Here is a 56,004-nt window from a genome sequence, read left to right on the forward strand (position 1 = left end):
CAGTGACTGAATGCTGAGAACCGCTTGAGCCCGCGACAGCGTGAAGCAGCATGAGAAGGGCAGTCTCGACGGCTGCGGCCAGTACTTCCTCTGGCTCACAGGAGAATTGCTCATGCTTGGCCCAAGCGCTGTCGTCGGTGTCCACGGCCAGCCACACCGAGCCCGCGGTCTCGCCGTCCTGAGCACCTGGACCTCCGACGCCGGTGACCGCTATCGCGATATCCGCACCGAGCAACGTCCGCACTCCGGCGGCCATGGCGTGCGCGGCGGTCTCGGAGACGACGGGAACCTCGGGGACTCCGAGCACCCGATGTTTGACCTGGGCGCTGTAGGCCACTACCGCGCCCCGCAACCAGCGGGCGGAGTCGGGTGCGGCGCCGAGTGCCGAGGACAACTGTCCGCAGGTCAACGATTCCGCGACCGCTACGGTGCGGCCCGCCCGTTCGGCCGCGCCGGCCAGACGGTGCGCAAGGTCGCCGATCTCGGCCATCGTCTTATGCTCGCGACTCAACTGACCGAACCCAGCACGTCGGGAATCCCGCCGGGCAGGCCGATCCTCTTCGAGATCCGCGCCACCGCAGGATATTCCGGCGCGCTGAGCAGTTTCTTGTACTGGGGGTCGCCGACATGCAAGGCCGCACCCAATGGGATCCCGCAGTGGAAGACTGCGTCTCGCAGCCCGCCAAGCCCTCGAACGTTCGGGAAACAGTGCTGTCGACAACACCCATGCTGGTCTCCTGGCAGGAATCTCGTTCGCGGTACGACTTCAGCACTACCCGACTCTCGCGAACTCAATCCACCACGCCGCCGGCCCTCTCACGGGCAAGTCAATCGGATATCCGGATCAGCTGCGCGGCCGCCGATTTGAAGAACGGCTGCTTGGAAACCGGGTCCCAGTCGGTGCGGGTGGGGGGACTCAAATGTCGATCCACGGGTCGTCACCGCAGTCGAGCACGGCACGACCGTTTCCGCGGCGCTGCGGCGTGCCAAGCGGTCCTCCTCTGCCGGACAACAGCGGATTGTCGTCGGACGCGCGGTCATCCGCCTGCTTCGGACCGCCGAGCGGCACCCGCACGGCGAGTAATCGCGCAGGTCAGGTGACCGGGCCGGGGTCGAAGTTCGCGGACGAATAGCCGTTAACCCAGTGGGTAAGCGATCGCCATGGAGATCTTCGTCATTCTCGCCCTGGTGATCGTGGTCGGTGTGGTGTTGCTGCTGCGGCGACGCTCGGCGCACGGCTCGGCGGACACCGATCTGAATACCGGCAACCCGCCGTCGAGCAACGACGACGTCATCTAGCGTCGTCAGACCGCGCCGCCGCTCCGCGGATCCACTGGACGTGGTGATCATCAGTCATCTGCACATCGATCACTGCTACGACCTGCCGTAACCTGCTGTGCGGCAGGGGCCGAAGTGTTTCGTCCGGCGTGCCCATGGAATCGGGGGCGCAACGGTTCTTGCTCGGCGCGCGACTTACTCGGTGATACCGGATGGAAGGACACCTATGAAACGCATGGTCGGGATTGTCGCCGCGATCGCTGCGGTCGCATTGGCCACGGCATGTCAGGACGGCGGGACTACTGCGGGTGGGGGGTCGTCGGCGTCACCATCGGTCACGGTCACCTCGCCGGGATCGGCTCAGCCGTCGGGCGATCAGGGGTCGGGCGATCAGGGGTCGCCCGGCACGCAGCCGTCATCGGCCACCACGAAGCCCGGGGGGAATGATGCACCCGCCACGGCCGGGAATGGTCAATGCGTGGATCTGAACTCCGGGGTGGTCACGGCCGCGCTCGCCACGCTTGGCGCGAATGTGGGCGGTGAGGGCTTCTATGCGGACAGTGGCACCGAGGCCGCGGTCGGCTCGTGCCCGAGTTTGCTGTGGGTGCTCGCGGGTACGCCGCACGGCACCGCGAGCTCGCCTTGGCATGTGATGCTGTTCAATCACGCCGGATACCTGGGTACCGCGACCAAGAATTCGACCTCTTATACGACGGTTGTCGGTTCGTCGGATCGCAGTGTCCGCGTGCAGTACCGCTGGCTGGCGGGTCAGGATGCGAGCTGCTGCCCCTCGGGTGGCCCGGTGGTCGTCACGTTGAGCCTTGGCTCCGACAATCGCACGGTGACCCCGGACCGCGACTTTCCCACGCAGGCAACGGATCCGACCTCGGGAAACACTCCGTCGGTGTGCCCGGTCTCCAAATCCGTTCTGCTCGCGGCATTGAAGGGCACGGATATCGAGTCGCGGTTGGCGGAACCCGTTGAACTCGAGGACCAGATCGACTGTGCCGGTAATTGGGCGATGGCGCACAGCGGAACTCACAACAACACCGTCAATCGCGCTCAGGTCCTGTTCCACTATGTGGCGGCCGAAGGCGGCTGGAAGCCCACGAATCTCGGCAGCGCCCTGCGCTGCACCGAGATCGGTGTGCCGTCCGACGTCGCGGCCAAGATCTGCCGCTGAACACGCCAAGGCTGGGACGAACCCCAGCCAAGGTCGGGACGTCGAGTGGATCCGGTCGGCTGCTAGCTTGAACCTTTGCCAGATGATCGCTGGATCAACGGCGGGTGCACGGTCCACACGGTCTGTTCACCCGCTCACGATCCGCGCAAGGACGGGAGTCACGATGCGAGGCGTTCCGAAGTATGCGGCGGTATCGATTCTGCCGATCGTTGTATTGGCCATATCCGCTGGTCCGGCATCTGCGGACCCGGTGTCATTCGAACCCGCGCACGTGGACGGCGGACCAGGGTGTGCGGGAACGGTCAAGACCGAGGTCTCGGCCAGTCAGGGCCAGCAAGCCCGTGAGTTCGCCGATTTCATCGATAGCTCGGCACGGGTGCAGGTGAACTTCGTTGCCGACGCCGCCGGTGGTCCGGCGGGCTCGCTGTCCGCTTCGCAAGGCGGCGGAGACAATTGTTCGATTTCGGCCACGGTCACCATGCGCAACCTGGATACCGGCGTGAGTATGACCGAGACGCGGGCCACCCAGCACGACGGTCACTACGGGTGGAACGCCGCCTTCTTCACGCTCCCCGGGTCGGGCCGCGTCGCTGTCCAGGTGAGCACGAACCCCAGCCCGACCGAGCTGACGATCGACGTCCCCGCGCCGTACTGACCGCTGGAACACACGTTTCCGTAGTCTGGACGGGTGGGAACTGTGGACTTGGGCCGCGAATCCGATGTGCGGTGGGATTTCGCGGAGACCGGCGACGCCGGGCCCCTGGGTGCCGCGATGATCGGGTACCGCGCTGTGAGCCCCGGCGGGCTGGATCTTCGGGTCGCCGGGGCGGCGGCGGTCACCGTGCTGATCGAATTCGGGGAGCACGGGCTGATCATCGACGATGCCGACGGGCAGCGAACCCTCGGCGGCTTCGTTGCGGGGCTTTCCCAGTCGGCCATGCGGATTCGCAGTGAGCAGACGGCGTGCATCGAGATTCGTTTGTCGCCGATACAGGCGTATTCGCTATTGGGTATTGCCCCAACGGATTTGGGCCGGGGTGCGATCGGCCTGGAGGAGCTGTGGGGAGAGCGGGCTCGGCGACTGCGTGAGCAGCTCGCGTCCACTCGCAGTTGGGACGAACGCTTTTCGCTGACGAAATCGTTTCTGGCGCAGTGTGAAAGGCCGAGGCGGACACCCGATTCGGAAGTGCTGGAGGGCTGGAATCGCATAGTCACCTCCGGCGGCCAGGTGAAGATCGGCGAGCTCGCCGAATCCCTCGGCTGGAGTCATAAGCGGTTGTGGGGGCGGTTCGAATCCCAGATCGGCCTGACACCCAAGCGGGCGGCAATGCTCGTGCGATTCCGGTCGGCGGTCGATGGACTGCTGGCGGGCCGCCCCGCCGCCGATGTCGCGATGGATTGCGGATACAGCGATCAGGCTCATCTGTGCCGGGACGTGTCGATCTTCACCGAACGCTCGCCGGGGGCGCTGAGGGCGCACTATCTGCCCGCCATCGCGCATCATCGGTACGAGGCGTGGGGAAGATTTTTCCAATACGGTGGGGGACCGCTCGTTCGATAGTTGTGCCATGACCGGCACATTCGATCCCGAGAAGCTACAGACCACCCTGGAGAACATCCATCACGCGGGCATGCCCGGTGTTTTCGCCGAGGTGCGCGACAACGGCCAAATCTGGCGTGGCGCAGCCGGATTCGCCGATCTCGCCACCGGCCGCCCCGTCACCGTCGATATGCGACACCGCGTCGGCAGCATCACCAAGTCGTTCACCGCCGCCGCCGTATTGCAGCTGGTCGACGAGGGTGAAATCGGACTCGATACCCCCATCGGGCACTACCTGCCGCAGCTGGTCCCCGGCGAACGCGGCGCGGCGATCACGGTCCGGATGTTGATCAACCACACGAGCGGCCTGGCCGAATACCTCCCGTACGCCTACTCGTCCCTCGCGGCTTTCCCGGTCGTGGCGAAAACAACACCGGCAAGCCTGGATGACAACCGGTTCACCAAGTTTCACGCACCCGATCTGATCGCGATGGGGGTCGCCGCTCCTGCCACAGGAGCCCCGGGCAGCACGCCAGGGGTGTACTCGAACACCAATTACCTGCTCATGTCCCAACTCCTGGAATCGATTACCGGTACCACGGCGGAAAAATGCATCACCCGCAACGTGATCGAGCGTGCCGGACTGCGGGACACCGAGCTTGCGACCGAAACGCAGATCCACGGACCGCATTCGCTCCACTACGAGTCGTGGATGGGCATGATCGACCCGCCGCGCGATTTCAGCGTCTACGACATGTCTTTCGTGGGTCCGGCCGCCTCGCTGATCTCGACCGTCGCCGACCTGAACCGCTTCTTCGGCCTGCTGCTGGCCGGTGAAATCATCAGCCCGGCCTCCCTGCAACAGATGCAGCGCACCGGTCCGGTCATCTCCTTCGAGGGAAAGACAATCGAATACGGTCTGGGCCTGCACAAGGTGACAGTTCCCGGACACGGCATCTATTGGGGCCATGAAGGTTCGGTCTGGGGCGGCGGCGCAATATCCCTGACCAGCGCCGACGGCAAGCGGCAAATGTCCATCGCGGTGAACCTCCAGCGCTGGAACCGCCTCGACTCCGCAGGCAAACCCCAGCCCCACCCCATCGATGCCGCACTCCAGTCGTTCACCGGACTTGCCTTGGGCGGCTGAGACTTTCGGCTCAGACGAGCCTGTCGAGGATGGCCGCCAGCTCGCGCGCCCGGAAGACGACTCCCACATGACCGGCAGCCAGGCTGTGGACGTCGAAGGGATTATTCGGGGTGAGCTGGTCGGCATCGTCGATCATTTTCGTGGCCAATGCCGCGGAGATGACATTGTCGCGGGTCAGGCGAATATAGCTGCGGGGTATGCGTCCCCACGTGTCCGCCTCGACCCGCGCCTCGGCAAAGCTGGTCTGCGCCCCGTCCTCCGGTTGCATGCCGAAATTCATCACGGCGAGCAGCTGTTCCAGAGTGGCCTCGGGCATATTGGTCAGCCGGAAATCCTCGAGCGCTTCGATATCGGCCGAACGCAGATCGAAGCGAATCAGGCCGCGGGACACCGGCTCCATCCCCAGAAACAGCGAGTGATCCGGATTCGGGACCGGCACATCCTTCAAAGCTTCGGGAGTCTGACTCAACGCCATGGCGCTGGGGGCATCCGCGGTGGACGGGCAGAACGCGGACAGGTAGACGATCCGATGAATATCCTCGGGTATGGCATTGCCGACCAGACCGACGGTAATGCCGCCGAGGCTGTGCCCGACCAGAATGACCGGTCCATGCCGCCGCACACTCCGCACCGACTGAATTACGTGGTCGACATTGTCCTGCACGGTGATCGAGGCCATCGGCGACGACCCGGTGGTGAATGCCCCGATATCTCGCACCTGGTAGGACAGCGGTATCGAGGCGTCCAGCCCATGCCCGGGCAGGTCCACCGGAAGACTGCGATGCCCGAGCAATGCCAATTCGCGAACCACCGGAGTCCAGTAGAAGCTGTTACTCGCCAAACCGTGCACGAACACGAATGTCGGAGCGGCACTGGAGTTTCCATGAAGTCGGCGATCGGATTCAGGCACGATTCCCCCAGCATGAGACAACGACAGACAGTGATCTCCATACCCACACAGAACCGCCCCCAACCCTCCACGGCGGAACGCTACTGTCTGACACCATGATCAAGAACCGGCCGCTATTGCTCGCGGTGATCTACATCGTCAGCTCCATAGTCATCGGCCCGGCGATCGCCATAGTTGGCTACCTGATCACCCCGGCAAACGGCGACTTCTGCGATATCGGCGCCCACGGCAGCCGAGCCCAGCGAGATCACGACTACGCACTGCTCGAAGGCATCCAAACCACCGGCTCCATAATCATGCTCGCCCTAGCCCTACTCCTCCTGGCCTACCTCTGGAAAAACCACGCCCGCACCAGCGCACCCTCACTCGTTCTGGCGACTACCGGAATCTTCGTCATGGCAGGCGGCTACCTGCTTGTGTTCATCGCAGGCACAGCCCCAGACGCAACCTGCTGACAACCAGGACAGCGCGCCATGCGGTTGGTCCATGAATTTGGCCGCTACTGGATTAATGTCGATTTTTCGTGGAACGTCTTCTGACGATCCTGGCTGGACGACAATTGACCTGCACGGCGGATTCAGCGGATTGCGCTGTGCCTGCCGTGTTGTGGTGGATGCTGCTGGTATCGGCGAAAGTGCCATAGGCCGAGGCCGATGCTGGCGACGCATCCCGCGGTTGCCGCGGACAGACCCCAGGGTGTGAACACCTGCCCCGAACGCCACCCATCCGAATACGCCAATGAGCTGTAGCGCCCAGAACTTCCAGCCGACACGCTTCCACCACACGGTCACTGCGCCTGGCCGACCGTCGCGGCCCTCGTCGGTACTGGTCATGCGCTTATCGTGCGCAGGTCGCGGCCGCACACACCGCAAGACATGCCGAGCAGAAACCCTTCGATATCCCAGTCGCTCGACTCGTCATCGCTCGGCTTGCGTGCGCGTCAGAATTCGAAAGAAACGAACTGGTCGACATTTCGCCGGAGTCGACGAGGTATTGGCTGATGCGCGGGAATGTAGTGCGGTGCGGCAGCAAAGGTTTCGCTATAAGTGAACGGGGATTGGGTGTCGCTGCACGCTACGTGGTCGCTTACCTGTGGGTAATCAACTGACCTTGGGGTAGGTACTTGTCCGGGGGGCGGGGGATGGATGAGGTGGAGGGGAAAGGGTTTCGAGTTTCTGGAGGTGGGTTTCGTGGCGGGTCAGGTGCGGACGTCGGTGACGGTATTGGGGTTGGGGAGTATGGGGAGGGCTGTGGCTGCCGCGTTCCTGGCGGGTGGGCGGGAGGTGACGGTGTGGAATCGGACGCCGGGGAGGGACGGTGAGTTGATTGCGGCGGGTGCGCACGCCGTGGCTGATATTGCCGAGGCTGTGGAGGCCAGTCCGGTGGTGATCGTTGTGCTGCTCGATCATGCGTCGGTGCATGCGGCGCTCGAGGGGGTCGTGCGGGATTTGTCGGGTCGTCGGGTGATCAATCTGACCAGCACGACTCCCGAGGAGGCTCGCGAATTGGCTTCCTGGGCAGGGCGATACGGTATCGAACTGCTTGATGGCGGGATCATGGTGCCGCCGCAGCTGATCGGCGGGCCTGCGGCCTCGGTGCTGTACAGCGGCTCGCGCGCGGTGTTCGACGAGAACCGTGGGATGTTCGAACTCCTGGGTAGCGCAGAGTATTTCGGTGCGGACGCCGGGGTCGCGTCGGCTTACGATTTCGCATTGCTGTCGGCGATGTATGGGATGTTCGGCGGGTTCTTCCACGGGGCCGCGTTGGCTCGATCCGCCGGTATTTCGGTGGGGGAGTACGGCGAGCGGGCCGCCTCGCTGGTTGCGACCATGTCGAAATCGCTTGCGGCGCAAGGAGCGGCGATCGAGTCGGGCGACTACCGCACGGACATGCAGAACATTGATCTGCATAAGGCAGCGGTCGATGCGATCCTTCGCGCGACCATCGATGCGGGGCTCGCGCCGGACCTGCTCGCCCCCTTGCAGGCCGTGATCGACAAGCAGGTCGATGCCGGACACGGCAAACTCTCCCTGTCGCGGACCGTCGAGGAACTCGGCTGAACCGGACCGGTCCGTCGCCGATCGTCCTTACCATCGGGGAATGAGCGTCACCTCCGATCTCGCGGAGCTCTACCGCGACCTGCACGCACATCCCGAGCTGTCCTTCGCCGAGCACCGCACGGCGGCGATTGTCGCTCGGCGCGCGAAGGCCCTCGGTTACGAGGTGACCGAGGGCATCGGCGGGACAGGTGTAGTCGCCCGCCTGACCAATGGCCCCGGCCCACTCGTCCTGCTGCGCGCGGATATGGACGCACTCCCGGTCCGCGAACAGACGGGACTGCCCTACGCCTCGACCGCCATCGATTCGGGCAGCGGCCAGCCGATCATGCACGCCTGCGGCCATGACATGCACGTCACCTGCCTGCTCGGCACACTCGATGCGCTGGCGGCCAACCGCGACGAGTGGTCCGGCACCGTGCTGGGTGTCTTCCAGCCTGCCGAGGAGACCGGCCGCGGCGCTCGAGCAATGGTCGACGACGGACTGTTCGAACGCTTCGGAAAACCGGAAATTGTACTGGGGCAACATGTCCTGCCGATCCCGGTGGGCACTGTGGCAACCCGCGCCGGGGCGATCCTCTCCGCCAACGACAGCTTGCTGATCACCCTCCACGGCCGCGGCGGACACGGCTCACGCCCCGAAGCGGCAATCGATCCGATTGTCATGGCCGCCGCCACCGTAATGCGCCTGCAAACCATAATCTCCCGCGAGATCGGCGCCACCGACCAGGCTGTCATCACCGTGGGCACACTGCACGCGGGCACCAAGGAGAACATCATCGCCGAGGAGGCCCAACTCGGCCTCAGCATCCGGACTTACTCACCCGAGTTGCGCGCAAAGATCCTCGACGCGGTGCGCCGCATCGTGCACGCGGAGGCTGCGGCAGCGGGCGCGGACCGCGAACCGACCATCGAACCAGTGACGCGACTGCCCGTCACCGTCAATGACGCTGTGGCCCTGGACAAGACACGCGCCGCCCTACGAGCTGCGCTCGGCACCGACCAGGTCCAGGAAATCCCGGCCTTCCCTGCCAGCGAGGACGTCGGCATCCTCGCCGAAGCCTCCGGTGCTCCCCTGTCCTTCTGGTTCTTCGGCGGTGCGGACCCCGCGAAATTCGCAGCCGCACAACAGAATGGCACCACCGACCGCGACATCCCCATGAACCATTCCCCATACTTCGCCCCACTCGCCGACCCCACCATCAGCCACGGTATAACCGCCTTCACCGCCGCCGCCCGCGCCTGGCTCAACCCGGCCCGACCCGGCAACCCATTGCCGGAAAGCTTTCCCGCCGAATGAGTTTCCCCGGATCTCACAGCCGGTGAGTGCGCAGTACGCCGGTCAGCAGCGGGAGCGTGAAGTTTCCGCTGGCGGTCTCGGGTCTGCTCGCGAGGAAGGCGCGCACCCGTCCGAGCGTGGCCAGCTGTTCCCGCTCCGGCATGACCAGCACCCCCGCACGCGTCCCAAGCGTCTCGACAAGGGAGTCGGCAGTGCGCCGCTGGCCATGCGGGAACTCAGCCTGCTCAGCCGAACCGAAGCGAGCGACCACGTCCCCACCGGGGAGGTGCAAGCCTGCCGTCGCACCCCGCCAGCTGCTCAGCGTGTCACGTGGCCCGATAGCCGCGCTTCCACCGACCCGCTCCAGCCCGGCAACCCAGTCGACCCGGTCATCCATCACATTCCACAAACCAGCCAGGATCCCTCCCGGCGCAAGAACTCTGGCGATCTCCCCTCCCGCGACAGCCATATCGAACCAATGCAAGGCATTTCCAGCCAGCACCGCATCGACGGACCCATCCGGCAGCGGTATCTCCTCAGCACTACCTGCCAGAGCACGGACACCCGGCAGCGCCCGGCGCAACTCGCTCACCATCGCCGAGTCGGGTTCGACCGCAATGACGTCGGCACCCAGCGTGACCAACGTTCCAGTCAGCTTGCCCGTCCCGGCCCCGAGATCCAGCACCCGCGAGCCAGGCGCGGACTCCAGCGCCCAATGCACCGCAGCCGTCGCATAATCCGGACGATGCTCGGCATAAACCCCGGCTGCCGTACCGAACGACGAGGCATGCCGTCGGCGCACATCTCGTTCCATCCGATAACCGTATCCGCGCCAGAGCATGAGCACCGGATGTTCTGCACCGCAGCAGATCCCGCCCGCTAATCGAGATGGCATGGCAAATGGTTCAGCTACCTGCACGGCTCGGCCTTCGGCCATCGCTTTTACTTACCGCACCGGTCAGGGACACGACTCGGATCGCTCGTGCCCAAAGCGCACGGCAGTACGGATATTGCGTGGTTGCGTCGCCGGACGTACCCGACGTTGGCTCCCCAGCTGAGAGCCGCCCTCTCTCGTCCCAGCCTGGCTGGATGGCTGTGGTCCCGTTCCGGGACCAACAACCCCCAACGAGCAGCCGTGGAAACCGGCCGGAGGTCCTCGTCGCTGCGCGCCTCAGGTGGAACACGTTCAGGGGGACATGAGGCAGGGGTAAACGGACAAAACCCCGGCTCATGTCCCCCTCGATGAAAGCCAGGCCGCCACGCCGCCGCCCAACCCCGCGACAGCATCCCCAACCGGGTTGGCCCACGACGGCGTGGAAACCGCCTGGGCGGATGACCGAGCCGCGGACAACTTTCCGGGAAGCTCGGCAGGTCCAGTCGGCGGTGATGGCCATCAGATTCAACCAGTGTTCATTGGTGCAGGCATTCGCCGAGAAGGGGCCAGCACCAGTGAACACTGGTTTGGCTGAGCGGGTAGCTGCTGCCGGAAGATCAACATGTAATGGTGCAGGCATCGGCCGAGTGGACCCCTGCACCATTGCATGCTCAGCTGCGCGATTCTCGCTGGCTCCGGGGTGGGCCGGTCGGTAAGGATGGGCTGGTGATGATGGCGGAGGAATTGGAGCGGATTACCGAGGAGCAGGATCGGTCGGCGACGGTCGAGTTGATTCGGGGATTGGTTGATGTCGCTGTTGGAGGGGTGGAGCGGGAGCGGATCGTTTATGCGCTCGCACAACTCGGGGACCCGCGCGCGGTGCGGCCGCTGGCCGAGATAGGGCTTGATCGTGAGCGTCCGGGTGAGGTGCGACTCGCAGCGTTGCAGGTGTTGGAGGGCTCGTCGATGTGCCCGGAGGGTGGCGATCTGCGCGGGTGGTGGGATACCGGGGATGATCTGGTCCGGGCGTGCGTGCTGCGGCAGGCCCTTCGCGCCGAGGCTGATCTCCTCGAACCGGTTGCGCGCGACCCGCAACACCCGCTGCACCGGCACGCACTGATCGGAATCGGGATCGGCTTCGAGGAACCACACTGGCAGCAGTACAAGATCGCAGGCCTCGGGCACTCCGACCCGGCGGTGCGGCGGACCGTCGCCTATCAGCTGGGCTGGGACGAACCGGTCGCCGCCGAACCGGCCTTGCACCGTGCCGCCACCGACGAAGACGCCGATGTCGCTTGTGCCGCAATCGATTCGCTGCGTTACTACCACAGCCGGGCCACACTACGACTGCTGCACGAGATCGCCGAGGGTGACGACGAGCGAGCTGCGGCAGCTCGAATTTCCGTGGCCGATGTGCGCGGAGATTTCGAGGATCAGCAGTCACGAATCGGGGGATGGCTTACACCGGTCGCCGACCTGCTCGGCGCGCCGGAAGTCGGTACCGTGCCGCAGTCGGGGCAGTCGGGGCAGTCGGGGCAGTCGGGACCGTCGGGGCCGCGTTTGCCAGGGCCATCCCTGCTGTCCGCTGCGGAGATACACGCCGTGTTGTCCGATCCCGACGGCCCGTGGGCGGCCAAACTGGCTGCACTGCACGGCTATAACCGCGGCCGTAGCGACAACTGGGGTGGTGTTCCTGCCGCCGACCGTCCCGGGTTGGCCGCGCTCCTGTCCGGCCATCCGGACCCGCAGGTCCGGGGGCTGTGCTGCCCGGCGTTGTCGAGCTGGCATGAGGTGGATGCGCTGCTTGCGCTGGCTCATGATCCCGAACTGGGCGTCCGCAAATCCGCGGTCTATAGCCTGCGATTCGTGCCACCGTCGCAGGAGATCGCCACGCTCACATGGGATTTGGTCGCCTCCGGCGAGGTCGCAGGCACCGCCGGGTACGAGGCGCTGGCCACCTGCGCCGCCCACACGCCACCCGGCGAACTCGACGACCAGCTGATCGAGTTGGCGCGCACCGATCTTCGGGAGAGCATCCGCGCCGAGGCGGTAACGCTGCTGGGCGATCACATCGAACCCTTGCTGCCGCTGCTCTCCGAACCGCCCGTGCTGACCTGGGGAGTGCACGTCCGGCTGCTTGGGGCATGCCGCGCCTCGGGATTGCTACCGCCCGCTGTTTCCGCCTTGCACAGCGTTGACGACCTGTATGTAGCGGCCGCCCTCGCTGAGCTGACCAGCTGAGCTTTGGAGCTACTGAGGAGGCAGGGGTACTTGTAGCGCGGAACGCCTTCCGACGAAGCTCGCCATTGCGGGTAGCTGCGGAGCGAATCGGCGAACGGGTATGCGTTCATCGAAGTTTTGTGGTCCCAGACGTGTACGCCGTCGATCCAGTCGGAACGTCCACGGAATAGGTGTCCACGATCTGTCGCGGCGGCGGTCCGCTGGTGTGGAGGTGCAACACTGGAAGTTCCCTGCTGCGAGGAGGGTGGCCATGTCTGGGTCCGGTGTGGGGGACGTGCGGGAACTGGTTCGAGTGCAGCGGGGAGTGCTCGGTGGTCTTGTCGAGTCGCTCGATGATGCGGAGTGGGGGCGGGCATCGCTGTGTGAGGACTGGAGTGTGGGGGATGTTGTGGCGCATTGTGTGCAGTCGCATGTGGCCACACCGCTTGTGCTGGCTCGGGAATGGGTCACGGCGGGATTCAGATTGGCGGTTCGTAATGAGCGCTGGGTGACTCGGTGGAGGGGGCGTAGTCGGGGGGAAGTGGTGGGGGAGTATCGGGCTACGGCGGATCGGCTGGGGTTTCCGTCGGCCGAGTTGCCGTATGCGCTGGCGGAGGTTGTTGTCCACGGGTATGACATCGCCTGGCCGCTTGGGCGGGGCATTGAGGCGTCGTCGGAAAGCCTTGTTGTGGTGGCTGATACGTGTTGTAGGACTGGTGTTTTCCTGCACAGTAAGCAACGGTGTGCGGGGCTCGCGCTGCGAGCGGGCGATGTTGAGTGGTCCTCGGGGCGCGGGCGGGAAGTCACTGGTCCGCTCGCATCGATCGTTATGGCCATCGCCGGACGGGGCGCGGCACTCGAGGATCTCTCCGGCGATGGCGTCGAGACGCTACGCGCTCGTCTTTGACGCATCCGAAAAACCGTCCCCTTCGCGCCCGATCACCAGAACATCGTGTTCTGCGAATCCGGTTGGGGAGACGGCTTCTATTCCCTACTGGCCACCCGGGCCGCAGACGGCCGAATAACCGCGCTACACCTGGATTTCGATATCGTCTACCGCGACTGAGCCGCACCGTGGTGTGGTACCACCAGGAGTCGGACGAAGGCGGCCAGGATGGCCAGAGCTATGCGGCTTTTCGATTGGTCGTGGTCGTGCCGTAGGCGCGCAGGAAGGTGTCCACGGCGGTCTTGGCCACCGCCTTCGCTTCGGCGGCGGGGACCTTGCGGGTGCCCAGGCGAGAGCGGGTCTCCATGGGTGCGGTCAGCAAGGCCAGGAACTGCTCGGAGGCCGCGGCAGGATCGCAGGTGCGCAGCCGACCCGCGAGAGACAGCTGGGCGAGCTTGCCGGCCAGGGCCTCGGCGAGGCGATTCGCGGTGCGCCCGTAGACGGTTTCCAGCAGGTTGGGGAAGTGGTTGACCTCGGCGTAGGTCAGGGCGCGTAGTGCGCGGGAGCGTTCCTCGCAACAGGATTGAGCCAATTGATGGGCAATGCGTTCGAGGAGCGGGCCGAGATCGCCCTTGGGCGAATGGATATCGTCGACTATGGCCAGATTGCGGGCCATCACCGTCTCGCCCGCAGCCGCCATTGCCTCGAGGAACAGCGCCTCCTTGTCCTGGAAATGGTTGTAGACAGTGGGTTTGGCGGCACCCGCCACCTCGGCGATCTCCTGTACGCACGTCTGCGCGTAGCCGCGCCGGGCGAATACCGTGAACGCCGCGTCGAGGATTGCCTGTCGCTTATCGATGCGACCGCGCGGGCCGGTGCTTCCAGTCACGAAGCGATGCTAACAATTCGAGTCGAGAATCTGAACCAGCTGTTTCAGTTTTCTGTTCACTATGGTTCGTTACCAGTGGGGTCGCTACATTGAACCAGTGAGTTCAAAATGTGCCTCTATGATCAGGGAGAATCACTCGCTGTCAACAACATTCGACGACAGACCCGCTGCGGCACAAGAGCCGTCGGCTGCCGAGCCCGCGACGGACGTACCGGCTCCGGTCGTGCAGGAGGTCCGATGAAGACCATCGTCATCACCGGCGGAACCGCGGGCATCGGCCGCTACCTCGCCGACACCTATGTCAGGCGCGGCGACCGAGTCGTGGTGATCGGCAGGAATACGGTGGCGGGCAAGAAATTCCAGGAATCCGGCGGCGAGCGGTCGCATTTCATCGAGGCCGATCTGGACCTGCTCTCGCGAAACCGTGAAGTCATCGACGAGTTGCGCGGTGCCTACCCCGTGATCGATGCGGTCGTACTGTGTGCTCGCTTCTATCGCTCATTCCGCACCGAGACCGCCGAGGGTATCGAGGCGACCTTCGCGCACTTCTACCTGAGCCGCTTCCTGTTCGGCCACGACCTGCGGGAGTCCTTGGAGCGGGCCGACAGTCCGGTGATCGTCAATGTCGCCGGCCCCGGATCCGATCTGTCCGCGGCGAACTGGAAGGACCTGCAGTTCACCCGGCATTACTCCGGCGGCGCGGCCTTGGGTCAGGGTGGCAAGCTCAACGATCTGCTCGGAGTCTCCTTCGCCGAACGGTATCCGCAGGGCCGAACCCGGTACGTTCTGGTCCACCCGGGTGTCACCGCGACCAGCCAAGCCGGGGAATACGATCCGGGCACGCTGGTCATGGTGGAGGGACTGCGCCGGTATGGCAAACCGATTCCCGTTGCCGCGGAGCCGATCATCGAGCTGATCGATTCTCCACCGTCGACACCGTTGAGCGCCTACGTGGAGGGTCGCCCGATCCCCGTGCGCGGCCGCCCCTTCGACCCGGAGGCCGCTCGCAGTCTCGATGAGTACACCCGAACACTGCTGGCGGGTCGATGAGGGGAACCCGCGCCGAGGGCACTGTCCTTCATTGCCGTCCGGTACCGGACGGTACCTCGGAAGATTGCCTAGAATTTGCTAAGCTCATCGCATTGCACTTGGATTTTGATGTCGTCTACCGGGACTGAGCAGACCGACCATGAGAAGGGGACGTCATGTCCGAGGGACCGGTCCCGAAACGGGGCATCGGCTCACGCATGATCATCGGTGTGGTCGTCGCAGCGGTCCTCGGCGCTCTCATAGGCTCGGGTGTCACCGCCGCCGTCATGCATTCCTCCGCGTCGGACGAACGAGATCCGGTCGAGTTGTTCACGCCCTTGGCTTCCGGTGACACCGGCGACGTCGGTCCGTGGGCGCTGACACTGTCCGACTACACCCTGCGAGGAACGGCAGAATCCCCGCAGGGCTACGCGGTCACCGTGTCCGTCCGCAATACCACCGATCGCCCGGCCGATACCAGCGCACTGCAATTCTTCGCGGCCATCCGAGCAGACGGAGGAAGCGCCTTCCCCCATGGGCCCAACACCGTGGACTGCACACCCGAAGCCGGGACGCCCTTCCCTCGCACACAAGTAGTCCAGCCCGATTCCACGACGGTCGGGCGATTGTGCTTCGACCGCATCGGATCCGTCGGCGGCGGGACGAACAACCTACAGATCAGCGCCTACGTCCTGGACGTGAACCTCTTGCGGTCCACCAATTCCCGCACCGGGGTCATTGATGGCCAAAGCTGGTCGGGACCGGATTCGGAACAATCGGTCGCAGTCACCCCCGATGGCCCGAACACCCGAGTCCACACCCGAATCGTCATGACACCGGACAGCCCCTACCGCAACTGGCTACCCGCCGCCTCGGCTCTGTCCACGGGAACCGCCGAATGCACGCCCGGCTCAGGTTTCGCCGTCGCGGTAACCCTCGCGGATAAGCCCTCGAAGAACCTGACCGCCGCCTCCGCCGAGCTCTGCGTGGTCGGCCCCGCCGAGTACTTCATGAGCGGGTTCCTGCCCCGTGCCTACTGGGAATTCCACTGACGGTCGACTGATGCCGCTCGCGCTGAATCGAATTCAGAGGGCCTCTTGATCGGTGCTGTCGGTGGGCACGATCGAGCGCAGGCTTGCGGTGTCGACCACCTGCTGCTGGCGGATTTTGGCGTAGACGGCGTCGAAGGTGTAGCCCGCTATGAAGCCGACCGAGAGGACGAAGAATAGGAGTCTTCGGACGTCGGGGGCGGACAGCAGGTCTGCGGACGTGGCCAATTGGGCTGAGACGAAGAGTAATACGGCGATTGCGCCTGCGGACATGCCGAGGATTGCCGCGCGGGACCAGTCGTTGCGACGGTCGACGGCGGTGCGGGTTATCGCTCCGGGCTGCCAGGCCGAGCGGTGGCCGGATGTGAATCGACAGGGCCCGCACCGATCCGGCCGACAGATACCCGGCCACCACCTCGCGTTCGACGTATTCCGGTGCGCTGGAATAGACCAGCAGGTCATACCCGGCCAGATTCAGCGCCGCGCCGATCTCGCCCGCGGCCTTCGCGCCGTCCTCAATAGTCCACTCCGGCTGATCCTCCGGACCGCACGCGCGAATACCTCCGACGATCGCGATGGCGCGCCGATCCCCGCCCGATTCCCCTGCCCGCACCGCACGTCCCCTCGAGATTCAGTGACAGTACGTCGCATCGTACGGACGGACGTATCCGAGTGTGGTGGAACCGGTCCGGCGCCACCAACCTCGGACCTGCTCAGATGCTGACGCCGAAGTCCCGGGCGATGCCGCTCAGGCCGGAGGCGTAACCCTGGCCGGTGGCGCGGAACTTCCACTCGGCCCCATTGCGGTACAGCTCGCCGAAGATCATGGCCGTCTCGGTCGAGGCGTCCTCGGACAGATCGTAGCGGGCCAGTTCGGTGCCATTGGCGCGGTCGACGACGCGAATGTAGGCATTGCGGACCTGGCCGAAACTCTGTGCGCGCGTATCCGCGTCGTAGATCGACACCGGGAACACGATGGAGTCGATGGTCGGTGGGGTGTTCGCGAGGTCGACATTGATGACCTCGTCATCGCCCTCGCCCTCACCGGTGCGGTTGTCACCGGCGTGCTCGATGGCGCCCTCCGGCGACTTCAGGTTGTTGAAGAACACGAAGTGACCATCGGACACCACGCGCTTGTCGGCCCCCAGACCGATCGCACTGGCATCGAGGTCGAAGTCGGTGCCCGTGGTGGTGCGCAGATCCCACCCCAGCCCGACGGCCACCGCGGTCAGCCCCGGGGCCGCCTTGGTCAGCGAAACATTCCCGCCCTTGGACAAACTGACGCCCATAACCATCTCCTATCCGAAATTCCCGCCGACCGGCCACCGGTCGCGGATCCCCGTCGCCCGCACTCCGGGCGAATCAGCCCCTCCGACATGGCCCACCCACACTCACGCTGGGACACTCCATGTCGGCGCTGTCGGGCACACTGCACAGTAACAAGGGAACCGAAGCCAATGTGAGGATCGCGCCCTGACCTCGGAAGTCATTGATACATCCCATGTTCGAACCCCGCAAATCGGTCCGTGGGCAAGGCCGCGATCAGTTCGAGAGACTGGGCCTCGCCCGCCCGATGCCCGATGTGCCGGAAGATCTCGAGTGCCTGGCGCAGAACTTCGGCGGCGTGCCCGGTGTCGCCCACGGCGCACAGGGCCTTGCCCAAAATATTGAGCGCGGACGCCTCTCCAGGCAGGTTGCCCATGTCCCGGTAGATCTCTCGCGCTTGCCGGAGGGTCTCGATCGCGGCAGGGAGGTCGCCGAGTTCGTGGTGCGCGAAGCCTATGTTGATGAGGCCGAAGGCTTCTCCGGACCGGATGCCCATTTCGCGGTAGCAGTCCAGCATGCGGTCGGCCATCGCGAACGCGGGCGTGAAGTCGCGCTCGAGGACATGAACCCAGGCCAGCACGCTGAGGGCCGATGCCTCGCCGGAGCGGTGGCCGATCTCCCGGTAGATCTCGACCGCCCGCGCCAAGAGATCGAATGCGGGCTGCGGATCCTCGGTGAGGTAGGTCAGCCACCCGAGTTTGACGAGTGTGGAGGCCTCGCCGGAGGCGGCGCCGAGATCGCGCTGCATGGCCAGTGCCTGTCGCAGCAGACCGGCCGATTCCCGGTACTCGTCGATGAGATACGCCACCCAGCCCAGTGCGCTGAGCACCGCTGCTTCTTCGGTGGGCCGGTCGAGGGCGTGGTAAATCTTTCTCGCCCTGTGCAATGCGTCAATGGCGGGCGGGTTGTGACCGGCCAGATATCGCGCCCGCGCCAGCGTGCGGAGCGCGGCGGCTTCGATGGCGGGGTCCTCGAAGTGGGTGTGCGAGGCGAGCACCCGCTCCAGACGCTCGGCGGCCCACGCGTAGTCATCGCTCACCAGCGACGTGGCTCCGAAATCCTTGATCGCGTAGGCGCGGGCGAGCCGGTCATTGCCGGACCCGCCGGGGACCGAACCACGTTCGTGCACAGCGATGGCGAATGACCCATTACCGGCCAGCCGCACCTCGGCCGCGAGCGCATTGATCAGCGCGATCACCCGGAGTAGCTGATCGTGCGCTGCGGCATGCTCCAGGGATGCGCGCAGATTCGGCCGTTCCAGTTGAATCCAGGACAGCGCGGAGGCATGGTTCGGAAAGTCCGGTGCCGCAATGGATGTCGCCTGCCTGGCAGGCTCCGATCGGCGCGAGTCGGCACCGCCCGCGAGATGCGCGGCATATTGGTAGTAGTCCAGGAGTCTGTCGAGAGCGGCGGACGTCTCAGTGGCGGGATCGGTGCAGGCGAGGGTGCTCGCGAATTCCCGGACCAGGTCGTGGAAGCGGTAGCGACCGGGGGCGATCTCATCGATCAGGTGATCGGTGTACAGCGCGTCGAGAGCGCGGCGAGCCGTTGCCACCGGGACGTCGGCCAGTGCCGCGGCGGCATAGACGTCGAGATCGGGTCCCGGGTGCAGTCCGAGACGGCGGAACAGTCGGCGCAGGTCGTCGGGGAGTGCGTTGTAGGACGTGGTGAAGGCGGCGCGCACGGCACGCTGCCCGGCGTCGAGTTCCCCGAGACGGTCTTGCGCCGAGGCGAATTCGGCGGCCAGACCCGCGATCGTCCAGGCACGGTGATGCGCGAGCCGACCGGCCAGCAGCACGATCGCCAGCGGAAGGTAGCCGCACAATCGAACGATCTCGGCCACCGCGGCGCGATCGGCGTCGGCCGGAACACGGTGTGCCAGAGCGCAGAACATGTCCGCCGCGGTATCGGGATCGAGCACATCGAGCGACAGCGGCAGCGCGCCGTCGAGCGCGATCAAGCGCCTCCGGCTCGTAATGAGCGTCAGGCAGCCGCCGCCCACGGGCAGGAGCGGTTCGATCTGGGTGTGGTCATGGGCATCGTCCAGCACCAGGAGCACCCGCTGGTCGGCGGTGCGATCGCGCCAGAGATTGCGGCGGCCTTCCAAGGTATCGGGCAGTTGGCCCGGGTGGATGCCGAGGTCGGTCAGCAATCGAGCCAGCACTTCACTGGGTTCGGCGGGGGATTGCCCGGGCGTGTGCGCGTTCAGGTCGACGAAGAAGTGGCCGTCCGGAAACCGTTCGGACAGTTGATGTGCGGCGCGGGTCACCAGCGCGGTCTTGCCGACACCGGCCATGCCGTCGATGGTGTGCACGGCCAGTATCCGGCTCGTACCGGCGGCATCGAGAATCCGCCGCACATCGGCATCGCGGCCGATGAACGTGTCGATATCGCGTCGCAGTGCGGTCCGCACCCGGGGGCGCGGCGGGGCATCACGATGGCGGAGCGGCGGGACCGCGCGCTTGTCCGGCACGGAGGCGCTCTCCTGCGCTGCTCGCCAAAGCCGCTTCCAGACAAGGCGATTGGTCAGATCCGGGCGAACATCCTCGGAGGTGGCCTGCGCCAACCCGATCAAGGTCAGCAGCACCGGCTCGAACGATTCGAACCTGGACGGCAGCGCACGCCCCGATCGCCAATCACTGATGCGCTGTAGCGAGGCGGGGCGATTACGCGCGGGCACCGAAGCCGACCGCATACGAATGGCGGTCGCCTCCGCCACGCGTTGCAGCGTCGGGTTCCCTGCCGTCGCCCACAGTTCCGACAAGCGTGCGGTGAACACGACCCGCGCCGAACTGCCTTCGCCCCCGCTCTGAGGCTCACCCGCTCCCGCCATGGCGACACTGTACCGAGCGTCGCCGCATCGAAACCTGTTGTCACATTGGTTGATCGCCCGGTCCTGGATCAGTTGGGGGAGGGGGGTGCGGTGGCGAGGGTTTGGGCGGCCGAGGAGACGGCGGTGCGGAGTCGGTCGAGCGTGTAGTCGTTGCCGAGGACCATGCGTCGCAGTTGCGGCATGGCCAGGCTCCACCCGACCAGGCCCAGTGTGAAGAACAGTAGGGCCTGCGGGTCGTCGTTGCCGGGGGTCATGGCGGCTTCCGTGGCGGTGACCTTGTCCAGGTAGTGCTGGGTTCGCGCGTGTTCGTCGGGCACGGGCTCATCGCCCAATTCGAGTGCCTCCCACAGCAATAGCCGCAAGGCTTCGGGGTGGGCGCGGTGGTAGTCGAACAGCGCGGCGGCGTAGGTGCCGAGATCGGCACCGGCGCTGGGCGGGACGGCTTCGGCGAGTTCGGCCATCAGCTTCTCCAGCACCGCCGCGAAAAGCGCCTTCTTATCGCCGAAGTAGTCGTAGATGGCGCGCTTGTTGGCCTTGGCCGCGGCGGCGATGCGGTCCACGCGGGCACCGGCGACGCCGTGGGTGGCGAATTCTGTCGCCGCCGCCGTGAGGATGCGTTCCTTGGTTGCCGCCGAGTCGTATGCCACGTCGACGATTGTAACGAACCAGTTCGTTTGACAGCGACCGTCACTCACTTCTAGCATCCGAACTAACTAGTTCGCTCGGTTTGGAGATGCTGATGACGACGACGGACAAACCACCAACGCCCCAACCTTCCGACCGCACCCAGGTACCGGTGCGTCCGCTGTTGTTCGCCGTGATGGCGATCTGCAGCGGAGTGACCGTGGCGAATGTGTATCTGGCGCAACCACTGCTGACCTTGTTCGCCCGCGAGCTCGGCGTCGCGCCATCCCACGCTGGGCTGGTGGTGACGTGCGCGCAGTTCGGTTACGCGGCCGGGATCCTGTTCCTGGTGCCGCTCGGTGATGTCCGCCGACGTCGGCCGTTGCTGACGGTGATGCTGGCCGCGACGGTGCTGGCGCTGCTGCTCGCGGCGGTCGCTCCGAACCTGTCGATGGTGGCGGCCGCTGCCGCACTGGTGGGCGGGTTCACCGTGATCCCGCAGGTGCTGGTGCCCCTGGCCGCCGAACTCGCGCCGCCGCAACGGCGCGCCTCGGTCGTGGCCGGAGTCCAGATCGGATTGATGACCGGGATCATCGGTTCCCGTGTGATCGGCGGTGCGGTCGGTGAGATATTCGGTTGGCGCGCAGTCTATTTGCTCGCCGCGGTGCTCACCGCGGCATCGGGCCTGCTGACCGTGGCACTGGTGCCGCGCGAACCCGCACGTGCGAGCAGCATCGGATACGGACAACTACTCGCGTCGCTACCGCGCCTACTGCGCGGCGAACCCGCGTTGCGGCACTCGTGTCTGCTGCACGCGAGCCTGTTCGGCGCTTACAACGCCACCTGGACCTCGCTGGTCCTGGTGCTCACCCACGATCCCTATCACTTCAGCACCGCGACCGCGGGCCTGTTCGGGGTGCTCGGGCTGGCGGGCGCGTTCGCCGCACCCTGGGCCGGACGTTTCATCGACCGGCGCGGCCCGCTGCCGATCATCACCACGGCCTTGGTTCTGGCTCTGCTGTCAGCGCTGGCCTACGCGCTCGGCCGGACCGGTCTCGCATTCATGATCGTGGCGATCATCGCGGTCAATATTGCGGTGCAGTGGAGCCAGATCGCCAACCAGGCCCGCATTTTCGCCTACCTGCCCGACGCGCGCAGCCGCGCCAACACCGTCTACATGGTCGCGGTCTTCCTCAGCGGCGCGATCTGCGCCGCGCTGGCGGGAGCGTGCTACGGCGCGTTCGGCTGGTCCGGGGTCTGCGCATTGCAAGCAGTCTTCGCGGTCGCCGGGTTGGCGGTGCTGCCGTTCGCTCAACGCTACGACCGAACTCACCGCGACATCGTGTCAGCTTGAGTGCCAACAACTTTCCCGAATTGTCCCTCCATCACACCCACTGATAATCAGGAGATCAACAATGAACATGCCCGCGATGCCCGCCGCTGTGATGCAGTTCTTCACCGCCTCGCAGTCCGGCGACGCCGAGGCTTGGGCCGACGCGTTCGCCGCCGACGGCGTCTTCCACGACCCGGTCGGTGAGCCGCCGATCGTCGGCCGCGCCGCGATCCGCGAGTTCATCGCCTCGGTGCTGCCCAACTTCCATCCATTCCTGGGCCTGACCCCGCGCGAGGTCCACACCGTCGGCAATGCGGTCGCCGTCTCCTGGAGCGGCGCGGCCGTCACCACCACGGGCACGCCGGTGAATTGGTCCGGAATCAATGTCTACGACCTCGACGAAGACGGTCTCATCCGCGAAGCACGCGCCTACTTCAACCGGGCGATCTTCCAAGCACAGCTCGACCGATAAACCGGCTCAACGGGATTCGATGAAGGCGATCGCCTCCGCGGGCACCATTTCCTGAGGCAGGACGAGGAAGCCCGTTGAGTTGAGGAAGGCGACGATGTGCTCGCGGCGTCGAATCTTCTTGATGCGGGAGTAGGGGTATTCGGTTCGGCCCGTTGCCGTGGTGACCTCCATTCCGTCCGAGAGGTAGCGGACCTGGAGTACTGCTCCCGGGTAGGCGTAGCGGCGCACGCGGGTCGAGCCGGTGCGGGAGTCCTGCCAGCTGAAAATCGCGAAGAACACGAGAACCGCGATATAGGTGAGGGCGGTGATGACGAGTACCTCGGGTAGCGATTGCCAGAGCGGTGATCGCCCGGCGCCGACGGTGCGATTCGCGGCGTACCTGGCGAAGCGGTAGATCATCACCGCGCCCGCTACGGCTGCGGCTATCAGCCATACTGTGGGCCGCCGCCACATCAGGGGCAGTTCGGCGCGGGTGATCTGCCTCGCGGTGTCGGGACCGGCCACGAGGCGAATCACCTGGGCGCCGAAGTCATCCCGGTACATCGACACCGAATTCGGACCCATGGAGTCCTCCCCTCGATTGCGGACACCATACGCGAGGGTCGCCGATTCAGGGGCGGTTGACGGGGGTGCGGACGAAGGGCTGGTTTCCGGCCGTCTTGCCGCCGTCGATGGGAAGGGTTGCGCCGGTGATGAATCCGGCTTCGGGGGAGCACAGCCAGACAATGGTGTCGGCTACTTCGGAAGCCTGGCCGACTCGGCCCTGGGGGATCGCGGCGGCCGCGGCTTGCTGGCCGATTTCGCCTGCGCGGCGGAGATTGTCGGTGAGAATCGGGCCGGGGGCAACCACGTTCACGCGGATGCCTTGCCCGGCATAGTCGAGCGCGGCCACCCGGCTCAAGCCGATCACGGCATGCTTGGCCGTAGAGTAACCGGTAAGGCCCGCAATACCTTCCAGCCCCGCAGTGGACGACACATTGACGATCGCGCCGCCACCATGCGCGAGCATCGCGGGAATCTGATACTTCATGCCGAGGAAGACCCCGAGCGTATTCACCTCGAACGCACTGACGAATTCCCCCACCTCGACATCGACCAGCGGCATCGGCGGATGCCCCCCGCCGGTCGCATTGTTCACGGCCGCGTCCAGGCGTCCGAACTCGGCGAGCACGGTATCCACGCACCCCCGGACCGACTCCGGGTCGGCGACATCGAGACGGATCGGCAGGGCGCGTCCGCCGATCGCCTTGATCTCCTCCGCCACCGCGGCCAGTCGCTCCTCATCCCGCGCCCCGATCGCCACATCCGCCCCGGCCGCCGCGAAGGCCCGCGCCGTCGCTGCCCCGATCCCCTTGCTGGCGCCCATCACCAGCGCTACCTTGCCCGCGAACAGATTGTTATTGGTCATCGGCCGACTCCCGTCATCCGCGGCGCGATGGTCTTCGCACCGGTGGATGTAATGCTGGCAGCCGCCAATTGTCGTGGCATCAGCTTGGAATCGCATCCCAGCGTACGTATTCCGACGTACGCGAAGAGGGTCAGCCGATCGATTTCATCCAGTCGATGACGGCCGCTTGATAGTCGGTGGTGTTCTTGGCCAGATTCACCGAATGCCCGCTCCCGGGCAGCACGAAGGTCCGCAGACGCGCCGCCGCAGCGAAATATTGTCCCTCCGCCGCGAGCAGGGTCGCGGAGTCGGTGCAGATCGCGAACCCGGAACCGCAGGCGAGCCGGTCCTTGCTGCCGTTCACCAACATCACGGGTGCGGTAATGGCACTGGACTGTCCGGGCAGCGTGGTCAGCAGACCATCGGGATACTCCGTGAGCGAGAAGGTCTCCTTGGTCGCCTCGTCGATCGCGAGCACCTGTGGATCGAAATTACCGGACCCGTAGAAGTCCTGTTCGCGGGTGCCGGGCCGGGTGACCAGATAGCCCGGATCGTATCCGGCACCGGGGAATACGGGATCGTCGATCGCCTGGTGGTAGGTGGAGATCACCCCGAGCACATCGGGAATGCTGAGCGTGTGCGAATACCCCGTGAGCAGCACACCGTCGACATCGTGATAGCTGGTGGCCTCCATGATGGAGGTACTCGAGGTCAGCGAATGGCCCGCGGTGACGACCTTGGCGAAGGGCTGGGCTCCCGAGATTCCGGCACGCAGGGCTTGAACCATGCCGTGCAGTGCCTCCGCGGTGGCGGTCGCGGTGAGCGTCAGGCTCAATGGCTTGGTGCTCGCGCCGTTGCCGAGTCGATCGGCCACCAGCGTCGCGTATCCGGCGGCATTCATGGCGCGCCGGAAGTTGTAAGTCTCCGGCGCATAAGTGAAGTCCCAGTAGGTGCCGTTGTAGTTGGAGCCGGACATCAAGACCATTACGGTGTCCGTCGACCGATTCGCGGGCAGGCACAGAGTGGCTGCGAGAGTGCCTTGCGAGACCGGATAGGAGATGGCCCGACAGGAATCCGACGCCGAGACTTGATCGGCCGAGGCGACGCCCGCTGTCAGGCATAACAATGTCGCCGCCGCGGCCGAGGCCAGCGCACGGACCGGGGTTCGCACCTTGCACACTCCCTTGAATGTCGGAAAGATCCGAAATGTCAGTTGTTGTGGAATGTTTGAGCGTGGAAATGTTCAGCGGACGGCCATCTTCTGGCGAATCACGATACCGCACACGGGGTTCCGTAACGCACGGATTGCTGAAGACCCAATTCGAACATTCTCGATCTAGGATGCACACCATGAGCACGCGAGCTGTGCACTTCGTCGGTAGTTTCCCGGCCGCGAACACGGACGATGCCATGCGGGCCATGCTCGGTGCGGGATCGCGGCTGCGGACCCTGCCGACCGGCGAGACCCGCCGCTACGAGTGGTATGTCCAGCCCATTATCGAGGACCTGGTCAGCCAGGGCGCACTGGAAGTGAAGAAGTCGGGATCCTGGCGTTCGAGCCGGGACAGAACCATTCACCGCGCGGCCAAAGGCGAACTGACCGGCGACATGATGCGCCTGGGCTACCGCGAGGAGGCCGAGGAGGCGATGCCCATATTCACCCGCCTGCGCACCGAGCGAGACCTCCCCGGCCTCGCCCTGCAGATCGGTATGCCGACCGACTTCACGTTGGCCTTCATCGCCATGGGGGCCACTCACGCTAGATCGCAGCGGAAAGCATTCCGCGAAGCCAGCATTCGCGATATCGATGCCATTCGCGAGGCCGCCGGTGACGACGTCGTGATACAGCTGGAAGCCACCGCCGAAACCGTGCTCATGGCCAAGGCCCAGCCGATGCACCGGCAAATGGATGCGGCGCTCGGACTGACCAGGGGCATTGCCGAATTCGCCGCCGCGGCTCCCGAGGGCACCCGGTTCGGCGTGCATCTGTGCCTGGGCAGCATGAACAACAAGGCCCGGGCCACCCTGCGCGATACCCGGCCGCTGGTTCATCTGGCCAATTCGCTTGCGCGGCAGTGGCCATCGGGGCGCGTGCTGGAGTACATCCACAACCCGCTCGCGGCGGGGGATATCCCGCCGTCGAAGGATCCCGAGTTCTACGGACCGCTCGGGGGACTCGCCTTGGGGCCGGGCACCGGATTCTATGCGGGCTTCGTCCACGAAAGCCCTACCGAGGCTGAGCAACTCGAGACACTGCGAATGATCGAGGGGGCATTGGGCCGACCCGTCGACGGTGTCGCCAGTGCCTGCGGGCTGGGCCGACGCCCCCGTGCCTTCGCCGAGGCACTCGTGACGCGAGCCGCCACCCTCGCCGCAGCGGAGTGAGCGGCGGAGTCGCAGAAAACCGCCGCTAGTTCTTGCGCCCGACCCCGCCCAGCACGACCAGGCGGGTGCTCGGCAGTTCTCCGTTCAGCCATTCCTGGACCGGCACCACACCGGGTTCGATCACCTCGAAGCCCTCGAGGAACGGCTCCACCTGCTCGGTTGTCCGGAATGCGACCTGTGCCGGGGTGCTGGCCAAATCTCCCGACGACTGCCGGATGAAGTCGGGGTGGGTGTTGGTGCACGCATGGGTGAAGGCCAGCAGGCTGCCCGGGGCCATCACATCGCGGAATCGCGCCACGAGCTCGGCCGGGTTCTCGTCATCCATGATGAAGTGCAGGACACCGACGATCAGAATCGCGACCCGCTGGTCGAAGTCGATGCCCCCTTCGGTGCGCAACCGCTCGATGAGGTCGGTGGCGCGAATATCGGCAAGCATGGAGGTCACGCCCGGTTCACCGGCGAGCAGGGCATTGGTGTGCGCGAACACGACCGGGTCGTGATCGACCGCCACCACCCGCGCGGACGGCTCGAACTCCTGCGCGACCTCATGCACATTGGGCGAAATGGGAATTCCCGCACCGATATCGATGAACTGCTCGATGCCTTCCTGCGCGGCGGCCCGCACGGCATTCAGCAAAAACCGGCGGCTGAACCAGGCGAGCGTCTTGGTATCGGGCGCGATCGCGAGCATTCGCTCGGCGACCACCCGATCCGCCTCGTAGTTGTCCTTGCCGTCGAGCATGAAGTTGTACACCCGAGCCGCGTTCGGCCTGGTCGGATCGACCCCGATCGGTGCTCGATTGGATTGCGCCACCACACCTCCTCGATACCTTTGCCGATGGTAGCCACATTGCTACCGCCGCCCCGGCGAATCGATCATTCGAGTCCGTGCGCCTGCGCCACCAGATCGAAGAACACCCACACCCCGCCCTTCTGATACGCATCCGGTGATTCGGATCCGCCCAGGAACGGATAGGGCGTGGCGATGTAGACCTCACCCGGGTTCAGCGGCCCGAGCCTACGCGCGATCTCGGAAACATGCTGCGGCTGAAGGACATACGTGACGACATTCGGATCGAACAGGACCTTGTCGATGAACTCGGTGATCTCGGTGAAGGGCCCATACGTCTTGACGCCCGGGCTATACGGATCGAGCACCCCGTACTCTCCGCTGCGGCTGCTCATCAGAAACGCATGCCCCAGATCCGAGTACCCGACGACCGTATCGAATTGCGGATAATGCTCCGCCCAGGCAGGCATCACCCGATCGAGGCGCTGCGAGTCGATCAATTGGAAGGGGATGCCGGTCATTGCGCCCATCCAACCAGACCCGTCGGTCACCCCTTCAATGGCCGGTCCCGGTCCCGTCCCGGTATCTGCGCGCGGTCACCGGCGAACCCAGCCCGTGCAACGCGATACTGCCGAGCACGGTGACCACCAGCACTGTCAGTACCAGTTCGGCGTCGGAGTCAGGTAATTCGTTGAATGCCAAGAGTCCGAACACGATCGACGTCGTGCCGCGCGGGCCGAGCCAGCCGATGAGGAGTGCTTCCTTGACGGGGACTCCGGAGCCCAGCAGGGCCAGGAGGACGGGGACCATACGGACGACTGTCAGGGCGGCCGCGACGACCAGAGCACGAGCGTGGTGCCGACGGCAATGATCGAAGCAATCACGACGGTCTGCTCAGCGCGGTGCGACCAGGCCCGCGGCGGCCGATTCCTGTTCCGCCGGTGCGGATTCCGGCTGGGCCTTGTAGATGGCGGTGGTCTGCGCGGGCTGCCTGCGAAGGTGCGGCGTGGGGCGGCCATTGTCGTCGAGGTTCACGAATACGATCTTGTCGATCGTCAGCACCCGTTCGCCGGTCAGCATATTGCGGACCTCGCACTGGACGGTAATCGAGGTGCGCCCGTAATCGGCTATGCAGCAACCAAGTTCGATCACGTCACCCTGTTTCACCGAGGACAGGAAGTTGATCTCCGAAATGTATTTGGTGACCACATTCGAATTGTCGAGCTGGCCGAGGGCGTAGATGGCCGCTTCCTCGTCGAGCCACCTCAGCAGGGTCCCGCCGAACAATGATCCGGCGGGGTTCAAATCCTCGGGCTTGATCCACTTGTTCGTGCGGAATTCCATGATGGTCCTCTCCACGCTGTCCGGCATACGGATGATCGTTCAGCAACACGAGAGCAAGCCTGGCTAAGTGAAGCACACCGTGCCACCGGACGCGCCCGTTCCCACGCGGGCGTCAGGAATGCCCGCCCATGACATTCACGTACATGCTCTGGAACGGTTCGGGGCTCACGCTCACATCGCCTCGGAATGGATGGTCGAGCGAGGCGATCAGGAAGATCATCGTGGCGAGGAAGAAGGCGAACACCCCGGCGAGCAACAGATGCAGCCCGACGCTGTCGAAACTGAGCAGGCACAGCAGCAGCAGATTGATGGCGCTGCCGACCATGATCACCGACCACAGCACGATCGGGATGCCGCTCTTGGTGGCATTGATCCGGCGGCGGCGATCCTGATCGAAACTGGCGAACTGGTCGATGGTGGCCGCGTGCACGATCTGCTCGGCCGCGGTCTGCGGCTGGAAGGTGAGCAGATGCCCCTGAAAGCGGGTGACCAGTATGGTTCCGCCCTGTGGTTCATCGCCGCGCTGCAAGGCGGGAAACGCGTCGCTGAGCACGTTCTCGGTATAGGCGGCCAGATCGTGTTGCAGGACCGTGCGATCGGGGTCCGGATACGCGGAGACCTCGCGGTAGAGCGTGCCGAGCGCGGCGGCCTCATCGGCCACCCGATCCCGGGCATTGGTGAACCCGTCATAGCCCGCCACCGCCACCAGCCCGAGCAGCAGGCCGTAGAACACGCCGCTGACCGTGAGCACCATGGTCACCATCTCGTTGCGTCCCGGCTCCGGGCCGCAGATCTTGCGCACGAGGGACCGGGACAGCAAGGTCCCGGCGCAGGTCAGCCCCACGGCGACGCCGGTGAGGAGGAGATAGCCGAGCCATGCGGGTATGCCGCCGATCCAGGTGAACATCGATCTCCCAGCGCATCGATTCGGAAAATGTCCGATACGGTTCGAGCGAATCGCGGAAATTAGCTAAAAGATAACCAACAATGTGATCGTCCCGGGAAAACCGTGTCGCCGTGGAGGTGTGTCACTGTGAAGATCGCGGAACTGGCCGACCGAACGCGTGCGGACGCCGAAGTGCTGTCCGCCGGAGCCGCGAGTCTGCGCGAACTCCGGCAGAGGCTGGCCACGGCCGACGCCATGCCCGCCTGGTTCGATGCCGAGATTCGCGCCCATATCGACCGATGCGGCACGGCCGCAAACGATCTCGCCGCCGCGGCCGACAACCTCGACGCGCACGCGCGAGCGCTGGGCGAGCGCGACTCGTGACCGCCATCATCCGCGATTCCACGCGCAGCGGCGTATTCGAAGGGGACATGGAGGACGTCCGGGTCGCGGCCGTGGAATTGGCCCGCGTGGCCGCCTCGATCAAGGAGGCCGCCGAACGATTGACCGCCACCCTCACTGACAGCGGCCTGTCCCGTTCGGCGGTCCGCGCGCCCAGGACCGGACTCCCCGCGCAGCGGGCGCTCCTGCGCGCGGGCACCAACCCGGCCGGGCTGGGCTCCTCGCTGCGCGGCGGGGCACTCGGCGGCGCGGCACACAAGATGAGCGCGCTGACCCGCCACGAGAGCCTGGACGCACTGGTCGCGGTCTCCTCGCTGCGGCTGCGCGTGGCCGCGGTCGCGCGCTCACATCCGGAGATCACCGAGGATCCCCTGGTCGCGGAGTTCGTCAAGGCGGTCGACACCGACGATTCCGTTGCGGCGCTGCGGTTGCTGCGCGGCCTCATCAAAGAGCACGGGCTGGGCGACACCCTGCACCGGCTCGCACCCGTCTTCATGGAACTGATGGCCATCCACGCACTGCTCGACTCGAACCCGCTCAATGACGACGCCGGATGGGCGATCGCATGCGGTCTTCCGGTCACCCGCGCGCCGCTACTGGGTGCACCCGTCGGCGGGCTGTGCCGATGGGATGTGGGTGATGGCTATTCGCATCCCGTCGATCTCGATGCCGACGAAGCGCCCGCGGTGAGCGGGGAGGGGACCATCACCGGATTCCTCAACAATATCGCCCTGTTGAAGAACAATGGCCGGGTCTACGTGCAGGAGATGGAGACCGACGGACAGCGCCGATATGTCGTGCTGGCTCCGGGAATGCAAGTCGGCATGCCGCGCAATGATTCTCCGCAGGATCTGGTCGGTGCCTGGCGCAATACGCTCATGAATGAATCGCCGTACACGCGTGCACTGGTCAAGGCGATGGAATCGTTCGGCGTGCCGGAGGGGGCCGAGGTGGCGCTCATCGGGCACAGCGAGGGCGGCGCGGCGGTCATGAATCTGGCTCAGGATAAAGAGATTCGGGCGCGCTACCGGATTACGCACGCCATCGCGGTCGGTGCTCCCGTCGACTTCAAGGACCCGCCCGCACCCCTGTTCGTCGCCACGATCACCAACCAGCACGACCTCATCCCCACCCTGGACGGGCAGGGAGCCGGTTCGCCGTTTCATCAACGGCTGCACCCGCATTGGCTGGTGGTCGACTACAACGACGACACCCACAAGTTCCCGGACTGCCACAATGCCGAGAAGTATCTGCACAATCTGACCCACGACCTGCACGAGGCGCGCGAACGGATCAACGCCGAACTGCGCCCCTATCAAGGCCGACTCGTGCGGGGCCAGGCCTACCGGGTGTACGACGATGTCCACTCACCCGAGGGATTCCCCTTCCTGACGGTCGCCACCGCACCCGCCCCCTCCTCGGCCGGGGCGATCGAACTGCCGGTGCGTTGTGCGGAAAGTGCCGCTGTCACCGCCCTTTTCCTGGCCGATGCCGACGCCGCACGCGACGAACTGGCCGGGACCGGCCTGCGACCGGCGCTCATCGGACGCCGCGCGGTCGCGGTGGTAATGGCCAGGAAATTCACCAGATCCTCGATCGGCGCGCACAGCGAGTTCTCCCTCGGCCTGGTCGTGCACGATCCGTGGAAGCGCCGCCCGATCTCGGTGTGGACCGAGCTGCTGGCCAAGGCGGACCGGCGGCGGTCGGGGATTCGCGTCCTCGATCTGGCCGTGGGCGCACCGTCGGGAGCCACCTACGCCGCCGAAATCTGGGGCTTCCCGGCATTTCACGCCGGAGTCGAGGTCACCTTGCGGCGTGGGCGACTGACGGCCGACCTGGCTGCCGACGGCGAACCCGTACTGAGCCTCGGCGGCCGCCTCGGACCCTGGCTGCCCGGACCCGAGCTCGATCTGGTGACCTACTCGACACGAGGCACGCGGCTCCTGCGCTCGGTGGTCGATACCCGTGGCGGACAACGCATTCACCCCGCACCGCGATTGCGCCTGCATGCCGATTCGAGTCATCCGATGGCGGAACGGCTACGCCGCCTGGGACTCCTCGAGGCGCGACCGTTCGCGGCCGTGTCCGCCACCCGCTACCAAGCCAAACTCGATGCCGGGGTGGTGGTGGAGGTTCCGACCTTGGGCTGATACGGGTTTCGGGAATCGATGACCGAATCCGCGTGTGTCAGAGGCGATCCTGGATCAGCGAACGGAAGTGGCGGAACCCCCGTTCGGCCAGCGGCCGCAGTGCCGGGGCGACGGCGCGTGCATCGGCGCGCAATCGGTCGAGTGCTCCGGGACCGAGCTCGCGCTCGGCTTCCTCGACGATGGACGGCTCGGTCAGCCAGTCGTCCAAGAGCTCCGGGCCGACCTCCGGATGGAACTGCAGGCCCCAAGCCGACGCACCTGCCCGGAATGCCTGGCAGGGCGTGGTTTCGGTGCGCGCGAGCACCGCAGTGCCGGGGGAGGGGACGATGCGGTCGCCATGCCAGTGCAGCACGCCGGGAGCCTTCGCGAAGGGACCGACGACCGGGTCGTCCTCGTCCACCCCGGTCAGTGGAGCCCAGCCGATCTCCTGTCCGGTGTCGGGCACCACCGTCATTTCCAGTGCGCGCGCGAGCAATTGGGCTCCCAGGCAGATACCCAGCGTCGGCACCCCGGCCTCGGCGGCGGCCGCGAGCAATTCGCGTTCCAGCTTCAGCGCGGGGTACTCGTCGATGGCGTCGGCGTTCATCGGGCCGCCCATCACCACCAGACCGGCCAGCTCGTCGGCGGACGGCAGATCGGCCGCGCACGCGCCCGGCGTCTGGATCACATTCTCGATCCGGATCGGAAGGCCATGCAGGACTTCGCCGATCAGGCCGGGCTTCTCGACGGGAATGTGCTGGATGATCAGCACGGTGCGGTCGGTCATGGGTGCCCCCTCGGCGCTGGATCCTTAGTTATGGAAATGATCTTCGCACGGTGGCGGATCGGGCCGAGGGGAGCGGTCATCACATCGCGGATCAGCCGTTCAAAGCTGCCGTCACGACCGCTTGGGCGACTTCGCCGTAGGGCGGGTAGAGGGCTTGGATCAAATCCCCTTCGCCGCGCGTGACCACGCCGCGCGGATTGGAGAATTCGCGGAAGCCTTCGATCCCGTGATGGCGGCCATTGCCGCTGGTGCCCACACCGCCGAAACCGAGAGCGGGCAAGGCGCCCTGCACCGCACAGGTATTCACGCACGCACCGCCGGAGGAGGTCCGGGTGAGCACGTCGTCGGCCACGGCTTCGTCCTTGGCGAAGACATACAAGCCCAGCGGCCGTTCGCCCTCGTTGACATGGGTGATCGCCTCATCGATCGAGTCATAGGGCTTCACGACCAGGATCGGCCCGAAGATCTCCTCCTGCATGACGCCGAGATCATCGGCGGGATCCAGGATCAGCGAAAGCGGCATGCGCCTGCTCGCGCGATCCACCTTCGCGGCGGGCTCGAGTTCGACGATCGTGCATCCCGCATCGCGGGCCTCCTCGAGGAGATCGATCAACCGGTCGAGGTGTCGTTCGGTAATGATTCCGGTGCAGTCGCCGGTTTCGGAGAAGCTCGGCGCGCGCTCGGCCATATGGGTCTGGGCCAGGCCGACGAAATCGTCGATCTTATTGCGCGGCACCAGGCAATAGTCGACCGAAATACACATCTGGCCGTTCTTGATGAGCTTGGTGCCGAGGATCTGTTCCACCGATGTCGCATCGACACTGTCCGGCGCGAGCACGGCCGGACACTTGCCGCCCAGCTCCAGGGTCACCGGGACCAGATTCTTGGCCGCCTCCATGGCGATCAACCGGCCGACCTCCGGATTTCCGGTGTACAGCAGGTGATCCCAGCGCTGCTGGGAGAACGCGCGCGCCAGATCCACGCCGCCGGTCACGACCGTGACGCGGTCCTCGTCGAAGGTGGCCGCGATCATTTCCTTCAGTAGCTCACCGCACGCGGGCGTGAATTCCGAGGGCTTGAGGATCACCCGATTCCCCGCGGCGAGCATCTCCACCAGCGGCCCGACCGACAGGTCGAACGGGAAATTCCACGGAACGATATTGCCGACAACGCCTTTGGGCTGATACCGGATCGCCGCCTGTGCCGAGCCATAGAGCCCGGGATCGGTGAACCGCGCTTCGGGCGTCATCCAGTTCGCCAACTGCTCGGCCGCATACGCCGCCCGTCCCGCCACCCCGAGCACTTCCACCAGATCGGTGAACAACTCCGGATGCACCGAAAAGTCCTCCGACACAGCCCGTCTGATCCGATCGCGATTCCCGACCATCATCGCGGCCAGCGCGCCCAGCTGTTCCTGCCGTTGCGCGAGGCTCGGATACGGATCCTTCGCGAACGCGGCCTGCTGTCGCGCGAAGGATTCGCGCAATCGGCGAATCGCCTCCGTGTCATCGATAGTCGGTGCCGAGGGACGATGAGTGGCGGTCATGATGCGGGCCTTCCTGTGTCTCCGCATCCCACCTTCCTCGCCCCTCGGCGGCCTCGTACCGGGATTCAGGACAATTCCTCGCCCACAATCTATTTCCGGGGTAGGTGATGGCGGTCGGGCATGCTCAGGACTCGTTCGGGCTGTCGAAATAGTGGCCCTGGGCGAAATCTTCGAGCAGGCCGGGATGGGTCGGTGCCCAGTCGAGCAGTTTTTGGGTCCGCATGCTCGAGGTCGGATTGTCGAGTTGGACCAGGGCGGCGAGGAAGCCGAAGTTGTCGGCGGCCTGGTCCGGAGTGAGGGCGGTGACCGGCACTCCGAGGTTATGGCCGATCGCTTGGGCAATCGTCCGGAAGGTGATTCCCTCATCGCCGACGGCGTGCAGCCGCGAACCGGCCGGTGCTGATTCCAATGCCAGCCGGTACAGGCGCGCCGCATCGAGGGTGTGCCCGGCAGGCCAGCGGTTCGCGCCGTCGCCCACATAAGCGGAGAAGCCTTGCTTGCGGGCAATATCGATCAGGGTCGGGATGAAGCCATGGCGGTCGAGCGAACTGTGGACCGTCGGTGGCAGGCGAACCACCGATGAGCGAATCCCATTGTCCGCGAGGGCGATCACCGCGTTCTCGGCATCGACCCGCGGACCGGATTCGAGCACATCGGCTTCGGTTCCGGTGCGCCCCAGCCCGGCGAACGCGAGTTGCAGTGTCCCCGAAGTCCCGACCAGAGGTTTTCCGGTGCCCGCGAGGGCCTGTCCGAACGTCTGAAGAGCCTGCCGATCGGAGTCGACCGCGGTCGTGGCATCGCCGGAAAACATCTCGTCGTGTTTGTACGCCAGATGGATGACGCCATCCGCGGCCTCGGCGGCTTCCCTCAGGGCGTCGAGGTCGTCCAGGGTGGCGCGAAACGGTTCGGCCCCGGCGGCGCTCACTGCGCCGGCGGAGGCTTCCGAGCGGGCCAGGCCGACGACCTTGTGACCGGCTTCGAGGAGTTCGGGTACGACGGCGGAACCGAGGTGTCCGGACGCGCCGGTGACGAATACGTGCATGTTCAGGCCCTTCGAGTCGTGATTGGAGTGTCATGTCAGTGACTGACATGAGCGTACGCCTGATGTCAGTCACTGTCATCGGCGTATGATCGCGCCATGAGCCGGTGGGAACCCAATGCGAGCGGCCGTCTGCAACAGGCGGCGCTGGAGTTGTACAGCTCGAATGGGTTCGAGAGCACCACCGTCGCGGAGATCGCCAAACGCGCCGGACTCACCGAGCGAACGTTCTTCCGGCACTTCACCGATAAGCGTGAGGTGCTGTTCGGGGGAGCGGGCGCACTTCAGGATCTGCTGGTGAGCACGGTGCACGACGCGCCCGCGGCACTGCCGCCGATCGAAGTGATCGCCCTCGCCCTGCACGCCGCCGCCGGAATATTCGAGGACCGCGCCGATTTCGCGCGCACGCGGCAGGCCATCATTGCCGCGAACGCCGAACTTCAAGCCCGCGAGCTCATCAAACTCGCCACGCTCGGTGCGGCGCTCGCCGAGGCCCTGCGCTCGCGCGGTAGTGCGGAACCGGCCGCGAGCCTGGCCGCCGAAACGGGCATCGCGGTCCTGCGGGTCGCCTTCGAGCGCTGGACGGCCGAGCCGGGCAGGCGCGGCCTCTCCCATTTCATCGACGAGTCCATGGATGAGCTGAAGCTCGTCGCCGCAGGTCGCTGACCGCGACCTCGCGAACGGGACGATCCACCCCGCGATCGCCCGGCGAAATCGGCAGGGGGCAGCGCTATTCGGCGACCGGGACGCCCCGCGCGGCGGCCACGAATGCGCGAATCAGGTCCGGCGACTTCACGCCGCGTTCGCTCTCCACGCCGCTGGAGACATCCACACCCCACGCGCGGGTCACTTCGATCGCCCGGCGGACATTATCGGGACGCAGGCCGCCCGCGAGCAGCCAGCGGCCGGTCGGGGCGGCGAAGTCGGCCGCACCCCAATTCCACGGTTTGCCCGAACCGGGTTCCGGGGCGTCGAGCAGCAGCAGGTCCTCGCCCAGTTCGCCGCTGCGTGCCGGGGGTGGGGTCTGGGCGGTCGCGCGAATGAGGGTCCGGCCGGGCGCGCGCAGAGCTTCGTAGTACTCGGGCCCCTCCTCGCCGTGCAGTTGGACCGCCGCGATTCCGCTGTCCTCGGTGAGCTGGCGAACCTCGTCGATGGACTGGCCGCGAAAAACGCCGACGGTCAGCACATTCGCCGGGACGCGGCGGATCAGACCGCGAGCGGCCTCGGCGGTGACGAGCCGCGGGCTGGGTGCGAAGACGAACCCGACCGCATCGGCTCCCGCCGCCACGGCGACATCCACGTCATGCTCGGTTTTCAGGCCGCAGATCTTCACAAACAGCTCGCTCATGGCGTCCAGTCAATCAAACGCGGAAATCCGCGCCCCAGCGAGCGGCCTCAGCTGGGTTCTTGCTGCGTGGTGCAGTGGATTCCGCCACCACCGGCGGCAATCCCATCGATATTCAGCTGCACGACCTCCCGGTCGGGGAACAGTCGCTCGAGGGTGGCCTTGGCGGCGGAATCCGCCTCGTCATCCCCGAACTCGGGTGCGATGACGCCGCCATTGCAGACGTAGAAGTTGATGTAGCCCGCCGCGAAATCCTTCTCCTCCTCATACTCGGGGCGGACCAGTGTCGGGCCCTCGATCACCTCGACTTGAAGCGGAGTGCCGTGTACATCGGTTGCGCTCCTGAGGATTTCGAGATGTTTCAGGGTGACATCGTGGTCATAGGAGTCCGGGTCGGTGTCCAATCCGGCCACCACCACCCCTGGCTTGGCGAACCTGGCGTAGAAGTCGGTATGACCATCGGTGATGTCCTCACCGGCGATCCCCGGCAGCCAGATGATCTTCTTCAGTCCGAGCAGGTACTTCAGCTCGGCTTCGACATCGGCCTTGCTCCAGCCGGGATTGCGGTTCCTATTAAGGACGCAACTCTCGGTGATGATGCCCGTGCCCTGCCCATCCACCTCGATGCCGCCGCCCTCGAGCACCAGCCCGGTATGCAGGACCTCGGCCCCCGCTCGCCCGGCGACGAACTCCGCGACCTTCGCGTCCCGCCCGTGTTCCTGCTTTCCGCCCCAGCCATTGAAGTTGAAATCCACTGCGGCCCGCGCACTTTCGCCCTTGACGAACACCGGCCCGGTATCGCGCATCCACAGATCATCCAGGGGAGCCGCGATCAATTCCACGTTCCCGCCCCCGATCAGCCCCCGGGCCACATCCATCTCCTCGGCGCGCACCAGCATCGACACCGGCTCGAACCGCCCGATGGCCTGCGCGATGGACGCCAAGTTCTGCCGGACCACCGGCAGCATTTTCGCGCCCCAAATCCCCTCGGCGGCCCCGAACGCCATCCACGTCCGCCGGTGCGGATCCCCTTCTTCGGGCATCACCCAGCGCCGCCCATCATGCTGCGCGCGCTTCGCCGGGCTGCCCGTCGCGCTACTCGCCCCGGGAGACTCCGAATCATCACACGCGGCCAGAGCCAACCCTCCGGCCGCCGCCACGCCCGCCTGAATGAACCGCCGCCGCTGCACAGCTGAACGATAGCTCTCAGGCCTCCCGTTTGTGGCTAGGCGAACGGCCCCTGTGGCTGATCGGCCGCAGTAAGCACGCCACCATGGCAGCCTCGCCGGTCGCACGGAGAATCTGTGGTGTGCTGTGTGCCGACGAGAGGGGTGCGGATTGCGGGATATCTACTGGATCGGCGGCGGGAGCGGGGCAGGCAAGTCGACCATCGCCGCGCGGATCGCGAAAGAGCATGGCCTACGGACGTATTCGACCGACGACGTCATGTCCGAGCACGCGCGGCGCTGCACACCCGAGGACGCGCCATATCTGCACGAATTCCTGGCAATGAGCATGGACGAGCGCTGGGTGCGCAGGTCCCCAGAGACAATGCTCGAGACATTCCACTGGTTCCGCGGCGAGGGATTCGGCCTGATCGTCGAGGATCTGCTGCGGATGGGCACCGACGGCGGCGTGATCGTCGAGGGCTTCCGCCTCCTGCCCCACCTGGTCGCACCCTTGGTGTCCGACTCCCGCGGCGCCGTCTGGCTCTTACCCACGCCCGAGTTCCGGCAGGCCGCATTCGATCTGCGAGGTTGGGACATTCCGAGCCGGACCGGTGATCCGGAAGCGGCTCGGCGCAACCTGCTCGAACGGGATCGAATGTTCACCGACCGCCTCGAGACGGACACGCGACGACTCGGACTCCCCGTCATTGAGGTAGATACCCCAATGGACGAGGACGAGCTACTCGAGCGCGTGTGCCACTCGCTCAAACTCTGAACGCGAGCGCGCGACAATCGTCGTATGAGCGTTTCGCGGCGCTCGAATCGAGGTGCAGTCATGTCACAGCCGAACGTCGATCGCGACGGTCTCGCCGCAGACCTGGAGCGAGCGAGGGCCGACTTCCATCACCTGCTCGATACCACCGGCATCGGCGAGTGGGGAACCCCGACGAACGGGACCCGGTGGACCAACGAAGAGTTGTTGTTCCACATGGTGTTCGGCTACATGATCGTTCAGAAGCTCCTGATCCTCGTACGGGTATTCGGCCGCCTACCGGCGGGCGCGAGCCGCGCGAACGCACGAATACTGAACGCGGTGACCGGTCCGTTCGACGTGATCAACTTCTACGGCTCCCGCCTGGCGGCACGCATATACAACCGGCACCGGATGGGCGCAAAGATGGACCGAGTAATCGCCTCGTTGCAGCGTTCCCTGCGGCGGGAAGCCACAGCCGCGTTCACGCGCGAGATGAACTACCCGAGCCGCTGGGATCCGTACTTCCAGGGATCCATGTCCCTCGCGGACCTGTACCGGTACCCGGGCCAGCACTACGACCACCACCGAAAACAGCTGACCGTCACCGGTGTCCACGAACAATAAACCGGCTCGCCGTCACCTTTGCCGGTGACGAATGGGCAGCATGCCGAGGTGCTCGAGTTTCAGGTGAGGTCGGGGAGGTCGGTGGTGATGCGGCCGGGGAAGTGGGGTGGGCGCTTTTCGAGGAAGGAGGCTATGCCTTCGCGGAGGTCGGGGCTGGTTAGGGCGCCGGCTATGAGTTTTTTGTCGAGGGCGAAGGCGGCTTCGGGGGTGGGGGCGCCGGACATGGTGATGAGGGAGCGGCGGATGGCGGCTGCGGAGACCGGGGCTACGTAGGTGGCTAGCTCGTGGGCTAGTTCGTATGCGGCGGGGAGTAATTCGGCGGGGGAGTGAAGGCTGGTGACCAGGCCTGCGGCGAGGGCTTCGTCGGCGTCGAAGAGGCGGCCGCTGATCATCCATTCCTTGGCTTTGGCCAGGCCGACAATGCGGGGGAGGAACCAGAGGGAGCCGCCCTCGGGGAAGAGGCCGCGGCGGGCGAAGACGAAGCCGAATCGGGAATCGGTTGCGGCCAAGCGGAAGTCGGCGGCGAGGGTCATGGTGATGCCGACGCCGACGGCCGCACCATGAATGGCGGCGATGACCGGTTTGTTCAGATTGGTCATGGGCCGGACCACTCGGGTCGCCGGTTCGACCCAGTCGGGATCGGTGGCGTCGTCCATGCCTTCGTCATCGGCCATATCCATGCCGACGCAGAAATGCTGTCCGGCACCGGCGAGGACGACGACTCGTATGTCGTCGTCCCCGTCGGCGGCGAGCAGGGCCGCGCCGAGTTCGTTCGCCATGCGCGTGGTGAATCCGTTCCGCGCGTGCGGGCGGTTCAGCAGGATCGTGGCGATCGGACCGTCAACGGTGTATTCGATTGTGGTGTAACCGGTTTCGGAAGTCATCGCCTGGCCGTGCACCCTCTGTTGAGCCGAGGGGCGGTGACCCCTCGGCGAGAAGATTGTGCACAGACAGTCTCACTGTCATTGACGGTGTGTCAATAACGGCGTTCGGTGATGCTTTATGCGGTGTGGCTCAGCCGCGACGGCGACGGTCGCCGCCACCGGTGCGGGAGAAGCCGGAGATGCCGCCGGTGCTGCCCGCGGGAGCCGCGCCACGGCCATTGCCGCGTGCGCCACCGCTGCGCGGAGCGGCCTGGCCGCTACCGGCGGGACGCTGACGACGGGTGGACTCACCGGCGGTCGAGCCCCCGGCCGCACGAGCCGAGCCCGCGCCGGTGCGAGCCGCACCACCCGTGCGCTCGGACCGGGCGCCGCGCGACTGTCCCTGCGCCGCATTGCCATTGCGGCGGTCGCCGCCATTGCCGCCGCCATTGCCGCCACGACGCGGAGCGCCGCCGCCACGACGGGCTTCGTCGCGGACGGGCTCGACGGCCCGCATGGTGATCAGCGCGGCCACGGTGCCGACCAGCTTGGCGACCGCGGGCGAATCGGCGGTCACGCGCTGCGGCGTGACGTCGATCTTGGCCTTGCGCATGAGGGCCGCGAGGTCCCGGCGCTGATCGGGCAGCACGAGGGTGACCACGTCACCCGCATTGCCCGCACGCGCGGTGCGGCCCGAACGGTGCAGGTACGCCTTGTGTTCGGCGGGCGGATCCACGTGCACGACGAGCTCGACGTCATCGACGTGCACACCGCGAGCGGCCACGTCGGTGGCGACCAGGACCTTGGCATCGCCCGCCGCGAAGGTGGCGAGGTTGCGGTCGCGGGCGGCCTGGGCCAGGTTGCCGTGCAGGTCGACGGCCGGAATGCCGGACACGGTCAGCTGCTTGGCGAGCTTGCGGGCCTGATGCTTGGTGCGGGTGAACAGGATTCGCCGTCCGGTGCCGGAGGCGAGCTTCTGAATGATATCGCGCTTGGCGTCCGCACCGGCCGTCTCGAAGACGTGGTGGGTCATGGCCGCGACGGGCGAGTTCGCCTCATCGACGGAGTGCAGGACCGCCTTCGGCAGGAAGCGGTTGACCAGCTTGTTCACGCCATTGTCGAGGGTGGCGGAGAACAGCAGGCGCTGCCCGTGTGCCGGGGTGGCCGCGAGAATCCGGGTCACGCCGGGCAGGAAGCCGAGGTCGGCCATGTGGTCGGCCTCGTCGATGACGGTGATCTCGACGGCGTCGAGGCTGATCAGCCCCTGCTTCATCAGATCCTCGAGGCGACCCGGGCAGGCGACGACAATATCGACACCGGCCCGCAGCGCCCGGACCTGCCGGTTCTGCGGCACGCCGCCGAAGATGGTGGTGATGGTCATGCGGTAGGCCGCGGCCAGGGGCTCCATGGCCGTCGCGATCTGGGTGGCCAGCTCGCGGGTCGGTGCCAGCACCAGCCCGACCGGGCGATTCGCGGCCCGCTTACCGGCGAGACCGCCGCCGAGGCGGTCGATCATGGGAATGGAGAAGGCCAGGGTCTTACCGCTGCCGGTCTTGCCGCGGCCGAGCACGTCACGGCCCGCGAGGGAATCAGGCAGGGTGTCGGCCTGAATGGGGAAGGGATCATTGATCCCGGCACGCTCGAGGGCCTTCACGAGAGGTTCGTGCACGCCGAGCATGGCAAAGGAAGGAGTGGAAGTCATGAGTGTTGCAGTGCCTTTCGGGCATCGGGTGGTGCCCGAGCCGTCTGCGGACAACGAGTCCGCGCCGGGGGCACGATTGGCGAGATTGCCGATGGGCAAAATCGATCGCCGTAAGAAGAGCGTTGCCACGCAGCGGGAGGCTGGGTCGCGCAGTGATTGCGATCTACGACGCTTGGCATGATCGAGTCACACCATGATCAACAATAGCCCAGAGTGAGCTGTTGTGTCCGCCGAGCAGTCTAGCCCACACCGGCAACCCCTCCCGCCGCTGCCCTCGCGACGCGCCAACCTGACCGGTTCTCCCACGCCCGGCGGCCCGCTCGTTGGACCATGGAGATCAGCGGTGAGATCAACACCGCGCATGTTTCCCATTGTGTTCCGCGATTCATCCCCGCCACACAGGAGGAACGACATCTCATGAACACCCATTCCCGCCGCTCCGCTTGCACCGCAATGCTTTTCGCAGCCACGAGCGCGACCTTGGTCCTGGCCGCGGCCCCCGCTTTCGCCGCGAACGCCGTCAATATCAATGGCGTCGGACCGAGCTCCGTCGAGATCGATTACACCTGCGACGCCTCCGCCGGAGTCACCAGCATTCAGGCAATGCTGGGCAAAACCACGGCCGAGGCCCCCGCCGCGACCGGCACCCAAACCGCGGTCACATGTGACGGAAGTCAACATGACACCACCGTCGCTCTGACCCCCGCCCCGGGCGAATCCCCCCTCCAGTCCGGTGATGCCGCCCAAATCCGAGTCGCCCTGATCGATCGGAACGAGGTCGTCGTCTTCGGCTCGGCCAAGGCCTTCACCGTGCAGTGAGAACCCGCGTGGGTTTTCGCCGGGCTGGCTGACGCGACGACCTCGTCAGGCAGCGGAGTCCTTCATGACCTCCCCGAGAGACCGCGCGCCCGTGGCTATATCGGTGGCCTCGGCGAGCGTCAGCTCGAGGTCGAGATCCGGGGAGGTGGCGGTTCCGTCGTGGTGGGTGATGCCCGCGGCGGTGATGACGTAGTGGAATACGGTGTCGCCGATGCGGATCGAGGCGGTGCCCTCGGGGAGGAGTTCGGCGACGGCGCGGCCGAGGGGGAGGGCGAACCAATGCGCGCGGACGGCGTCGGTGGCGCGGCGCCCGTCGAGAAGTGTTGTGCCCCACACCGATAGGGAGTCGAGTACCGGGCGCAGGCTGGTGCCGAACGGCGTGAGTTCGTAGACCGCGGTGGCGGTGCGCGGGCCGACCTTGCGGCGGGTGAGGATGCCGTCGCGTTCGAGATCCTTCAGGCGGGTGGCCAGGACATCGGTGCTGATGCCGGGGAGGTCGGCGAACAGGTCGCTGTATCGGCGTGGACCCGAACTCAATTCGCGGACCACCAGGAGGTTCCACCGGTCCCCGATGACATCGAGGGCGCGGCTGACGGCACAGTAGTGGTCGTAGCTTCGGCGTGGCACATGCCCACTGTAGCCAATCGCTTGGAAATTCCAAGTGCAAACTTGGTATTTCCAAGTAGAGTAGTCGGCAGTCGCACGGAGAAGGGACGTTCATGCAGGTCAAGCAGTCGAGCAAGCTCGCCGGGGTGTCGTATGAAATCCGGGGACCGGTGGCCGAACAGGCGGCCCGGCTCGAAGCCGAGGGTCACCACGTGGTGAAGCTGAACACCGGCAACCCGCTCACGTTCGGCTTCGAAGCTCCGCCGGAGATCCTGCAGGACATTGTCCGCAATCTGCCGAACTCGAGTGGCTACTCCTCGTCCAAGGGCCTGCTCTCGGCCCGGCGCGCGGTGGTGCAGTACTACGAGACGCTGGGTCTCAATGACATTGACGTCGAGCAGGTGTTCCTCGGCAACGGCGTCTCCGAGCTGATCATGATGGCCATGACCGCGCTGCTGGAGAACGGCGACGAGGTCCTGGTCCCCGCGCCGGACTTCCCGCTCTGGACCGCGGCCACCGCGCTCAATGGCGGTCGGCCCGTGCACTACATCTGCGACGAGGGCGCGGACTGGTATCCCGATGTGGCCGATATCGAATCGAAGATCACCGACCGCACCCGCGCGATCGTCCTGATCAACCCGAACAATCCCACCGGCGCGGTATACCCGGCGGAGGTCGTGCGCGAGATCCTCGAGGTCGCGCGCCGCCACAATCTGGTGGTCTTCTCCGATGAGATCTACGACAAAATCCTCTACGACGAGGCCACCCACACCGCCACCGCCACCCTGGCTCCCGACCTGCTGGTCCTGACCTTCTCCGGCCTGTCGAAGTCCTACCGCTGCGCGGGATTCCGCTCCGGCTGGCTGGTGGTCTCGGGCCCGACCCAGCACGCCGAGAGCTACCTGGAAGGCCTGACCATGCTCGCGGGCCTGCGCCTGTGCGCGAATGTGCCTGCCCAGCAGGCGATTCAGGCCGCGCTCGGCGGGCATCAGAGCATCTACGGCCTCACCCTGCCCGGCGGCCGCCTGCGTGAGCAGCGCGACCGCGCGTGGGAGGCGCTCAATGCCATCCCCGGCATATCTTGCGTGAAGCCCAAGGGTGCGCTCTATGCCTTCCCCAAGATCGACCTGGACATGTACTCGATCCGCGATGACGAGCAGTTCGTCCTGGATCTGCTGCTGCAGGAGAAGATCCACATCGTGCAGGGCACCGGCTTCAATTGGCCGCGCCCGGACCACTTCCGGATCGTCACCCTCCCGCATGCCGATGATCTCGAGGCGATCATCGAGCGCATCGGCCGGTTCCTGGCGACCTACCGCCAATAATCTGCTCGTTTGAGCAAAGTCTTGTCTGCATGAGCAAAGCGGCGTACCGTTTTGCTCATGCAAGCAAAGAATAGTCCGGACAAGCAAAAAGAACGGACGTTCATCGAATCCGCCCGGCGCGCGCAGATCGTGGCCGCGGCCATCGAGGTCATCGCCGACCAGGGCTACGGCAATGCGTCCTTCGCCAAGATCGCCAAGCAGGCCGGGCTGAGCAGCACCGGCATGATCTCCTACCACTTCAAGGGCAAAGACGATCTGATCCGTGAGGTCGTCGCCGAGTTCATGCGCCTGACCGCCGTGCACCTCACCGGCAAAATGGATGCCGAGACCACCATGGCCGGTCGGCTGCGCACCTACATCACCGCCCGCATCGCCATGCTCGACGAGTATCCGAAGCATTTCCTCGCCGTGCTCGAGATCGTCAGCGCGGTCCGCGCCGAGGATCCCGAACTGCGTGGCCTGACGCCCGGCATGGCCTACTTCTTCTCGGTCCAGGAAGAACGCTTCCGAGAAGGCCAGCGCGCCGGGGAGTTTCGCGAATTCGACCCCAAGATCATGGTTCTGGCACTGCACGGAGCCATCAATGAAGCCACCGCCCGCGCCGCCGTCGACCCCGATTTCGACAGTGCGGTGTGCGGACGGGAACTGGCCGATCTGTTCGAGGCGGCCACTCGCAAAGACGGTATGAGTCATGACAACTGAAGAGAAGACAATGAGCGAAGAACCGACCGATATCATTCCGGCGCAGTCTCTCGACCAGCCGACGGAGAAGCAGAAGTCCGCCGCCGCGCGAAAGCATTTGGCGCGCCAGCTCATTCTCGAGCTGGGGCTGCCGCTGGCCGGATACTACGGCCTGCATGCCGCCGGATTCAGCCAGTGGATATCGCTGCTCGGCGCGGGCCTGCTCGCCACCCCGGCCGTCGTATACACCGTCGTGAAGCAGCGCAAGGTCGATCTCATGGTGCTGTTCTCGCTGAGCATCGTGGTGCTGGGCGCATTGATGTCCCTGGTCACCGGCGATCCGAGAGTGCTTCTGGTCCGCGATAGTTGGCTTTTCGGGGCGCTCGGTCTGTGGGTGCTCGGTACGCTGGCAACCAGCAAGCCGTTCATGCTCGTGGCCTCCCGCGCGATCGTGACCGCCAAGATCGGCGCGGAGGGCGCTCGCCAATACGAGGCGCGCTGGGATGCTCAGCCCGAATTCCGCAGGGGCCTCAGGGTTCTCACGGCGGTGTGGGGGATGGGATTCGCGCTCGACGCCGTGGTGCGGGTCGCGCTGGCCTACACGCTGCCGATCGACTTGGTGCCGCTGGTCAGCACGCTCCAGTGGCTGGTGGTGCTGGGCGGGCTGTTCGCCTTCCATATCCGCTACATCGCCGCCCACGACCTGAAGGTGTGAAACGTAAGGGGGCACAAGTGAATACATTCGACGCCGAGGTGATCATCGCGGGTGCGGGCCCGACCGGGCTGGCGCTGGCCAATGAACTGGGACTGGCCGGGGTGCGGGTGATCGTGCTGGAACGGCTGGCGGAGCGCGGAATACAGTCCAGGGCGCTGAATCTGCAGCCGCGGACGGCGGAACTACTGGATGCGCGCGGCTGGCTCGAACCCATCGCGGATCAGGCCGTCACCAATATCCCCGGCGGTCACTTCTCCGGAATACGTTTGGATTACGAGGTTTTCGGCACGCGGTTCCCCTATCAGGTCGGGATCCCGCAGGCCCGGGTCGAAGGGTATCTGGAAGCGCATCTCGCCGAGTTCGGGATTCCCGTGCTCCGCGGATCGGAGCTGACCGGATTCATCCAGGACGACGACGGTGTCGGCGTGGTCGTCAAAGGTCCCGATGGCGAGCGCACATTGCGGGCGGCGTACCTGATCGGCGCGGACGGCGGTCGCAGCTTTGTCCGCAAGGAACTGGGCGTGGCGTTCCCCGGCCGCGACGGCCGGGTCTCGATGGTCGTCGCCGACGTGCTGCTCGACGACGATCCAGCACTGCCCACGCAATGGCGGCTGCCCAACTTCAATCTCGATCGGGGCGGGGGGATCGGCTTCGTGATCCCGCTCGGCGACGGTGTCTTCCGGATTCTGTTCGGCGGCCCGGAGCAGCAGGGCCTCGGCCGCGACGAGCCGGTCACCGAAGCGGAGGTGCGTGTCGCATTGCAGCGCAGGGAAACGGCATTGACCTTGCGGTCGATCCGGTCCGCCTCGCGCTTCGCCGACGCCGCCCGGCAGGCCGAGGCGTATCGCACCGGCCGGGTACTGCTGGCCGGGGACGCCGCGCACGTTCATCTCCCCGCGGGCGGCCAGGGCCTGAATCTCGGTGTGCAGGATGCCTTCAACCTGGGCTGGAAGCTGGCGGCCACGATCGGGGGCTGGGCCCCGGACGGACTGCTCGACACTTATCACTCCGAGCGTCACCCCGTCGGAGCCCGCGTGCTCCACAACACCAGGGCGCAAGGCGTTCTCATGTCGCCGGACGAGGATGTTCGTGCCCTGCGCGCCATAGTCGCTGATCTGATCGCGACTCCGGACGGCAACCGCCACATCGCGGGCATGATCTCCGGATTGGATATCACCTACGACATGCCGGGCTCGCCGCCGCACGCCTTGCTCGGCGCCCGGCTGGACATCGAGCTGCGCGCGGGTCGGGGCGTCCTGCTCTACCCGCGCACCGAGCCCGAACTCGCCAAGCTGGCGGACCGCTGGTCGGGTCGAGTGGAACACCGCGAATCCGGTGAGGCCGATGCGATCCTCGTGCGCCCCGACGGTTACGTCTGTTTCGCGGGTTCGCCGGATCCGGAATCGGTGGAGTCCGCGCTGATTCGCTGGTTCGGCGCATCGGACGCGGGCAGCTGAGCGATCGCCCACTCGGCCCACTCCCGATTCATGGCATAGAAGCGTTCGCCCCACTCCATGGCGATGCGGCCGTAGTGGGAGAGATTGGTGTCGTCCCAGTCGATGGATGCCTCGAGTGCGACCAGATCGGAGTGGGCTCCGGCGGCACCGGCTCCGATGGCGGACAGATAGTCGCGGGCGTTCGAGGTCGGCACCATGCCGAGGAAGAAGACGCGGAGCAGCATTTCATTGCGCGCCACGCGTTTCGGCTTCGTGGTGATCAGCCAGGTGCGCAGATCGTCGATGCCCGCCTGGCTGATCGTGTATTCCTTGCGGCCGCGCGGGCCTTCGTCGGAGACGGCGATGAGCCCGGCGTCCGCGAGCTTGGTGAGCTCGGTATAGATCTGGCTCTGGGTTGCGGGCCAGACATTGGAGAGCGATCCTTTGAAGCGTTGCAGCAGGTCGTAGCCACTGGCCGGTTCGTCCGACAGCAATCCGAGCAACGCGTACCTCAGGCTCATAAAAATCACCTTACATTCTACTATTGACATGTGGAAGCAGGAGCTTCAGACTTTGACATGTCAGAACTGGAATGTCGTGCTCGTCAAGGAGCTTCTGCAAGATGACCTACCTCCGCGCCTTCGCCCCCTGGATCGTCTTCGCGGTGATCCCGTCCGAGTACTGGCAGTGGTCCGCCCTGATCGCGCTCGGCATCTCGATCGCCAGCATTGCCCAGCAGACCCGGGCCGGACGCCGCCTGGACGCGCAGATCATCGATCTCGGTTCCGCCATATTCTTCGCCGCGCTCACGGTGGTGGCCTTCTCGAATCCGGACAGCTCGTTGCATGCGTACACCCCCGCCGCGGCCAACGCGGTGCTTGCGCTCATTGCCGGGATATCCCTCGCGGTGCGAGTGCCTTTCACGCTGCCCATCGCGAAACAGACCACGCCGCAGGAGATCTGGGATCAGCCCCTGTTCATTCGCACCGCGTATGTCCTAACCTCGGTATGGACCGCGAGCTTCGCCATCGGCGCGGTCCTGCTCGCGATCCTGGCGCACTCCGATACGCCGCGCACCATCGTGCAGGTCCTGGCCTTCGTCATCCCGGTGGTCTTCACCATCCGCTATGTCGCCTACGTCCAGGCCAAGGCGCAAGGGCTCGCCGAGAACGCGGGCGGCTCCCCGGATCAGACTGCATAACGCTTCGCTAGAGACAAGGTTCGGACCATGACCGTCCCCCACCTCACCGGTAACTACGCACCGGTCACCGAAGAAGTCACCGCCTACGAATTGCCTTGCACCGGACAGATTCCCGCCGAGCTCACCGGCTGGTACCTGCGCAATGGCCCCAATCCGCACGCCGCCGCCTCCAAGCACTGGTTCCTCGGCGACGGCATGGTGCACGGCGTACGCATCGAGAACGGCCGCGCCGTCTCGTACCGCAATCGCTGGGTGCGCACCAGCACGTTCACAGACGGCGCCCGCGGCCGAAACGACCGCGGTGAGCGCGATCTCGCCGCCGGGGTGGCCAATACCCACATCATCCGGCACGCCGGGCGCACCCTCGCGCTGGTCGAATCCTCCTACCCGTATGAATTGACCTGCGACCTGGACACTCTGGGACCGCACGACTTCGACGGCAAACTCCACACCGCCATGACGGCGCACCCCAAGACCTGCCCCACCACCGGTGAACTGCACTTCTTCGGCTACGACGTGGTCGAGCCCTACCTCACCTACCACCGCGCCAGTGCCACCGGCGATCTCGAAGTCAGCCGCCACATCGACGTGCCCGGCCCCACCATGCACCACGACTTCAACCTCACCGCCGAGCACGTCGTATTCATGGATCTCCCAGTCGTTTTCGACATGGAGATGGCCAAAGCCGGTGGGGGCATGCCCTTCCGCTGGAGCGAGACCTACCAGGCCCGGCTGGGCGTCCTGCGCCGCGACGACCCGCACGGCGATATCCGCTGGTTCTCCATCGAGCCCTGCTATGTCTTCCACGCCCTCAATGCCCATGACGAGCCGGGTCGAATCATCCTGCATGTCATGCGCTATCCCAGCATGTGGCGAGGGCAGTCCGACACATTCGAGGAGGCCACCCTCTGGCGCTGGACCATCGACCTGACCAGTGGTGTCGTTCGCGAAGAGCAGCTCGACGACCGCATTGCCGAATTCCCCCGCATCGACGACCGCCTCGCGGGTCTGGATGCCCAGTTCGGCCACGCCACGGTGTCGGAGCAGGGGGACGGCGCACTCCTCCGCTATGACTTGCACACGGGTTCCAGTACCAGTCACGAATTCGGCCATGGCCGTATCGCCTCCGAAGCCTCCTTCGCGCCCGCGACCGAAACTCCCGGCGGGCCGGGCTACCTCATGACCTACGTCTACAACACCGAGACCGACCTCAGTGACCTGGTCATCCTGAACGCCTCCGACCTGGCCGCCGGACCGGTCGCGACCATTCATCTACCCCAGCGCGTGCCCTACGGCTTCCACGGCAACTGGCTGCCTGACCACTGATCCACTACCACAAATGTGATCCATGTCACTCAATTGATGGCACGATGACCATCGCCCGTCAAATACGCTGCCGAATAGCAAAGTTGTAGCAATTCAGGCACGTCGACCGACGGGTGGGTTGTTCTCATGGCTGAGCCGGATGCGCTGATCCTCCAGACGGGCAAGTACTTTCGCCGTGGCCGGACCGCATCCGATCTGCACAGCGTGACCTATCGGGGTGGGCGCGACGGGGACACCTTCTACCGGGATCGGTGGAGCTACGACAAGATCGTCTACTCGACCCACGGGGTGAACTGCACCGGGTCTTGCCGGTGGAAGGTGTACGTCAAGGACGGGATCATCACCTGGGAAACCCAGGCCACCGACTATCCGTCGGTGGGGCCGGATCGGCCGGAGTACGAGCCCCGGGGATGTCCGCGCGGGGCCTCGTTCTCCTGGTACACGTATTCGCCCACTCGGGTCCGGTATCCCTACATCCGGGGCGTGCTCTTGCAGATGTATCGCGATGCCAAGCGGCGCGTGGTGGATCCGGTGCGGGCTTGGGCGGCGATACAGGACGACCCGCTACTGCGGAGTGAATATCAGGAAGCCCGGGGAAAGGGTGGGCTGGTCCGGGTTTCGTGGGATGAAGCGGTGGAGATCATCGCCGCCGCGCATGTGCACACGATCAAGGCGTACGGGCCGGATCGGGTGGCGGGGTTCTCGCCGATTCCGGCCATGTCCATGGTGTCGCATGCGGCGGGGGCCCGGTTCATGGGGCTGATCGGTGCGCCGATGCTGTCGTTCTACGACTGGTATGCCGACCTGCCGGTGGCTTCGCCGCAGGTGTTCGGCGATCAGACCGATGTGCCGGAATCCGGGGACTGGTGGGACGCCGCCTATTTGATCATGTGGGGGTCGAATGTCCCGGTGACCCGCACGCCCGATGCGCATTGGATGGCGGAGGCGCGGTATCGGGGGCAGAAGGTGGTCGTGGTCGCGCCCGACTATGCCGATAATGCCAAGTTCGCCGATCAGTGGTTGCATCCGCATCCGGGCACCGATGGGGCGCTGGCGCTCGCCATGGGACATGTGATTCTGCGGGAGTGCTTCGTCGATCGGGAGGTGCCGTTCTTCGGCGAGTACGTGCGGCAGTTCACCGATCTGCCGTTCCTGGTGACGCTGGTGGAACGCGAGGGCGGGTTCGTGCCGGGCAAGTTCGTGCGCGCCGCCGACCTCGGTGACACCGAGGAGGGCGCGGAGTGGAAAACCGTTGTGCTGGACGAGAAGACGGGAGCCGCCGCGGTTCCGCAGGGCTCGCTGGGATTTCGGTGGACGGCGTCGGGGGAGGGGAAGTGGAACCTCGATCTGGGTGAGATCGCGCCGCGGCTGTCGCTGCTCGGCGACGGCGAGGGAGTGCCGGTCCTCTTGCCGCGCTTCGACACCGAGGGGGGCGAGCACGGGCAGGGGCGCGGTGCGGTAATTCGGCGCGGGGTGCCCGCTCGGCGTTTGGGTGCGGACGGGCCGCTGGTCACGACCGTGTTCGATCTGCTGCTGGCGCAGTACGGTGTTGCGCGGGACGGGATTCCGGGGGAGTGGCCCTCCTCGTACGAGGATGCGGACGCACCCGGGACTCCGGCGTGGCAGGAGGTGCACACCTCGGTGTCGGCCGCCGCGTGTATTCAGATCGCGCGTGAATTCGCCGCCACTGCGGAGAAATCCCACGGGCGCTGCATGATTCTCATGGGCGCGGGCACCAACCACTGGTTCCACTCCGAGACGATCTATCGCGCCTTCCTCGCGCTCCTGCAATTGACCGGCTGTCAGGGGCGCAATGGCGGTGGCTGGGCACATTACGTCGGTCAGGAGAAAGTGCGACCGTTCACCGGATGGGCGACCCTGGCCTCGGCGAACGACTGGGGGCGCCCGGCCCGGCAGGGCATCGGGGCCGGGCACTGGTTCGTGCACACGGATCAGTGGCGGTACGACGCCTTCACCGCCGACGTGCTGTCCTCGCCGCTGGGCGACGGGCGATTCGAGGGCATGACCGCCATCGACTGCCTGGCGCAGTCGGCCCGGCTGGGCTGGTCGCCGTCGTATCCGACCTTCGATCGCAACCCCCTGGAGCTTGGTGAGGGGGAGGATCCGGTAGGTCGAGCGGTGGAGGAGATCCGTTCCGGGAAACTGAAATTTGCCATCGAAGACCCGGACGCACCGCAGAACTGGCCGCGCGTACTCACCCTGTGGCGGGCGAACCTGCTCGGATCCTCCGCCAAGGGCGCGGAGTACTTCACCAAACATCTGCTGGGCACGCATTCGTCGCTGTCGGCCACCGAGGCTCCGCCCGGCACGCGGCCACGAGACGTGACATGGCGTGCGGACGCACCGGTCGGCAAGCTGGATCTGCTTGTGTCACTGGACTTCCGGATGACGTCCTCGACCCTGCTCTCCGATATCACCCTGCCCGCCGCGACCTGGTACGAGAAGCACGATCTGTCCTCCACGGATATGCACCCGTTCGTGCATTCGTTCTCCCCGGCCGTGGACCCGCCCTGGCAGGCGCGGACCGACTTCGAGGCCTTCCGCCTCATTGCCGAGCGGTTCAGCGAACTGGCCCGCGATCATCTCGGCGTGCGGCGGGACCTGGTGGCCACGGCGATTCAGCACGACACCCCCGGTGAGCTGGCGCAACCCGGTGGGGTGGTGCGGGATTGGCGACTCGGCGAATGCGAGCCGGTGCCGGGCAAGACGATGCCGGTCTTGACCGTGGTGGAACGCGATTACGCCGCCGTCGGCGCGAAGTTCACCGCACTCGGGCCCCTGGCCGAGAAGCTCGGACTGCCGGTCAAGGGCATTGCCTTGCATCCGGATGAGGAAATCGAATACCTGAAGGCGCTCAATGGCATTGTCGGCAGGGGACCGGCGCAGGGCCGCCCGCGACTCGCCACCGCGATACAGGCCGCGAACACGATTCTCGCCCTGTCCGGAACGACCAACGGCCGCTTGGCAACCCAGGGCTTCCACACCCTGGAGAAGCGGGTCGGCAAGCCCATGGCCGAGCTGGCCGCCGAGCATGAGGGCAAACGCATCACCTATGCCGATACCCAGGCCGCCCCGGTTCCCGTGATCACGTCACCGGAGTGGTCCGGCAGTGAATCCGGTGGCCGCCGCTACACCGCGTTCACCCAGAACACCGAGCAGCTCAAGCCGTGGCACACGCTGACCGGCAGGCAGCACTTCTTCCTCGACCACGACTGGATGCACGAACTGGGTGAGGCGCTGCCCGTATACCGGCCGCCCCTGGACATGCACCGGCTGTTCGGCGAGCCGGTGCTCGGTCCTGACGGTTCGACGCAGGTGACCGTGCGTTATCTGACCCCGCACAACAAGTGGTCGATTCACTCCGAGTACCAGGACAACCTGTTCATGCTGTCGCTGTCGCGTGGCGGACAGGTGATCTGGATGTCGCCACAGGACGCCGGTGCGATCGGCGTGCGCGATAACGACTGGATCGAGGCGGTGAACCGCAATGGCGTGGTGGTGGCGCGCGCGATCGTCTCGCACCGGATGCCCGAGGGCACCGTCTACATGAATCACGCCCAGGAACGCACGGTCAATGTGCCGCGCTCGGAAACCAACGGCCGCCGCGGCGGTATCCACAATTCGCTGACCCGGTTGCTGCTCAAACCCACGCATTTGATCGGCGGCTACGCCCAATTGTGCTGGGGATTCAACTATTTCGGGCCGACGGGTAACCAACGCGACGAGGTGACGGTAATCCGTCGCCGCTCGCAGGAGGTGCGGTACTGATGCCGCCGAACGGAGTTTACGGAGTGAGCCGATGAAACCTATGGCACAGCTGGCGATGGTGATGAATCTCGACAAGTGCATCGGCTGTCACACCTGTTCGGTCACCTGCAAACAGACATGGACCAATCGCAGCGGCGTCGAGTACGCCTGGTTCAACAATGTGGAAACCCTTCCCGGGCAGGGCTATCCGCGGCGCTGGTCGGATCAGGAGGAATGGCAAGGCGGCTGGGAGCTTGATCGGCGCGGGCGGCTGAAGCTGAAGGCAGGGGGACGGGTCAAGAAGCTGCTGTCGATCTTCTCCAATCCGGTACTGCCGCTGATCAAGGACTACTACGAGCCCTGGACCTACGACTACCGCACCCTCACCAATGCGCCGCTGGGCGACGACTATCCGGTGGCCGCACCGCGCTCGCTGCTGTCCGGCAAGGCCATGCGGATCGAGTGGAGCGCCAACTGGGACGACAATCTCGGTGGAGCGACCGAGCACGGTGACGAGGACCCCGCCGTGCGCAAGGTCCGCGAAAAAGCCTCGGACAAGGTGCGATTCGAGTTCGAGCAGACATTCATGATGTATCTGCCGCGCATCTGCGAGCACTGCCTCAACCCGGCGTGCGTCGCGTCATGCCCCTCGGGGGCGATCTACAAGCGCGGTGAGGACGGCATCGTCCTCGTCGACCAGGATCGCTGCCGGGGCTGGCGAATGTGCGTCACGGGCTGCCCGTACAAGAAGATCTACTTCAATCACAAGACCGGCAAGGCCGAGAAGTGCACGTTCTGCTATCCCCGCGTCGAAGTCGGGCTGCCGACGGTGTGTTCGGAGACCTGCGTCGGCCGCCTGCGCTACCTGGGAGTTGTGCTTTACGACGCCGACCGGGTCGCCGAAGCCGCCGCCACGTCAAACGACACCGATCTCTACGAAGCGCAATTGGGCGTGTTCCTCGACCCGGAAGACCCTCAGGTGCGCCGTGACGCCGAGCGCGCGGGCATCTCCGCCGAATGGATCGACGCCGCCCGGCGCTCGCCGATTCACGCCTTGATCTGCAAGTACCGGGTCGCGCTGCCGCTGCATCCGGAATTCCGGACCATGCCGATGGTCTGGTACATCCCGCCCCTCTCTCCCGTCGTGGATGCCTTGACCAATACCGGATTCGACGGCGAAGACGCCCATAACCTGTTCGGGGCGATCGACTCGCTCCGCATCCCGGTCGAATACCTGGCCGAACTGTTCACCGCCGGAGACGTGCTCCCGGTGAAGGATTCGCTGGCCCGCCTCGCCGCCATGCGCGCCTATCAACGCAATGTGAATCTCGGTGAACCGCAGGATGATTCGATCGCCGAAATGGTCGGCATGACCGGTGCCGAGCTGGACGAGATGTTCCGCCTGCTGGCCATCGCGAAATACGATGAGCGCTATGTGATTCCGACCGCCGCCGCGGGTGAGGCGCAGCAACTCGAGGAATCGGCCATGCCGGAGGGTTGCAGCCTCGACTACAACGGCGGCCCGGGTATGGGTACTCCCGGACCATTCGGCGACGATTCCGGCCGAAAACTGCTGCCGCTCATGACCGTCGAAAACTTCCACATTCTGCAAAAGCAGCAGACCTCCGACGAGGGGGTGTGATGCGCGCACGCAGTCGACCGGCCTTCTATCAGGCGGCAGCGCACTGTCTGGACTATCCCGACGAGCAGTTCTTCGCCCGGATCACCCTGTTCGCGGCCGGTGCCCCGGCCCTGCGGCCGTTTCTCGAACACGCCGCCACGGTCGGGCAGGCCGAACTCGCCGAGCATTATGTGCACACCTTCGACTTCCACAATCGCCACTGCCTGCACCTGACCTGGTGGCTCGATGGCGACACCCGGCGGCGCGGTCAATCGCTGGTCGGCCTGAAGCAGGCCTACCGGGAACACGGCATGGAGCTGCTGAATGAGGAACTGCCGGACTACCTTCCGGTCGTCCTGGAATTCGTGGCCGCCACCGGCAATCGCGATCTGCTGCTCGAACATCGCCCGGGGCTCGAGCTGCTG

The 56,004-nt window shown here is 65.7% G+C and carries 58 protein-coding genes (2 of these 58 only partly in view); 32 read left to right on the forward strand and 26 right to left on the reverse strand.

What is annotated here, in order from left to right:
* Both AB0N05_RS11890 and AB0N05_RS11895 read right to left on the reverse strand, forming a co-directional pair.
* Positions 1-490: the 5' portion of a nicotinamide-nucleotide amidohydrolase family protein gene (locus tag AB0N05_RS11890; RefSeq protein WP_364691242.1), read on the reverse strand. Its footprint begins 14 nt before the window's first position; only the first 490 of its 504 coding nucleotides appear in the window; it begins with the start codon at positions 488-490; the stop codon falls past the left edge of the window.
* A 17-nt stretch (positions 491-507) separates the two neighbouring features.
* Positions 508-633, reverse strand: a complete 126-nt coding sequence (locus AB0N05_RS11895) for a hypothetical protein (RefSeq protein ID WP_364691245.1) — start codon at positions 631-633, stop codon at positions 508-510.
* 528 nt (positions 634-1,161) lie between these two features.
* On the opposite strand from AB0N05_RS11895, the gene AB0N05_RS11900 reads away from it, so the two are divergent.
* The 6 genes from AB0N05_RS11900 (at position 1,162) to AB0N05_RS11925 (ending at position 5,148) form a co-directional block, all read left to right on the forward strand.
* Positions 1,162-1,299 carry a hypothetical protein gene (locus AB0N05_RS11900; protein ID WP_364691248.1) on the forward strand — a complete coding sequence of 46 codons (138 nt, stop codon included), beginning with the start codon at positions 1,162-1,164 and terminating at the stop codon, positions 1,297-1,299.
* A complete protein-coding gene (locus AB0N05_RS11905; protein ID WP_364692308.1) occupies positions 1,259-1,390 on the forward strand; it encodes an MBL fold metallo-hydrolase in 132 nt (43 codons plus the stop codon). The genes AB0N05_RS11900 and AB0N05_RS11905 overlap by 41 nt, the downstream gene beginning before the upstream one ends.
* 366 nt (positions 1,391-1,756) lie before the next feature.
* Positions 1,757-2,461 (forward strand): LppP/LprE family lipoprotein, encoded by a 705-nt coding sequence (locus AB0N05_RS11910; protein ID WP_364691251.1) that lies wholly within the window; start codon positions 1,757-1,759, stop codon positions 2,459-2,461.
* Positions 2,462-2,711: 250 nt separating this feature from the next.
* Positions 2,712-3,116 carry a hypothetical protein gene (locus tag AB0N05_RS11915; protein WP_364691254.1) on the forward strand — a complete coding sequence of 135 codons (405 nt, stop codon included), beginning with the start codon at positions 2,712-2,714 and terminating at the stop codon, positions 3,114-3,116.
* Positions 3,117-3,149: 33 nt separating this feature from the next.
* Entirely contained in the window at positions 3,150-4,022 is an 873-nt protein-coding gene (locus AB0N05_RS11920) for a helix-turn-helix domain-containing protein (protein WP_364691257.1), read from the forward strand.
* 7 nt (positions 4,023-4,029) lie between these two features.
* Positions 4,030-5,148 (forward strand): serine hydrolase domain-containing protein, encoded by a 1,119-nt coding sequence (locus AB0N05_RS11925; RefSeq protein ID WP_364691260.1) that lies wholly within the window; start codon positions 4,030-4,032, stop codon positions 5,146-5,148.
* Between the two features lie 10 nt (positions 5,149-5,158).
* Here the strand turns inward: AB0N05_RS11925 and AB0N05_RS11930 are convergent, their stop codons facing one another.
* A complete protein-coding gene (locus AB0N05_RS11930) occupies positions 5,159-6,058 on the reverse strand; it encodes an alpha/beta fold hydrolase (RefSeq protein WP_364691263.1) in 900 nt (299 codons plus the stop codon).
* A 95-nt stretch (positions 6,059-6,153) separates the two neighbouring features.
* On the opposite strand from AB0N05_RS11930, the gene AB0N05_RS11935 reads away from it, so the two are divergent.
* From AB0N05_RS11935 to AB0N05_RS11945, 3 genes are all read left to right on the forward strand, one after another.
* Positions 6,154-6,513: a hypothetical protein gene (locus AB0N05_RS11935; protein WP_364691266.1), complete on the forward strand. Its 360-nt coding sequence runs from the start codon at positions 6,154-6,156 to the stop codon at positions 6,511-6,513.
* Between the two features lie 690 nt (positions 6,514-7,203).
* Complete coding sequence (locus AB0N05_RS11940) at positions 7,204-8,118, forward strand: NAD(P)-binding domain-containing protein (RefSeq protein WP_364691268.1); 915 nt, start codon at positions 7,204-7,206, stop codon at positions 8,116-8,118.
* Positions 8,119-8,158: 40 nt separating this feature from the next.
* Positions 8,159-9,415 carry an amidohydrolase gene (locus tag AB0N05_RS11945; protein WP_364691271.1) on the forward strand — a complete coding sequence of 419 codons (1,257 nt, stop codon included), beginning with the start codon at positions 8,159-8,161 and terminating at the stop codon, positions 9,413-9,415.
* A 13-nt stretch (positions 9,416-9,428) separates the two neighbouring features.
* Here the strand turns inward: AB0N05_RS11945 and AB0N05_RS11950 are convergent, their stop codons facing one another.
* A complete protein-coding gene (locus AB0N05_RS11950) occupies positions 9,429-10,208 on the reverse strand; it encodes a class I SAM-dependent methyltransferase (protein ID WP_364691274.1) in 780 nt (259 codons plus the stop codon).
* A 789-nt stretch (positions 10,209-10,997) separates the two neighbouring features.
* On the opposite strand from AB0N05_RS11950, the gene AB0N05_RS11955 reads away from it, so the two are divergent.
* The 3 genes from AB0N05_RS11955 (at position 10,998) to AB0N05_RS11965 (ending at position 13,554) form a co-directional block, all read left to right on the forward strand.
* Positions 10,998-12,509, forward strand: coding sequence for a HEAT repeat domain-containing protein (locus AB0N05_RS11955; RefSeq protein WP_364692311.1), 1,512 nt, complete (start codon positions 10,998-11,000; stop codon positions 12,507-12,509).
* Positions 12,510-12,759: 250 nt separating this feature from the next.
* Positions 12,760-13,395, forward strand: a complete 636-nt coding sequence (locus AB0N05_RS11960) for a maleylpyruvate isomerase family mycothiol-dependent enzyme (protein WP_364691277.1) — start codon at positions 12,760-12,762, stop codon at positions 13,393-13,395.
* Between the two features lie 42 nt (positions 13,396-13,437).
* Positions 13,438-13,554 (forward strand): hypothetical protein, encoded by a 117-nt coding sequence (locus AB0N05_RS11965; RefSeq protein WP_364692314.1) that lies wholly within the window; start codon positions 13,438-13,440, stop codon positions 13,552-13,554.
* A gap of 58 nt (positions 13,555-13,612) precedes the next feature.
* Here AB0N05_RS11965 and AB0N05_RS11970 read toward each other — a convergent pair whose 3' ends face one another.
* A complete protein-coding gene (locus AB0N05_RS11970) occupies positions 13,613-14,263 on the reverse strand; it encodes a TetR/AcrR family transcriptional regulator (protein ID WP_364691280.1) in 651 nt (216 codons plus the stop codon).
* A gap of 237 nt (positions 14,264-14,500) precedes the next feature.
* Here AB0N05_RS11970 and AB0N05_RS11975 point away from each other — a divergent pair, with 237 nt between their 5' ends.
* Together AB0N05_RS11975 and AB0N05_RS11980 are read left to right on the forward strand one after the other, a co-directional pair.
* The gene (locus AB0N05_RS11975) at positions 14,501-15,313 is read left to right on the forward strand and encodes an SDR family NAD(P)-dependent oxidoreductase (protein WP_364691283.1); all 813 of its coding nucleotides are present in this window, start codon (positions 14,501-14,503) and stop codon (positions 15,311-15,313) included.
* Between the two features lie 155 nt (positions 15,314-15,468).
* Positions 15,469-16,344 (forward strand): hypothetical protein, encoded by an 876-nt coding sequence (locus tag AB0N05_RS11980; RefSeq protein ID WP_364691286.1) that lies wholly within the window; start codon positions 15,469-15,471, stop codon positions 16,342-16,344.
* Between the two features lie 33 nt (positions 16,345-16,377).
* Here AB0N05_RS11980 and AB0N05_RS11985 read toward each other — a convergent pair whose 3' ends face one another.
* The 4 genes from AB0N05_RS11985 to AB0N05_RS12000 all read right to left on the reverse strand — a co-directional run bounded on the left by AB0N05_RS11985 (position 16,378) and on the right by AB0N05_RS12000 (position 21,147).
* The gene (locus AB0N05_RS11985; RefSeq protein ID WP_364691289.1) at positions 16,378-16,614 is read right to left on the reverse strand and encodes a hypothetical protein; all 237 of its coding nucleotides are present in this window, start codon (positions 16,612-16,614) and stop codon (positions 16,378-16,380) included.
* 440 nt (positions 16,615-17,054) lie between these two features.
* Positions 17,055-17,630, reverse strand: a complete 576-nt coding sequence (locus AB0N05_RS11990) for a TerD family protein (protein ID WP_364691292.1) — start codon at positions 17,628-17,630, stop codon at positions 17,055-17,057.
* 197 nt (positions 17,631-17,827) lie between these two features.
* Entirely contained in the window at positions 17,828-20,500 is a 2,673-nt protein-coding gene (locus AB0N05_RS11995) for a tetratricopeptide repeat protein (RefSeq protein ID WP_364691295.1), read from the reverse strand.
* Positions 20,501-20,568: 68 nt separating this feature from the next.
* On the reverse strand, positions 20,569-21,147 hold the full coding sequence (locus AB0N05_RS12000; protein WP_364691298.1) for a TetR family transcriptional regulator: 579 nt from the start codon (positions 21,145-21,147) through the stop codon (positions 20,569-20,571).
* A 92-nt stretch (positions 21,148-21,239) separates the two neighbouring features.
* Between AB0N05_RS12000 and AB0N05_RS12005 the strand changes: the two genes are divergently transcribed.
* Entirely contained in the window at positions 21,240-22,478 is a 1,239-nt protein-coding gene (locus AB0N05_RS12005; RefSeq protein ID WP_364691301.1) for an MFS transporter, read from the forward strand.
* 61 nt (positions 22,479-22,539) lie between these two features.
* Positions 22,540-22,929, forward strand: a complete 390-nt coding sequence (locus tag AB0N05_RS12010) for a nuclear transport factor 2 family protein (RefSeq protein WP_364691304.1) — start codon at positions 22,540-22,542, stop codon at positions 22,927-22,929.
* Between the two features lie 6 nt (positions 22,930-22,935).
* Here the strand turns inward: AB0N05_RS12010 and AB0N05_RS12015 are convergent, their stop codons facing one another.
* The 3 genes from AB0N05_RS12015 to AB0N05_RS12025 all read right to left on the reverse strand — a co-directional run bounded on the left by AB0N05_RS12015 (position 22,936) and on the right by AB0N05_RS12025 (position 25,487).
* On the reverse strand, positions 22,936-23,493 hold the full coding sequence (locus AB0N05_RS12015) for a YcxB family protein (protein WP_364691307.1): 558 nt from the start codon (positions 23,491-23,493) through the stop codon (positions 22,936-22,938).
* A 46-nt stretch (positions 23,494-23,539) separates the two neighbouring features.
* Positions 23,540-24,337 carry an SDR family NAD(P)-dependent oxidoreductase gene (locus AB0N05_RS12020; RefSeq protein WP_364691310.1) on the reverse strand — a complete coding sequence of 266 codons (798 nt, stop codon included), beginning with the start codon at positions 24,335-24,337 and terminating at the stop codon, positions 23,540-23,542.
* Positions 24,338-24,467: 130 nt separating this feature from the next.
* Positions 24,468-25,487, reverse strand: a complete 1,020-nt coding sequence (locus AB0N05_RS12025; RefSeq protein ID WP_364691313.1) for an alpha/beta fold hydrolase — start codon at positions 25,485-25,487, stop codon at positions 24,468-24,470.
* Positions 25,488-25,666: 179 nt separating this feature from the next.
* On the opposite strand from AB0N05_RS12025, the gene AB0N05_RS12030 reads away from it, so the two are divergent.
* Entirely contained in the window at positions 25,667-26,701 is a 1,035-nt protein-coding gene (locus AB0N05_RS12030) for a hypothetical protein (protein WP_364691316.1), read from the forward strand.
* Positions 26,702-26,726: 25 nt separating this feature from the next.
* Here AB0N05_RS12030 and AB0N05_RS12035 read toward each other — a convergent pair whose 3' ends face one another.
* The 5 genes from AB0N05_RS12035 to AB0N05_RS12055 all read right to left on the reverse strand — a co-directional run bounded on the left by AB0N05_RS12035 (position 26,727) and on the right by AB0N05_RS12055 (position 29,742).
* Positions 26,727-27,515: an SAM-dependent methyltransferase gene (locus AB0N05_RS12035; RefSeq protein ID WP_364691319.1), complete on the reverse strand. Its 789-nt coding sequence runs from the start codon at positions 27,513-27,515 to the stop codon at positions 26,727-26,729.
* Between the two features lie 62 nt (positions 27,516-27,577).
* Positions 27,578-28,012 (reverse strand): T6SS immunity protein Tdi1 domain-containing protein, encoded by a 435-nt coding sequence (locus AB0N05_RS12040; protein WP_364691322.1) that lies wholly within the window; start codon positions 28,010-28,012, stop codon positions 27,578-27,580.
* Positions 28,013-28,046: 34 nt separating this feature from the next.
* Complete coding sequence (locus tag AB0N05_RS12045) at positions 28,047-28,334, reverse strand: cation:proton antiporter (protein ID WP_364692317.1); 288 nt, start codon at positions 28,332-28,334, stop codon at positions 28,047-28,049.
* A gap of 51 nt (positions 28,335-28,385) precedes the next feature.
* Positions 28,386-28,862: a hotdog domain-containing protein gene (locus AB0N05_RS12050; RefSeq protein WP_364691325.1), complete on the reverse strand. Its 477-nt coding sequence runs from the start codon at positions 28,860-28,862 to the stop codon at positions 28,386-28,388.
* Between the two features lie 85 nt (positions 28,863-28,947).
* Positions 28,948-29,742 carry a hypothetical protein gene (locus tag AB0N05_RS12055; RefSeq protein ID WP_364691328.1) on the reverse strand — a complete coding sequence of 265 codons (795 nt, stop codon included), beginning with the start codon at positions 29,740-29,742 and terminating at the stop codon, positions 28,948-28,950.
* Positions 29,743-29,868: 126 nt separating this feature from the next.
* Here AB0N05_RS12055 and AB0N05_RS12060 point away from each other — a divergent pair, with 126 nt between their 5' ends.
* Both AB0N05_RS12060 and AB0N05_RS12065 read left to right on the forward strand, forming a co-directional pair.
* Positions 29,869-30,105, forward strand: coding sequence for a hypothetical protein (locus tag AB0N05_RS12060; RefSeq protein WP_364691331.1), 237 nt, complete (start codon positions 29,869-29,871; stop codon positions 30,103-30,105).
* Positions 30,102-32,273 (forward strand): hypothetical protein, encoded by a 2,172-nt coding sequence (locus tag AB0N05_RS12065; protein ID WP_364691334.1) that lies wholly within the window; start codon positions 30,102-30,104, stop codon positions 32,271-32,273. Before AB0N05_RS12060 ends, AB0N05_RS12065 begins: the two co-directional genes overlap by 4 nt.
* 37 nt (positions 32,274-32,310) lie before the next feature.
* Here AB0N05_RS12065 and AB0N05_RS12070 read toward each other — a convergent pair whose 3' ends face one another.
* The 3 genes from AB0N05_RS12070 to AB0N05_RS12080 form a co-directional block, all read right to left on the reverse strand.
* Positions 32,311-33,039, reverse strand: a complete 729-nt coding sequence (locus tag AB0N05_RS12070) for a hypothetical protein (RefSeq protein WP_364691337.1) — start codon at positions 33,037-33,039, stop codon at positions 32,311-32,313.
* Between the two features lie 91 nt (positions 33,040-33,130).
* Complete coding sequence (locus AB0N05_RS12075) at positions 33,131-34,612, reverse strand: aldehyde dehydrogenase family protein (protein WP_364691340.1); 1,482 nt, start codon at positions 34,610-34,612, stop codon at positions 33,131-33,133.
* 97 nt (positions 34,613-34,709) lie between these two features.
* Positions 34,710-35,627, reverse strand: a complete 918-nt coding sequence (locus tag AB0N05_RS12080) for an SDR family oxidoreductase (RefSeq protein WP_364691343.1) — start codon at positions 35,625-35,627, stop codon at positions 34,710-34,712.
* Positions 35,628-35,723: 96 nt separating this feature from the next.
* Between AB0N05_RS12080 and AB0N05_RS12085 the strand changes: the two genes are divergently transcribed.
* Positions 35,724-36,290: a TetR family transcriptional regulator gene (locus AB0N05_RS12085; RefSeq protein ID WP_364691346.1), complete on the forward strand. Its 567-nt coding sequence runs from the start codon at positions 35,724-35,726 to the stop codon at positions 36,288-36,290.
* A gap of 64 nt (positions 36,291-36,354) precedes the next feature.
* On the opposite strand, the gene AB0N05_RS12090 is transcribed toward AB0N05_RS12085, so the two are convergent.
* Positions 36,355-36,972, reverse strand: coding sequence for a phosphoribosylanthranilate isomerase (locus AB0N05_RS12090; RefSeq protein ID WP_364691349.1), 618 nt, complete (start codon positions 36,970-36,972; stop codon positions 36,355-36,357).
* 47 nt (positions 36,973-37,019) lie between these two features.
* Positions 37,020-38,159: an agmatine deiminase family protein gene (locus tag AB0N05_RS12095; protein ID WP_364691351.1), complete on the reverse strand. Its 1,140-nt coding sequence runs from the start codon at positions 38,157-38,159 to the stop codon at positions 37,020-37,022.
* A gap of 148 nt (positions 38,160-38,307) precedes the next feature.
* On the opposite strand from AB0N05_RS12095, the gene AB0N05_RS12100 reads away from it, so the two are divergent.
* The gene (locus AB0N05_RS12100) at positions 38,308-38,913 is read left to right on the forward strand and encodes an AAA family ATPase (protein ID WP_364691354.1); all 606 of its coding nucleotides are present in this window, start codon (positions 38,308-38,310) and stop codon (positions 38,911-38,913) included.
* A gap of 60 nt (positions 38,914-38,973) precedes the next feature.
* Positions 38,974-39,516: a DinB family protein gene (locus AB0N05_RS12105; protein ID WP_364691357.1), complete on the forward strand. Its 543-nt coding sequence runs from the start codon at positions 38,974-38,976 to the stop codon at positions 39,514-39,516.
* Between the two features lie 59 nt (positions 39,517-39,575).
* Here the strand turns inward: AB0N05_RS12105 and AB0N05_RS12110 are convergent, their stop codons facing one another.
* Positions 39,576-40,400, reverse strand: a complete 825-nt coding sequence (locus AB0N05_RS12110) for an enoyl-CoA hydratase-related protein (RefSeq protein WP_364691359.1) — start codon at positions 40,398-40,400, stop codon at positions 39,576-39,578.
* 130 nt (positions 40,401-40,530) lie between these two features.
* Positions 40,531-42,081, reverse strand: a complete 1,551-nt coding sequence (locus AB0N05_RS12115) for a DEAD/DEAH box helicase (protein WP_364691362.1) — start codon at positions 42,079-42,081, stop codon at positions 40,531-40,533.
* Positions 42,082-42,498: 417 nt separating this feature from the next.
* Here AB0N05_RS12115 and AB0N05_RS12120 point away from each other — a divergent pair, with 417 nt between their 5' ends.
* On the forward strand, positions 42,499-42,900 hold the full coding sequence (locus tag AB0N05_RS12120) for a hypothetical protein (protein ID WP_364691365.1): 402 nt from the start codon (positions 42,499-42,501) through the stop codon (positions 42,898-42,900).
* 45 nt (positions 42,901-42,945) lie between these two features.
* Here the strand turns inward: AB0N05_RS12120 and AB0N05_RS12125 are convergent, their stop codons facing one another.
* Positions 42,946-43,527: a helix-turn-helix domain-containing protein gene (locus AB0N05_RS12125; protein ID WP_364691368.1), complete on the reverse strand. Its 582-nt coding sequence runs from the start codon at positions 43,525-43,527 to the stop codon at positions 42,946-42,948.
* 92 nt (positions 43,528-43,619) lie between these two features.
* Between AB0N05_RS12125 and AB0N05_RS12130 the strand changes: the two genes are divergently transcribed.
* The 4 genes from AB0N05_RS12130 to AB0N05_RS12145 are packed head-to-tail and all read left to right on the forward strand — an operon-like array spanning position 43,620 to position 47,684.
* A complete protein-coding gene (locus tag AB0N05_RS12130; protein WP_364691371.1) occupies positions 43,620-44,831 on the forward strand; it encodes a pyridoxal phosphate-dependent aminotransferase in 1,212 nt (403 codons plus the stop codon).
* Between the two features lie 57 nt (positions 44,832-44,888).
* Positions 44,889-45,533: a TetR/AcrR family transcriptional regulator gene (locus AB0N05_RS12135; RefSeq protein ID WP_364691374.1), complete on the forward strand. Its 645-nt coding sequence runs from the start codon at positions 44,889-44,891 to the stop codon at positions 45,531-45,533.
* 10 nt (positions 45,534-45,543) lie between these two features.
* Positions 45,544-46,227, forward strand: coding sequence for a VC0807 family protein (locus AB0N05_RS12140; RefSeq protein ID WP_364691377.1), 684 nt, complete (start codon positions 45,544-45,546; stop codon positions 46,225-46,227).
* 17 nt (positions 46,228-46,244) lie between these two features.
* Positions 46,245-47,684: an FAD-dependent monooxygenase gene (locus AB0N05_RS12145; RefSeq protein WP_364691380.1), complete on the forward strand. Its 1,440-nt coding sequence runs from the start codon at positions 46,245-46,247 to the stop codon at positions 47,682-47,684.
* Here the strand turns inward: AB0N05_RS12145 and AB0N05_RS12150 are convergent.
* Positions 47,597-48,184: a PadR family transcriptional regulator gene (locus tag AB0N05_RS12150; RefSeq protein WP_364691383.1), complete on the reverse strand. Its 588-nt coding sequence runs from the start codon at positions 48,182-48,184 to the stop codon at positions 47,597-47,599. The two genes, AB0N05_RS12145 and AB0N05_RS12150, sit on opposite strands and share 88 nt — an antisense overlap.
* Before the next feature lie 101 nt (positions 48,185-48,285).
* On the opposite strand from AB0N05_RS12150, the gene AB0N05_RS12155 reads away from it, so the two are divergent.
* The 5 genes from AB0N05_RS12155 to narJ all read left to right on the forward strand — a co-directional run.
* Positions 48,286-48,864, forward strand: a complete 579-nt coding sequence (locus AB0N05_RS12155; RefSeq protein ID WP_364691386.1) for a hypothetical protein — start codon at positions 48,286-48,288, stop codon at positions 48,862-48,864.
* A 27-nt stretch (positions 48,865-48,891) separates the two neighbouring features.
* Positions 48,892-50,190 carry a carotenoid oxygenase family protein gene (locus tag AB0N05_RS12160; protein WP_364691389.1) on the forward strand — a complete coding sequence of 433 codons (1,299 nt, stop codon included), beginning with the start codon at positions 48,892-48,894 and terminating at the stop codon, positions 50,188-50,190.
* 126 nt (positions 50,191-50,316) lie between these two features.
* Positions 50,317-53,979, forward strand: a complete 3,663-nt coding sequence (locus AB0N05_RS12165; RefSeq protein WP_364691392.1) for a nitrate reductase subunit alpha — start codon at positions 50,317-50,319, stop codon at positions 53,977-53,979.
* Between the two features lie 31 nt (positions 53,980-54,010).
* A complete protein-coding gene (gene narH / locus AB0N05_RS12170; protein WP_364691395.1) occupies positions 54,011-55,600 on the forward strand; it encodes a nitrate reductase subunit beta in 1,590 nt (529 codons plus the stop codon).
* Positions 55,600-56,004 carry the 5' portion of a nitrate reductase molybdenum cofactor assembly chaperone gene (gene narJ, locus AB0N05_RS12175; protein ID WP_364691398.1) on the forward strand. It continues 198 nt past the right edge of the window, so the window shows 405 of its 603 coding nt (coding positions 1-405); its start codon is at positions 55,600-55,602; the stop codon falls past the right edge of the window. The genes narH and narJ overlap by 1 nt, the downstream gene beginning before the upstream one ends.

Source organism: Nocardia sp. NPDC051030 (assembly GCF_040683015.1).
GTDB lineage: Bacteria > Actinomycetota > Actinomycetes > Mycobacteriales > Mycobacteriaceae > Nocardia.

What these genes read in the sequence shown, in the direction of transcription:
- AB0N05_RS12055 (WP_364691328.1), bottom strand. Translation starts at nt 29,742, where the DNA reads ATGTTCACCTGGATCGGCGGCATACCCGCATGGCTCGGCTATCTCCTC.
- AB0N05_RS11975 (WP_364691283.1), top strand. Translation starts at nt 14,501, where the DNA reads ATGAAGACCATCGTCATCACCGGCGGAACCGCGGGCATCGGCCGCTAC.
- AB0N05_RS12020 (WP_364691310.1), bottom strand. Translation starts at nt 24,337, where the DNA reads ATGACCAATAACAATCTGTTCGCGGGCAAGGTAGCGCTGGTGATGGGC.
- narH (WP_364691395.1), top strand. Translation starts at nt 54,011, where the DNA reads ATGAAACCTATGGCACAGCTGGCGATGGTGATGAATCTCGACAAGTGC.
- AB0N05_RS11935 (WP_364691266.1), top strand. Translation starts at nt 6,154, where the DNA reads ATGATCAAGAACCGGCCGCTATTGCTCGCGGTGATCTACATCGTCAGC.
- AB0N05_RS12110 (WP_364691359.1), bottom strand. Translation starts at nt 40,400, where the DNA reads ATGACTTCCGAAACCGGTTACACCACAATCGAATACACCGTTGACGGT.
- AB0N05_RS12155 (WP_364691386.1), top strand. Translation starts at nt 48,286, where the DNA reads ATGACCTACCTCCGCGCCTTCGCCCCCTGGATCGTCTTCGCGGTGATC.
- AB0N05_RS12150 (WP_364691383.1), bottom strand. Translation starts at nt 48,184, where the DNA reads ATGAGCCTGAGGTACGCGTTGCTCGGATTGCTGTCGGACGAACCGGCC.
- AB0N05_RS11985 (WP_364691289.1), bottom strand. Translation starts at nt 16,614, where the DNA reads ATGTCCGCAGGCGCAATCGCCGTATTACTCTTCGTCTCAGCCCAATTG.
- AB0N05_RS11945 (WP_364691271.1), top strand. Translation starts at nt 8,159, where the DNA reads ATGAGCGTCACCTCCGATCTCGCGGAGCTCTACCGCGACCTGCACGCA.
- AB0N05_RS12040 (WP_364691322.1), bottom strand. Translation starts at nt 28,012, where the DNA reads ATGACCGGCATCCCCTTCCAATTGATCGACTCGCAGCGCCTCGATCGG.
- AB0N05_RS12135 (WP_364691374.1), top strand. Translation starts at nt 44,889, where the DNA reads ATGCAAGCAAAGAATAGTCCGGACAAGCAAAAAGAACGGACGTTCATC.
- AB0N05_RS12010 (WP_364691304.1), top strand. Translation starts at nt 22,540, where the DNA reads ATGAACATGCCCGCGATGCCCGCCGCTGTGATGCAGTTCTTCACCGCC.
- AB0N05_RS12140 (WP_364691377.1), top strand. Translation starts at nt 45,544, where the DNA reads ATGAGCGAAGAACCGACCGATATCATTCCGGCGCAGTCTCTCGACCAG.
- AB0N05_RS12090 (WP_364691349.1), bottom strand. Translation starts at nt 36,972, where the DNA reads ATGAGCGAGCTGTTTGTGAAGATCTGCGGCCTGAAAACCGAGCATGAC.
- AB0N05_RS11940 (WP_364691268.1), top strand. Translation starts at nt 7,204, where the DNA reads ATGAGGTGGAGGGGAAAGGGTTTCGAGTTTCTGGAGGTGGGTTTCGTG.
- AB0N05_RS12080 (WP_364691343.1), bottom strand. Translation starts at nt 35,627, where the DNA reads ATGCACGTATTCGTCACCGGCGCGTCCGGACACCTCGGTTCCGCCGTC.
- AB0N05_RS12075 (WP_364691340.1), bottom strand. Translation starts at nt 34,612, where the DNA reads ATGCGGAGACACAGGAAGGCCCGCATCATGACCGCCACTCATCGTCCC.
- AB0N05_RS12105 (WP_364691357.1), top strand. Translation starts at nt 38,974, where the DNA reads ATGTCACAGCCGAACGTCGATCGCGACGGTCTCGCCGCAGACCTGGAG.
- AB0N05_RS11980 (WP_364691286.1), top strand. Translation starts at nt 15,469, where the DNA reads ATGTCCGAGGGACCGGTCCCGAAACGGGGCATCGGCTCACGCATGATC.
- AB0N05_RS12050 (WP_364691325.1), bottom strand. Translation starts at nt 28,862, where the DNA reads ATGCCGGACAGCGTGGAGAGGACCATCATGGAATTCCGCACGAACAAG.
- AB0N05_RS12115 (WP_364691362.1), bottom strand. Translation starts at nt 42,081, where the DNA reads ATGACTTCCACTCCTTCCTTTGCCATGCTCGGCGTGCACGAACCTCTC.
- AB0N05_RS11900 (WP_364691248.1), top strand. Translation starts at nt 1,162, where the DNA reads ATGGAGATCTTCGTCATTCTCGCCCTGGTGATCGTGGTCGGTGTGGTG.
- AB0N05_RS12015 (WP_364691307.1), bottom strand. Translation starts at nt 23,493, where the DNA reads ATGGGTCCGAATTCGGTGTCGATGTACCGGGATGACTTCGGCGCCCAG.
- AB0N05_RS12160 (WP_364691389.1), top strand. Translation starts at nt 48,892, where the DNA reads ATGACCGTCCCCCACCTCACCGGTAACTACGCACCGGTCACCGAAGAA.
- AB0N05_RS11925 (WP_364691260.1), top strand. Translation starts at nt 4,030, where the DNA reads ATGACCGGCACATTCGATCCCGAGAAGCTACAGACCACCCTGGAGAAC.
- AB0N05_RS11960 (WP_364691277.1), top strand. Translation starts at nt 12,760, where the DNA reads ATGTCTGGGTCCGGTGTGGGGGACGTGCGGGAACTGGTTCGAGTGCAG.
- AB0N05_RS12070 (WP_364691337.1), bottom strand. Translation starts at nt 33,039, where the DNA reads ATGACCGACCGCACCGTGCTGATCATCCAGCACATTCCCGTCGAGAAG.
- AB0N05_RS12030 (WP_364691316.1), top strand. Translation starts at nt 25,667, where the DNA reads ATGAGCACGCGAGCTGTGCACTTCGTCGGTAGTTTCCCGGCCGCGAAC.
- AB0N05_RS12005 (WP_364691301.1), top strand. Translation starts at nt 21,240, where the DNA reads ATGACGACGACGGACAAACCACCAACGCCCCAACCTTCCGACCGCACC.
- AB0N05_RS12120 (WP_364691365.1), top strand. Translation starts at nt 42,499, where the DNA reads ATGAACACCCATTCCCGCCGCTCCGCTTGCACCGCAATGCTTTTCGCA.
- AB0N05_RS12165 (WP_364691392.1), top strand. Translation starts at nt 50,317, where the DNA reads ATGGCTGAGCCGGATGCGCTGATCCTCCAGACGGGCAAGTACTTTCGC.
- AB0N05_RS12130 (WP_364691371.1), top strand. Translation starts at nt 43,620, where the DNA reads ATGCAGGTCAAGCAGTCGAGCAAGCTCGCCGGGGTGTCGTATGAAATC.
- AB0N05_RS11955 (WP_364692311.1), top strand. Translation starts at nt 10,998, where the DNA reads ATGATGGCGGAGGAATTGGAGCGGATTACCGAGGAGCAGGATCGGTCG.
- AB0N05_RS12085 (WP_364691346.1), top strand. Translation starts at nt 35,724, where the DNA reads ATGAGCCGGTGGGAACCCAATGCGAGCGGCCGTCTGCAACAGGCGGCG.
- AB0N05_RS11990 (WP_364691292.1), bottom strand. Translation starts at nt 17,630, where the DNA reads ATGGGCGTCAGTTTGTCCAAGGGCGGGAATGTTTCGCTGACCAAGGCG.
- AB0N05_RS11950 (WP_364691274.1), bottom strand. Translation starts at nt 10,208, where the DNA reads ATGGAACGAGATGTGCGCCGACGGCATGCCTCGTCGTTCGGTACGGCA.
- AB0N05_RS11995 (WP_364691295.1), bottom strand. Translation starts at nt 20,500, where the DNA reads ATGGCGGGAGCGGGTGAGCCTCAGAGCGGGGGCGAAGGCAGTTCGGCG.